At 43.3% G+C, this 57,671-nt stretch carries 48 protein-coding genes and 1 other RNA gene (1 of these 49 only partly in view); 34 read left to right on the forward strand and 15 right to left on the reverse strand.

The window, feature by feature from the left end; translation table 11 throughout:
* Positions 1-149 precede the first annotated feature (149 nt).
* The 5 genes from GC096_RS25090 to serS all read left to right on the forward strand — a co-directional run bounded on the left by GC096_RS25090 (position 150) and on the right by serS (position 4,784).
* Positions 150-464, forward strand: coding sequence for a hypothetical protein (locus GC096_RS25090; protein ID WP_056616352.1), 315 nt, complete (start codon positions 150-152; stop codon positions 462-464).
* A 28-nt stretch (positions 465-492) separates the two neighbouring features.
* The gene (locus tag GC096_RS25095; protein ID WP_171634016.1) at positions 493-1,125 is read left to right on the forward strand and encodes a hypothetical protein; all 633 of its coding nucleotides are present in this window, start codon (positions 493-495) and stop codon (positions 1,123-1,125) included.
* A gap of 43 nt (positions 1,126-1,168) precedes the next feature.
* Entirely contained in the window at positions 1,169-2,194 is a 1,026-nt protein-coding gene (locus GC096_RS25100) for a tetraprenyl-beta-curcumene synthase family protein (RefSeq protein WP_171634325.1), read from the forward strand.
* A gap of 37 nt (positions 2,195-2,231) precedes the next feature.
* Entirely contained in the window at positions 2,232-3,200 is a 969-nt protein-coding gene (gene pfkA / locus GC096_RS25105; RefSeq protein ID WP_171634017.1) for a 6-phosphofructokinase, read from the forward strand.
* A gap of 303 nt (positions 3,201-3,503) precedes the next feature.
* Entirely contained in the window at positions 3,504-4,784 is a 1,281-nt protein-coding gene (gene serS / locus GC096_RS25110; RefSeq protein WP_171634018.1) for a serine--tRNA ligase, read from the forward strand.
* A gap of 477 nt (positions 4,785-5,261) precedes the next feature.
* Here the strand turns inward: serS and GC096_RS25115 are convergent, their stop codons facing one another.
* From GC096_RS25115 to GC096_RS25145, 7 genes are all read right to left on the reverse strand, one after another.
* Positions 5,262-6,218 (reverse strand): D-2-hydroxyacid dehydrogenase, encoded by a 957-nt coding sequence (locus GC096_RS25115; RefSeq protein ID WP_171634019.1) that lies wholly within the window; start codon positions 6,216-6,218, stop codon positions 5,262-5,264.
* A 135-nt stretch (positions 6,219-6,353) separates the two neighbouring features.
* A complete protein-coding gene (locus GC096_RS25120; RefSeq protein WP_171634020.1) occupies positions 6,354-7,547 on the reverse strand; it encodes a putative glycoside hydrolase in 1,194 nt (397 codons plus the stop codon).
* Positions 7,548-7,733: 186 nt separating this feature from the next.
* Entirely contained in the window at positions 7,734-7,958 is a 225-nt protein-coding gene (locus GC096_RS25125; protein ID WP_171634021.1) for a Sec-independent protein translocase subunit TatA/TatB, read from the reverse strand.
* 124 nt (positions 7,959-8,082) lie between these two features.
* The gene (locus tag GC096_RS25130; protein ID WP_056616326.1) at positions 8,083-8,277 is read right to left on the reverse strand and encodes a hypothetical protein; all 195 of its coding nucleotides are present in this window, start codon (positions 8,275-8,277) and stop codon (positions 8,083-8,085) included.
* A 130-nt stretch (positions 8,278-8,407) separates the two neighbouring features.
* On the reverse strand, positions 8,408-9,229 hold the full coding sequence (locus GC096_RS25135) for a YitT family protein (RefSeq protein WP_171634022.1): 822 nt from the start codon (positions 9,227-9,229) through the stop codon (positions 8,408-8,410).
* Positions 9,230-9,377: 148 nt separating this feature from the next.
* Positions 9,378-10,070: a DUF4247 domain-containing protein gene (locus GC096_RS25140; RefSeq protein ID WP_171634023.1), complete on the reverse strand. Its 693-nt coding sequence runs from the start codon at positions 10,068-10,070 to the stop codon at positions 9,378-9,380.
* A 61-nt stretch (positions 10,071-10,131) separates the two neighbouring features.
* Positions 10,132-10,668, reverse strand: coding sequence for a DUF4178 domain-containing protein (locus tag GC096_RS25145; protein ID WP_171634024.1), 537 nt, complete (start codon positions 10,666-10,668; stop codon positions 10,132-10,134).
* Between the two features lie 286 nt (positions 10,669-10,954).
* Between GC096_RS25145 and cshA the strand changes: the two genes are divergently transcribed.
* The 3 genes from cshA (at position 10,955) to ssrS (ending at position 14,004) form a co-directional block, all read left to right on the forward strand.
* Positions 10,955-12,580 carry a degradosome RNA helicase CshA gene (gene cshA / locus GC096_RS25150; protein ID WP_171634025.1) on the forward strand — a complete coding sequence of 542 codons (1,626 nt, stop codon included), beginning with the start codon at positions 10,955-10,957 and terminating at the stop codon, positions 12,578-12,580.
* Between the two features lie 356 nt (positions 12,581-12,936).
* Complete coding sequence (locus GC096_RS25155) at positions 12,937-13,773, forward strand: YesL family protein (protein ID WP_171634026.1); 837 nt, start codon at positions 12,937-12,939, stop codon at positions 13,771-13,773.
* Positions 13,774-13,822: 49 nt separating this feature from the next.
* A non-coding RNA gene (gene ssrS, locus GC096_RS25160) (6S RNA) lies at positions 13,823-14,004 on the forward strand.
* Between the two features lie 67 nt (positions 14,005-14,071).
* Here the strand turns inward: ssrS and xylB are convergent.
* Positions 14,072-15,604, reverse strand: coding sequence for a xylulokinase (gene xylB / locus GC096_RS25165; protein ID WP_171634027.1), 1,533 nt, complete (start codon positions 15,602-15,604; stop codon positions 14,072-14,074).
* Positions 15,605-15,950: 346 nt separating this feature from the next.
* Here xylB and GC096_RS25170 point away from each other — a divergent pair, with 346 nt between their 5' ends.
* Both GC096_RS25170 and GC096_RS25175 read left to right on the forward strand, forming a co-directional pair.
* Positions 15,951-17,297 carry an Nramp family divalent metal transporter gene (locus GC096_RS25170; protein WP_171634028.1) on the forward strand — a complete coding sequence of 449 codons (1,347 nt, stop codon included), beginning with the start codon at positions 15,951-15,953 and terminating at the stop codon, positions 17,295-17,297.
* A gap of 147 nt (positions 17,298-17,444) precedes the next feature.
* Complete coding sequence (locus GC096_RS25175; RefSeq protein WP_056616306.1) at positions 17,445-17,834, forward strand: DUF1499 domain-containing protein; 390 nt, start codon at positions 17,445-17,447, stop codon at positions 17,832-17,834.
* Positions 17,835-17,902: 68 nt separating this feature from the next.
* Here the strand turns inward: GC096_RS25175 and tpx are convergent, their stop codons facing one another.
* Positions 17,903-18,421: a thiol peroxidase gene (gene tpx, locus GC096_RS25180; protein ID WP_171634029.1), complete on the reverse strand. Its 519-nt coding sequence runs from the start codon at positions 18,419-18,421 to the stop codon at positions 17,903-17,905.
* 158 nt (positions 18,422-18,579) lie between these two features.
* Here tpx and gltC point away from each other — a divergent pair, with 158 nt between their 5' ends.
* Positions 18,580-19,464 (forward strand): glutamate biosynthesis transcriptional regulator GltC, encoded by an 885-nt coding sequence (gene gltC, locus GC096_RS25185; protein ID WP_171634030.1) that lies wholly within the window; start codon positions 18,580-18,582, stop codon positions 19,462-19,464.
* A gap of 52 nt (positions 19,465-19,516) precedes the next feature.
* Here the strand turns inward: gltC and GC096_RS25190 are convergent, their stop codons facing one another.
* Both GC096_RS25190 and GC096_RS25195 read right to left on the reverse strand, forming a co-directional pair.
* Positions 19,517-20,206 carry a zinc metallopeptidase gene (locus GC096_RS25190; RefSeq protein WP_171634031.1) on the reverse strand — a complete coding sequence of 230 codons (690 nt, stop codon included), beginning with the start codon at positions 20,204-20,206 and terminating at the stop codon, positions 19,517-19,519.
* Between the two features lie 22 nt (positions 20,207-20,228).
* A complete protein-coding gene (locus GC096_RS25195; RefSeq protein WP_171634032.1) occupies positions 20,229-20,669 on the reverse strand; it encodes a MerR family transcriptional regulator in 441 nt (146 codons plus the stop codon).
* Between the two features lie 306 nt (positions 20,670-20,975).
* On the opposite strand from GC096_RS25195, the gene GC096_RS25200 reads away from it, so the two are divergent.
* From GC096_RS25200 to GC096_RS25210, 3 genes are read left to right on the forward strand one after another with little or no spacing between them, the layout of a single operon-like run.
* Positions 20,976-22,361: an ammonium transporter gene (locus tag GC096_RS25200; RefSeq protein WP_171634033.1), complete on the forward strand. Its 1,386-nt coding sequence runs from the start codon at positions 20,976-20,978 to the stop codon at positions 22,359-22,361.
* A 39-nt stretch (positions 22,362-22,400) separates the two neighbouring features.
* The gene (locus GC096_RS25205) at positions 22,401-23,483 is read left to right on the forward strand and encodes a DUF294 nucleotidyltransferase-like domain-containing protein (RefSeq protein ID WP_171634034.1); all 1,083 of its coding nucleotides are present in this window, start codon (positions 22,401-22,403) and stop codon (positions 23,481-23,483) included.
* A 51-nt stretch (positions 23,484-23,534) separates the two neighbouring features.
* Positions 23,535-24,269 carry an exonuclease domain-containing protein gene (locus GC096_RS25210; protein ID WP_171634035.1) on the forward strand — a complete coding sequence of 245 codons (735 nt, stop codon included), beginning with the start codon at positions 23,535-23,537 and terminating at the stop codon, positions 24,267-24,269.
* Here GC096_RS25210 and GC096_RS25215 read toward each other — a convergent pair.
* On the reverse strand, positions 24,263-24,691 hold the full coding sequence (locus GC096_RS25215) for a M67 family metallopeptidase (protein ID WP_171634036.1): 429 nt from the start codon (positions 24,689-24,691) through the stop codon (positions 24,263-24,265). The genes GC096_RS25210 and GC096_RS25215 overlap by 7 nt on opposite strands.
* 42 nt (positions 24,692-24,733) lie before the next feature.
* Positions 24,734-26,044, reverse strand: a complete 1,311-nt coding sequence (locus GC096_RS25220; protein WP_246302934.1) for an MFS transporter — start codon at positions 26,042-26,044, stop codon at positions 24,734-24,736.
* Between the two features lie 129 nt (positions 26,045-26,173).
* Here GC096_RS25220 and GC096_RS25225 point away from each other — a divergent pair, with 129 nt between their 5' ends.
* Positions 26,174-26,710 carry a TlpA family protein disulfide reductase gene (locus tag GC096_RS25225; RefSeq protein ID WP_312886338.1) on the forward strand — a complete coding sequence of 179 codons (537 nt, stop codon included), beginning with the start codon at positions 26,174-26,176 and terminating at the stop codon, positions 26,708-26,710.
* Between the two features lie 53 nt (positions 26,711-26,763).
* On the opposite strand, the gene cimA is transcribed toward GC096_RS25225, so the two are convergent.
* Positions 26,764-28,383: a citramalate synthase gene (gene cimA / locus GC096_RS25230; RefSeq protein ID WP_171634037.1), complete on the reverse strand. Its 1,620-nt coding sequence runs from the start codon at positions 28,381-28,383 to the stop codon at positions 26,764-26,766.
* Positions 28,384-28,618: 235 nt separating this feature from the next.
* Here cimA and GC096_RS25235 point away from each other — a divergent pair, with 235 nt between their 5' ends.
* The 15 genes from GC096_RS25235 to GC096_RS25305 all read left to right on the forward strand — a co-directional run bounded on the left by GC096_RS25235 (position 28,619) and on the right by GC096_RS25305 (position 46,876).
* A complete protein-coding gene (locus GC096_RS25235) occupies positions 28,619-29,920 on the forward strand; it encodes a DNA polymerase IV (protein ID WP_171634038.1) in 1,302 nt (433 codons plus the stop codon).
* A 5-nt stretch (positions 29,921-29,925) separates the two neighbouring features.
* The gene (mobB, locus tag GC096_RS25240) at positions 29,926-30,429 is read left to right on the forward strand and encodes a molybdopterin-guanine dinucleotide biosynthesis protein B (RefSeq protein ID WP_171634039.1); all 504 of its coding nucleotides are present in this window, start codon (positions 29,926-29,928) and stop codon (positions 30,427-30,429) included.
* Between the two features lie 67 nt (positions 30,430-30,496).
* A complete protein-coding gene (locus GC096_RS25245) occupies positions 30,497-30,730 on the forward strand; it encodes a ferredoxin (protein ID WP_068662116.1) in 234 nt (77 codons plus the stop codon).
* A gap of 170 nt (positions 30,731-30,900) precedes the next feature.
* Positions 30,901-32,751 carry an adenylate/guanylate cyclase domain-containing protein gene (locus tag GC096_RS25250; protein WP_171634040.1) on the forward strand — a complete coding sequence of 617 codons (1,851 nt, stop codon included), beginning with the start codon at positions 30,901-30,903 and terminating at the stop codon, positions 32,749-32,751.
* Positions 32,752-32,778: 27 nt separating this feature from the next.
* On the forward strand, positions 32,779-34,644 hold the full coding sequence (locus tag GC096_RS25255; protein WP_246302966.1) for a FecR family protein: 1,866 nt from the start codon (positions 32,779-32,781) through the stop codon (positions 34,642-34,644).
* 32 nt (positions 34,645-34,676) lie between these two features.
* Entirely contained in the window at positions 34,677-36,299 is a 1,623-nt protein-coding gene (locus GC096_RS25260) for an NHL domain-containing protein (RefSeq protein ID WP_171634042.1), read from the forward strand.
* A 130-nt stretch (positions 36,300-36,429) separates the two neighbouring features.
* Positions 36,430-37,971: a L,D-transpeptidase family protein gene (locus tag GC096_RS25265; protein ID WP_171634043.1), complete on the forward strand. Its 1,542-nt coding sequence runs from the start codon at positions 36,430-36,432 to the stop codon at positions 37,969-37,971.
* Between the two features lie 665 nt (positions 37,972-38,636).
* The gene (locus tag GC096_RS25270; protein ID WP_171634044.1) at positions 38,637-39,992 is read left to right on the forward strand and encodes an ABC transporter substrate-binding protein; all 1,356 of its coding nucleotides are present in this window, start codon (positions 38,637-38,639) and stop codon (positions 39,990-39,992) included.
* 88 nt (positions 39,993-40,080) lie between these two features.
* Positions 40,081-40,986, forward strand: coding sequence for a carbohydrate ABC transporter permease (locus tag GC096_RS25275; RefSeq protein ID WP_171634045.1), 906 nt, complete (start codon positions 40,081-40,083; stop codon positions 40,984-40,986).
* A gap of 41 nt (positions 40,987-41,027) precedes the next feature.
* On the forward strand, positions 41,028-41,867 hold the full coding sequence (locus tag GC096_RS25280; protein ID WP_057310672.1) for a carbohydrate ABC transporter permease: 840 nt from the start codon (positions 41,028-41,030) through the stop codon (positions 41,865-41,867).
* Between the two features lie 146 nt (positions 41,868-42,013).
* Positions 42,014-43,432 carry a PTS transporter subunit EIIC gene (locus GC096_RS25285; RefSeq protein ID WP_171634329.1) on the forward strand — a complete coding sequence of 473 codons (1,419 nt, stop codon included), beginning with the start codon at positions 42,014-42,016 and terminating at the stop codon, positions 43,430-43,432.
* Between the two features lie 108 nt (positions 43,433-43,540).
* Complete coding sequence (locus GC096_RS25290) at positions 43,541-44,374, forward strand: PRD domain-containing protein (protein ID WP_171634046.1); 834 nt, start codon at positions 43,541-43,543, stop codon at positions 44,372-44,374.
* Positions 44,375-44,531: 157 nt separating this feature from the next.
* Complete coding sequence (locus tag GC096_RS25295) at positions 44,532-45,629, forward strand: quinone-dependent dihydroorotate dehydrogenase (protein WP_171634047.1); 1,098 nt, start codon at positions 44,532-44,534, stop codon at positions 45,627-45,629.
* Positions 45,630-45,655: 26 nt separating this feature from the next.
* The gene (gene yjbM, locus GC096_RS25300) at positions 45,656-46,453 is read left to right on the forward strand and encodes a GTP diphosphokinase (RefSeq protein ID WP_171634048.1); all 798 of its coding nucleotides are present in this window, start codon (positions 45,656-45,658) and stop codon (positions 46,451-46,453) included.
* 3 nt (positions 46,454-46,456) lie between these two features.
* Entirely contained in the window at positions 46,457-46,876 is a 420-nt protein-coding gene (locus GC096_RS25305; RefSeq protein ID WP_171634049.1) for a DUF309 domain-containing protein, read from the forward strand.
* 65 nt (positions 46,877-46,941) lie between these two features.
* On the opposite strand, the gene GC096_RS25310 is transcribed toward GC096_RS25305, so the two are convergent.
* Positions 46,942-47,451 carry a thioredoxin family protein gene (locus GC096_RS25310; protein WP_171634050.1) on the reverse strand — a complete coding sequence of 170 codons (510 nt, stop codon included), beginning with the start codon at positions 47,449-47,451 and terminating at the stop codon, positions 46,942-46,944.
* 183 nt (positions 47,452-47,634) lie between these two features.
* Here GC096_RS25310 and GC096_RS25315 point away from each other — a divergent pair, with 183 nt between their 5' ends.
* The 4 genes from GC096_RS25315 to GC096_RS25330 form a co-directional block, all read left to right on the forward strand.
* A complete protein-coding gene (locus tag GC096_RS25315) occupies positions 47,635-49,290 on the forward strand; it encodes an RsmB/NOP family class I SAM-dependent RNA methyltransferase (RefSeq protein ID WP_171634051.1) in 1,656 nt (551 codons plus the stop codon).
* A 6-nt stretch (positions 49,291-49,296) separates the two neighbouring features.
* A complete protein-coding gene (locus GC096_RS25320) occupies positions 49,297-50,049 on the forward strand; it encodes a pseudouridine synthase (RefSeq protein WP_171634052.1) in 753 nt (250 codons plus the stop codon).
* A 203-nt stretch (positions 50,050-50,252) separates the two neighbouring features.
* On the forward strand, positions 50,253-51,479 hold the full coding sequence (locus GC096_RS25325; RefSeq protein WP_171634053.1) for an S-layer homology domain-containing protein: 1,227 nt from the start codon (positions 50,253-50,255) through the stop codon (positions 51,477-51,479).
* A gap of 150 nt (positions 51,480-51,629) precedes the next feature.
* On the forward strand, positions 51,630-57,671 hold the 5' portion of the coding sequence (locus GC096_RS25330) for a glycoside hydrolase family 78 protein (protein ID WP_171634054.1). 474 nt of this gene lie beyond the right edge of the window; 6,042 of the gene's 6,516 nt are visible here — the first part of the coding sequence; it begins with the start codon at positions 51,630-51,632; the stop codon falls past the right edge of the window.

Genomic DNA, 57,671 nt, shown 5'->3' on the forward strand with positions numbered 1-57,671 from the left:
TTTTGCAAACATTTCTTAAGTATATCAGAAAATGAAATCGGGATGACATACAATTTTAACTGGAAACCGAAGGTTTGAAGTGATACATTTAAAGGTAGAATGTTTCTTGAATAAGACAGACAGTTTTGCCTGCAAGGAGGTACACAGGAATGAACAGCTATTTTCAGTATGATGAGAGACTCGGCATTGAGATTCCTGTTTTGGAGTTGGAGTGGGAAATGTATGATGCTGCTGTTCGCATAAATCTGTTATTACAGTGGGAACAAATACGAGGCGTTATTCCAGATCGAATTATGAAATTGGAAGCACAAATTATTGAAAAGCAAAATAAACTCGATAAGGAAGACGATTTTGTAACCTCCTGCCGTTTGAATTCCGATATTGCTGACTTGGCTTCAATCATAAATGATCTTCATCTCTGGTTCAGGACTAATCAGGATTTGGAATCAAAAACCCACCATTAATGGTTGTCAATGAAGGGAGAATGACTGCATGCATAGCAATAAGGATGGGAATAACTGGTTAGGAACAATAGCGAAACCACTTCTGGAGCATCTCCCTGCGCTTTATCCAATTGAAGAGTGGGACGTCGCGATGGATGCACGGATTGAAGGACTTTCAACATCCTTGATTACGGAAGGAAGTCCTGAGCAACTCCCCTATGGATTAGCTATTAAAGCAGGCTTGTTTCTTCTAAATGAAAGTCTAGATAAATCTCACGATATATCGCAGGAAATTACCAATCCAACCGGAAGTTACTGGCATGCGCTAATGCATCGGATGGAAGGCGATTATAGTAATGCGAAATACTGGTTTAACGATGTTGGTCATCATCCTATTTATTCTAATCTAATCCAATTTGTAAGAGATAATCTATCGCTCAAAGACTTCATGGAATTGGACAATGAAGCACTTCGACATAAGCTTGAAGTACTTGTAACATCGCCAGTTTGGAATCCATACGTATTTATTGATGTGATTGAAATTCAGGTATCGCTTGTTCAGAATCCTACAGTTGATAGTTGGTTACGCCAAATACAGCGATCTGAAATGCAATTATTACTTCAATTCTGCTATGAACAAAGTTGTGGAGGAAGTTTACTTGAAGCAATTGGACAAAAGTAGAATAAGGAGCCATGCGAAGGTTCCGCAGGGGCCAATTCGATTAATGATTAGTGTGTATCGCTATATTTTACCCGGTGTCAATGAACAATTGAGCTTCTGGAAAAGTAGAGCGGCAAGTATTCCCGATGAAGAGCTTCGTACGCAAGCGCTAGCAAGCATTGCAACGAAGCAATTTCATTGTCAAGGAGGAGCTGTGTATGCAGCTGCTCATTTATCGATGCGCCATGTGCTTATTCCACTCATCGTCGCATTCCAGTCCATCAGTGACTACTTGGATAATTTATGTGATCGAAGCACGTCGCTGGATCCTAAGGATTTTCGACAATTGCATCAATCTATGCTAGATGCAGTTGATCCTGCGAAGCCTTTGCATGATTACTATGCGTTCAGAGATGAGAAAGAAGACGGCGGCTATTTAAAAGACCTTGTTCAGCAATGCCAAACTTCTATTAGCCAAATGCCATCGTATTTGAAAGTGGCAGACCAGGTCAAAGAGTTCGTAGGCTTATACTGTGATTTGCAGGTGTACAAGCATATTCGTAAGGATCTACGCGAGCCACAGCTGCATCAATGGTGGGATGATCATCACCATAAATATCGTCAGATTGATTGGAATGAGTTTGCAGCTGCAACGGGTTCAACCTTAGGCATGTTTATGTTATTTTTGGGTGCGTGTGATCCGAATCTGACGGACAAGCAAGTGGAATCCATCCGGGAAGCTTATTTTCCTTATGTGTGCGGACTTCATATTCTGCTTGATTATTTAATTGATCAGGAAGAAGATATTGTAGGTGGAGACTTGAATTTCTGTACCTACTACGATTCGTTAGATATAACCGTAGAGCGAATCGCTTTCATTGTTCAAGAGGCGAGAAGTAAAATTTTGTTCTTGGAACATCCGAGATTTCATCGTATGATTATCGAAGGTTTGCTTGCTCTCTATTTATCTGACCCTAAGGTCAACAGTCAACATCAAGTGAAGAAAATCTCAAAGCGTCTGATGAAAAACAGTCCTTTAACCAGGCTGTTTTTCTGGATAAATAGTATGTACATCCGTACGACATCATGAATGTCATTCACAAGAATTATGAAGGAGGAAATTTAATATGTCAGCAGTAAAATCAATTGCCGTTTTAACCAGTGGAGGAGATTCTCAAGGTATGAATGCAGCGGTTCGAGCGGTTGTTCGAAGTGCATTATACCATGGGCTCGAAGTGTATGCCGTTCAGCGCGGATATCAAGGTCTTATTAACGATGATATTCGTAAAATGGACTTGCGTAGCGTAGGTGACATTATTCAGCGTGGAGGAACGATTCTCCAAACAGCTCGTTGTAAAGAATTTATGACACCTGAAGGACAGCAAATGGGTGCAGACAACTTGCGTAGACGCGGGATTGACGGCCTAGTTGTTATTGGTGGAGATGGTTCCTATCAAGGAGCGAACAAGCTTAGCAAATTGGGTATCAAAACGATGGGCCTTCCGGGGACAATCGACAACGATATCCCATTCACTGATTTTACAATTGGGTTCGATACAGCTGTAAGTATCGTTGTGGATGCCATTAATAAGCTACGGGATACGATGACATCTCATGAACGTTCATCGGTTGTCGAAGTTATGGGACGTCATTGTGGTGAAATTGCCCTGTATGCGGGACTTGCCAGCGGTGCTGAAACCATTATTGTGCCAGAAGTGAATGTGAATGTTACCGAGGTTGCTAATCGGATGAAGGATAACTTCAACCATGGCAAACGTCACAGTATTATCCTTGTAGCTGAAGGTGCAGGAACTGGTGAAGGCATTGCGAAACAGATCACGGAAACGAACGGGATTGAACCTCGTGTGACCGTTCTAGGTCATATTCAACGTGGTGGTGCACCTACGCATAATGACCGTATCTTGGCAAGTCGTCTAGGTGATTTTGCTGTTCGCAAACTGATGGAGGGTGATTCTTCCAAAGCTTGCGGTATTATCAAAGGTGAGCTTGTGGCAACGGATATCGATCTTGTTGTGAACACGAAACGTACATTTAACATGGAGCTATATGAATTGGCTAGCCGTTTGTCTCAATAAGCCTAAATTTTATGAACAGGTGTTGATCTTCATTTGTATTTCGGCTATAATAGCGAACAACATATAAATCGACATCATGTCTATGAAGAGCTTCCAACTCGGAGACGTTCATGATCGGAAGGATGCTTCATAGCCTTCTCTAAATAAACCGGCACCGCCCGTTATCGCGGAACCAAGCGGATGATGACCATTCATGTCATCATCAAGTTGGGTGGCACCGCGAGCAGAACGCTCCTCGTCCCAATCGGACTGAGGGCGTTTTTTGTCTTTTTCACCTATAAGAAGAGGAAGCGGTGACGGAACATGCTGGAAATCAAATGGATTCGAAACAACCAAGATCAAGTGAAAGCAGCAGCGATTCGAAAAGGTGTAGAATGCCACGTTGAGGAACTGCTCGTAGTCGATGAGAAGAAAAGGGAATTGCTGGGCCAAGTCGATCTGCTGCGTGCAGATCGCAATCGTGCCTCAGAGCAAATTGCGTCGTTAATGATGCAGAGGAAAACCGCCGAAGCAGAAGGCTTGAAGGAGCAAGTCCGTGGCTGGAATCAGAGCTTAGTCCTACTTGAAGCGGAATTGAAGGAGTTTGAACTGAAGTTCAAGGAACTCATGCTGAAAATACCGAATCTAGCTTCGCCTGATACACCAATCGGTGGGAGCGATCAAGAGAATGTAGAGATTAAGGTCGTTGGAAATAAGCCGACTTTTAACTTCGAGATGAAAGATCACCTTCAGCTTGGTGAAGCGTTGAACATGATTGATGTTGCTCGGGGTGTCAAGATTGCAGGTAGCCGCAATTATTATCTCAAAGGGATGGGGCTTTATTTGCACAGAGCTGTTCAACAGCTAGCCATTGACTTGCTTACGGATCGTGGATTCACCGTCATGGATGTACCGCTTATGGTGCGGGAGGAAACACTGCTGAATGCCGCTTTCTTTCCAGCAGGTAAAGATCAAACGTATGAGCTTCCTGAGGACAACACATGGTTAGTCGGAACTTCGGAAGGTCCGTTGATTTCGTACTATGCGGGGGAGATCGTCGATCTATCGGAGGGGCCGATTCAGCTAGCTGCCGTATCGAACTGCTTCCGGAAAGAAGCGGGCTCAGCGGGAAGAGATGTACGAGGCTTATATCGAGTCCATCAATTCGCCAAAGTTGAGCAAGTGATCCTCTGCGAAAATAATGCAGATGAGGCAGATCGCATGCTGCAGTTGATTACACAAAATGCCGAGGATTTACTTGCTTGTCTAGAACTGCCATACCGCGTTGTAGCGGTGTGCTCGGGGGACATGGGGGCCAAAAACTACAAGCAATTCGATATTGAAACATGGATGCCTAGCCGAGGGGCATACGGTGAAACGCATTCGTCGTCGAGCCTGCTGGATTTCCAAGCTAGGCGCAGTAATTTGCGCTATCGGGATCCAGAAGGTGAGTTGCGTTATTGTTACACACTGAATAATACCGCCGTTGCATCGCCGCGGATCCTTATTCCATTGCTTGAAAATCACCAACAGGCAGATGGCTCGATTTATATCCCACCTGCGTTGCGACCGTATATGCGGGGACTGGAAGCCATTAGCGTTTAATCATAGAAAGCCCCTTATCCTAAGTGTTTCAGTAGGATAAGGGGCTTTTTGTTGAGAGTGGCGGATTTACTTTGGCTAAGGTGCTTGCTGGCTTACTGACTGCTGGGTTCCGAGCTTCTGAGCTCCCGAATCCCTGGACTCTCGAATCCTTGAACTCCCGAATCCCTGGACTCTCGAATCCTTGAACTCTCGAATCCCTGAGCTCCCGAATACCCGAACCCCGCCAACTCCCAAATTCTTCTGCTCCAGCGCACCAACTTATCCGCTAACGGACATAGAGGACGCTATTTGGCTTAAATATGAACCTTTAAAACTCTAACGGTCACAGTGGATGCTATTCAGCAGAATTAGCTCTTTATTCGAGTTGAAATGGCACAATAACGACAATCATGTCCGTTAGATGAACAAACATCCTTTTTGTGTAGAAATAACGATCATCATGTCCGTTAGAGTTTGCAGGCTGAGCCTGACACCAAATTAATAACCCTCCGCCAAGTCCACAACGTTGATCATCTCTCCGCCATCCAGCATCACGCGCAAATTGTGATAGAAAATGGCAGAAACGCGATCCGTATAATGTTCAGATGACCCAGCAATATGAGGGGTTAGGATGACATTCTTCATGCTCCACAGTGGGGAATCAGCAGGTAAAGGCTCTTGCTCAAAAACATCTAACGCTGCACCAGCAAGTTTGCCTTCCTGCAAGGCTTGAATCAAAGCACTTTCATCCAGCACATCACCGCGAGCTAAGTTAATGAAAAAGGCGCTCGGCTTCATAAGCGCTAGATGCTCTTTTTGCAAGAAGCCCCGCGTTTTCACTGTGCTTGGAAGTAGAACGACAATGAAATCGCTTTGGGATAGCAGCAACTGAAGACCCTCTTCACCGTGAACGGTTGTATCGCAGGCGGCTTGTGGTGTCCCCGAACGATTCAGGCCGATGACCGACATATCGAACCCTTTGGCTTTGCGAGCAACAGCCTCACCGATGGCACCAGCCCCGATAATCCCAATCGTTTTACCGTGCAATTCACCAAAGCGAACTTGATTGTCCCACACGTGCTGCTGCTGATTATCATGAAGTAAATTAGCTTTCCGAACCCATTGCAGCATGAGACTCAGTGCGAATTCACTCATTTGAATGGTGTGAACACCTCTAGCATTCGTGACAATCACTTGACGTTGATCTAGCTCCGCAAGAGGCAGTTTATCAACGCCTGCGGATAAGGTTTGCACCCACTTCAACTTCTGAGCTCGACTGACGATGTCAGGGTGTAATCGACCTGCCGAGATGATCACATCAGCATCAGGGAGCAGATCGCCAGCATCCTTGGAAGAGGAAAACCAATGAAACTGGATGCGCTCTTTCAAATCTTGAGGGATTTGCTCTTGCATTGAAGTTAGATTCATACCTGTTACAGCAACTATTTTCAGCATATCATCACATCCTTTTTGATTTTTGAAATGAATACTACCATGATAAATGAAATGGAAACCCAAAGTAAACTCGGACCGCATGCAGAAATACCCCGAGAGCCTACATAGCTCTCGGGGTATTGACATAGTTGGCTATTAATAATTTACGTTAGCCGTGTAATTATTGTTGGCATTCCATAATAAATACTCATTAACGCCGTTATCCTTCAATGCTCGAATCTGCTCATCTAATTCATGCTTGCCGTATTTAATATAGCCTGGCACCCAGGAAGCAGTGAAATCTTGTATCCAAGGGCGGATAACCGGCTTCCAGCCTTTCTTATCAATGGCTTCCAGCTTCTTATTGGTATCCTTGGAAGCACCATTGATTGTGGCGTAAGGTGCAGCATCAGGTACTTTGGAGCCGAACCAACCCGTACTGTAATGGCTTGGATAAATCATTGGAGCAATGACATCGACATTCTGTGAGATTTTCTCGAAATCTTGACCGATACCTTCTGCTGCCGGAACAGACGCTGCATATCCGAAAATGTCGACAGAGACGCGAACACCCAGTGGAGATAATTGCTCTCTCGCATATTTCACGAAAGAAGAGACCGCATCAATCCGTGAACGCTCATCTTTGGTATATTTGAGAATGTCTGATCGTTTCTCGAAGCCTTCTGGGAAGCGAACGTAATCAAACTGAATTTCTTTGAATCCTGCTTTGACAGCTTCTTTGGCAACGGCGATATTGTAGTCCCATACCTCTTTGCTGTATGGATTGACAAAGCTGTCAGCCGGTTTTTTCCCGTTATCCCACAGTGTACCGTCTGGATTAACGAAAGACAATTCCGGTTTTTTCTTAGCAAGGATGGTGTCTTTGAAAACGACAATACGTGCAATTGGATAAATGCTATGTTCTTGTAGTGTAGTCATCAGGCCTGGCATATTACCAATGATTTTCTGGGTTGTTCCCATGGCATCAAGCTCGGCATTCCCGGTCTCCCAAGTAATGTATCCCCAGTCATCTTTCACGTCGATAACCATCGCATTCAAATCGGTATCATCAAGTAGTTTTACAAGCGTATTGAGTCGTGAACCGCCAGCACTATGTGCAGTGGAGTAGATCCCTTTAACAACAGGAGCATCTTTCTGTGGATCTACCTTGTTAACAGGTGCGAGTGGATCCGTTGCGTCCGTAGGTGTCGCAGGCGTGACGGGTTGAACGATAGCAACAGCGTTCTTCGCATCTAGCGAAGCTTGCACAAGCTGTTCAAAGCTTGCATCGGGGTTTGCGGCCGTAACATTACCCCAGATAAGGGCAAGTGAGGCGAGTAATATTTCCATGATGTATAAGTCCACTCCAATCCTTGTTTCTAGCTTTCATTATAAGCTAAGCGGGAAACTACGCACAGAGGAAATTTGTAGGCTTTTGTAGAAGCTTGTATGAGTCGTTTGGCACATGAGGTACAGTCTTGAGTAGGATGGATGTAAACAAAAACACCTAGAAGCTTGGCCTCCAGGTGCTTGGACTTACTTATTCGATTCGCTGTTCGATACTTCAGGGTTAATTTCTTTCCGTGTAGTCGTAGGTTGATCATCCGCGGATGAGTTGCTGCCGTTTCCATTTGTTGCATCTTTGAACTCGCGGAACATTTTGCCAAAACCTCGACCAAGCTCAGGCAGTTTATTAGGCCCAAATAAAAGCAGGGCAACAATCGCAATTAGAATGATGTGCCAAGGAGATAAAGCTCCCATTCCAGACACCTCCAGTAAAATTTATCTTAGCTATATTATATCATGGTCTTATCATAACCCATATAGCCTATTTATTACAATTTTAATAACAGCATGGGCAAAAGGCATGCAAAAAAAGACACCCTCAATGGTACAGGGTGTCCTTATGATGTTCCGAAATGCTAAATTGAATAATTTCCATGACATCTTCCGCTGCGAGTGCCTCTATACCGAACCGTAGCACGATCTCGGATTCCAACTCATTGCTGGTTAAAGAGGGATACAACTCGGGCGTTAATTTCATTACAATCCTGGATAATTTGACTGTCTCCACAAGCATCACCCTTCCAATCAGAAGATTAGAATAAGAACTACGCCTGAACCTACCATCGATGAAAACCAGAACTATATGAAATTATATTCATTATAACACAATTCAAAATGGAATAAAGGGGCAGTTGGCTTATTTATCACTTGGGCTTTCGGAATTCCCCTACAACACCGACCGTTTCCACAATATTCACGAACGCTTTCGGGTCTATCTCTTTAATAATTCGCTTTAATTCTACGAGTTCATATCGCGTCGTAACCGTCATCAACATATCATGCTGCTGCTTCGTATAGGCGCCTTCCGTTTTAATAAGTGTTACCCCTCTCGGGATCATGAGCAGCTTATTAATAATGGCATCCTTATGCTTCGTTACAATGAACGCGGTTACTTTGATGTGGCGGATATGTATCATATCTACAGTTTTTCCGCTAATGAATATTGCTAACATTGAAAATAATGCAAGATCCCAATTATCTTTGAAATAGCCGAGAGCGACGATAACAATACCGTTCATTGAGGATAAGAAGGTGCCAAGAGGGAAGTCGTATTTACGAGTTAAAATTAGTCCGACAATGTCAAACCCGCCGCTGGATCCCCCGATACGGAGCGTGATTCCGCTGCCAATACCAATAAGAACACCACCAAAAACAGCTCCTAACATGGAATCTTTAGCTACGAAGTTCATAGGAATAATTTGCATCATCCATGTGGTTAAGACGACAGAGGCAACGCTGATCATGATGAAACGTTTACCAATGGAGACAAGTCCCCAAATCATGAGTGGCATGTTAAACAATAAGTAAAGAAATCCGATATTATAATCTGTAAAATAACCAATAATCATGGCAATACCTGAAACGCCACCGCTAAGCAGCTGATGGGGAATGAGAAACATATTGAAGCCGACCGCGACAAGCAGTGCGCCAACTAGAATGATAAAAACATCTAGCGCCTTTTTCAAAACAAATCACCTCTAAAATAGTATGCAGCATATTGCAAGTATAATTCATTCTTATAAAACTGCAATCATTATTTAGGCAATGGTCAATTAATTTGAATTACATAAAAAAAGCTGTGTCCATAGATGGACAGCAGCTTGTGAGTGAAATTTATCGGCGCTTGAAGGAGCCGGTTTTCTTGGTGGTACTTGGCTTACTTGTACTCGGTTTACTTGTTGATGGTTTCGTTACTTTATTAGCAGTTGAACCATCATTCTTACGCGCTGTTGAGGAGCTTCCAGAGCTTGGATTTGCTGCACCGCTCGTGAATCCGCCCTTTCGATCGGACGTAGTCGGCTTGGTTTCCTTGGTGGAACCCGTAGTCGGTGTTGTTGCTTTGTAAGTCGGCGTCTTCGTGTAGCCGCGGTAGTCATAAGAAGATCCTCTATTGTTATTCCAGCCGCCACCGAATATAGATTGAAGCAGTGAGGCGGTTAAATAGCCTTGTAAGAAGGAGGAGTCATAATGGCTCTTGGCATATTCAATGCTATCGAGTTGAACTAATGTATTTTTGCTATCACTGGGATCTTTCTGGATATTGATAACCTTGTCCTTATAGACAAGGAACATCTGATCCTCAGATTCCTTACTCTTCTCTTTGGGTGTTTCTTTGGCAGCCAGTTCATTCGCGACTGCGGGTACATTCTTGCCTTCAACCGAGTAAACCTTAGACATCGTGGTTCCCTTGCCATCAACGCTTACTAACGGATATTCATCCTTAATATAACGTCCGGCATCTGCGCCGCATGCGGTAAGAAGAGCGATAATAAGTATGAAGGAAAGCCATGAAGTCCATCTCTTCATTATCTGGTAGTCCTCCTTTCAGGTGTTTCCGAAACATGCTTCCATGATAACATAGCTTTATCTAAGGAGTCGATTTCAAAAATTTAATTTGATTGCCAGGTGTGCGTTCGCCTTCAAGAGCAACGAACTTGCCATCCTGCCATTGAAGGAAGAAGAAGCGCTGATCCGGTCCGAAATATCGCCAGAAGATGATATCATCGCCGCTGCGAAAATCGGTGTTGCCTTCTGTTCTTGAGACGTCGTTGCGATGAAATTCTAGATCGAAAGTGACATCACCGTCTAACTCTAACCGGGTAGGCACATCATTGGGATCATCTAAAGCTCCTTCGATAAAACTACATAAGAAGCAATCATAGGTTCTGCCTTTTTCCACAATCAAGCACTGAATATTTTTACCGCTTTGTAGATAATAAGCATAGCGATGTGGAGCAAATCCGCGGTCAAAATAAACGACTTTACCGGAGATGACATATTCCTCTAAGTCTACATTTACAATATCGCCAACACGTGAATCTTCAAGTGGATTGCCGACGGCTGCTGTTGTAGGTGGTTGCTTCTGACTGCGAAGAATGCTGCTAACACGTTTGAATATGGACATAAGAAACTCTCCTCTGTACGATTCCGTTTTATTGTTCTCCCCTTTAATACGAGTTGCTTATTCATTCGGTTTCGTTCGAATCGTTAAAAGTAGCCACTGGCAATGTGTGTATCACCTGTGCTATAATATTTTAGATGTTCTTAAGGGCGGCCAGTTGGATCATGGAAGATGACGAATCGAAAGTGTAATCCACCAAGAAACTATAGAGACGGATAGGAAGTCGTACTTAAGGGTAAAAAAGATACAAGGCATTAGCCTGCCCTGTACAAAAGGAGATTGAATTTATTTGAAAACATTTCAAGAGTTTGGTTTAGACGCATCGGTACTACGTGCGATTACGGAAATGGGCTTTGAAGAGTCCACACCAATTCAAGAGAAAACAATACCATTGGCCATGGAAGGCCGTGATTTGATCGGGCAAGCACAAACAGGAACTGGGAAAACGGCAGCGTTCGGGATTCCATTAGTTAACAAAATTAATGTAAAAGAAGAGCGTATTTCGGCTTTAATCATGTGTCCAACACGGGAACTTGCCATTCAGGTTGCGGAAGAGGTTGAAAAACTCGGTCGTTTCAAAGGCATTCGTTCTTTGCCAATTTACGGTGGACAGGATATCGTGAAACAAATTCGCGCTTTGAAAAAGAAACCGCAAATCATTATCGGAACACCTGGACGTCTTCTTGACCATATTAACCGTAAAACAATTAAGCTTGATGATGTTCAAACGGTCATTTTGGATGAAGCGGATGAAATGCTAGACATGGGCTTTATGGATGATATCCAATCGATTCTAAAGCTTGTACCAACAGAGCGTCACACAATGTTGTTCTCTGCAACTATGCCTACGAACATTCAAAAATTGGCTCAACAATTCTTAACGAATCCAGAGCACGTTTCTGTAATTCCTAAACATGTAAGTGCGCCTCTAATCGAGCAAGCTTACATCGAATTGCATGAGAAACAAAAATTCGAAGCATTAAGCCGTTTGATCGACATGGAAGCACCAGATTTGGCTATTATCTTCGGACGTACAAAGCGTCGGGTAGATGAGTTGGCAGAAGCTCTTCAAAAAAGAGGCTATGCGGCTGAAGGTCTTCATGGTGACTTGTCCCAGAATCAACGTGATAATGTAATGAGAAAATTCCGTGATGGCAGTATTGATGTTCTAGTTGCAACTGACGTTGCTGCTCGTGGTCTGGACGTATCCGGCGTTACTCACGTAATTAACTTTGACCTTCCGCAAGATCCAGAAAGCTACGTTCACCGTATCGGCCGTACTGGTCGTGCTGGTAAAGAAGGTACTGCTTGGACTTTCGTAACGCCAAGAGAGATGGACCACTTGCACTTCATCGAGAAGGTTACTCGTCATAAAATCAACAAAAAACCTTTGCCAAGCATTGCAGAAGCTGTTGAAGGTAAACAAAAAATGACAGCTGAGCGTATCTTGGATATGCTTCAAAAAGAAGAACATCAAGAATTTAAAGGCCTAGCTATTCAATTGCTTGAGCAATACGATTCCGTTAACTTGCTTGCAGCAGCGATGAAGCTTCTTACAGGTGACAAGAAAGATCTGAATATCGAATTGACACCAGAAGATCCGATTCGTGCAAGAAAGAAAAAATTCGATGTTCGCAGCTCAGGTAGACGTGTTGGCGGTGGATACGGTTCAGGATCAGGTTCAAGCGATCGTCGTCAAGGTGGCGGCGGTTACGGTGGATCAGGTTCAGGATCAGGCAACTCCTCAAGCGGTGGTTCACGTTACCCGCGTAAGGATAGCAGAGATTACGGTTCAAACAGAGAAGGCGGAAGCAGTTCAACTTCGAGAAACCGCGAATACGGAAGCAACAACTCCGGAAATCGTGATCGTTCCAGAGCGCCGCGCAAAAGTGAAGATACACTTGTAAACAAATAAGATATAGCACTTAAAAGGCGGAGATCCTTAGGATCTCCGCCTTTTTTTACCATGTATATGGATTAAAGTACAAATGAGCTAGTGATGATAACTAACAAGATGAAAAGCACCAAAATAGCACCTGCGGATGTTCCAACTGGATGAGACATAATATCAACCTCCTGAAGAATGATTTAGGGGTGATGCGTCTAGACAATACTATATTATGTAAAAGTACCTATAACGACTAGACGGCTACCTATATGATGAAAAATAGGCTATAATTAAGTACATATACAAATAAGACATGCTATCGTCATGTCAGCAGTTAACAACGTAGAAAGTTTCCTGAAGGAAACGCTAAGGAGGAAGCAGTTTTGGAGTTTAAGGGAGTTATGGGAGGACTGTACAGAATATCGGAGTGGATTATGCGGTTATCCGTTATTAATTTACTTTGGATGCTTTGCTCGATTCCGGTATTCTTTTTCCTCTTTATGGGGTTAGTGAGTCAAACGCCGGACGCTTTGAAAGCTACGCTGCCGATTCTTGCAGTTTTGGCACCGTTTACTTTATTTCCTGCGACAACAGCTATGTTTGCAGTAGCTAGGAAATGGGTGACCGGAGAAGAAGATGTTCCTTTGTTAAAAACATTTTTCCGTGGATACAAAGAAAACTATTTGCAAAGTATGCTTGGCGGTATTTTCTTCGTACTCATCTTCGTAATTATTGCTGTGAACTATTTCTTCTACTTGAAACAGGGCAGCTCATTGAGGGTACTAGCCGTTCTCTTTATTGCTTTCACCGTAATCATGATTATTGCTTTGTTTAATTTCTTCTCTATTATCGTTCATTTGCACATGAAGATTTTTCAAATTGTCAAAAATTCGATTTTAATTACAATTGGTAACCCGATCAATTCGATTGTTTTGCTCATTTGTAATGGTGTTATTGTTTATATTTGCTTAACGAAGTTCAATTTCTTCTTAGTCGTATTCTTTATGGGTGCGATTGTTGCAACATTCTCCTTCTGGCAGTTTAACCGAAGCTTTACGAAACTTCAGACGAAACAACAGGAACTGGAAGAGAAGGAACAGCAACGACTCGCAGAAGCCGAAGCGGCAGAAGAAGGTAATGATGAAGCGAGTGAGAGCGCAGTTAATGAATCTCCAATTAGCTTGCATAAAAAAGTTGAGAATGACAAGACTAAAGATTAATCCTTCCAGTTGATTATCAGCGAGGTAGGATCTATAATAAGAACACAGAAGAAATCTGCGATGCTCGTAACGGTTTTAAGTTGTTTTAAACCAATGACTGTTTCTAGGGAGACCTATATTGAAGTGTGGCTGACATGCCCTCGAAAGGGGACCTCAAATACACGTCTGCGGACACCCACCTGCGAGAGCGGGTTTGAAGCACCGAAACCGGACGGCATAGGCGGGTTTCTTCGAACAAAAAAGAGGTTGAACAGGCATCATGCCTGCTCAACCTCTTTTTTTGCGTTCTTACCGGTTCTCATTGCTGCTCGGCAAGATCCGTTAACTGATGGAACGTGCTTTGAAGTGTCGGATATAAACTGCGGTAGATTTTATAATAAGCTTCATATTGAAGTTGGTTAGCCGCATTCGGTTCTACGCGATCTGTGACTTCAATCCAATCTTCGCATAATTTCGTAATATCGACTTTGAGAACGCCGGATGCAGCCATGATCGCTGCGCCATAGGCAGGACCATCCGTTGAATTGACCGTCACGACTGGAATTCCAAAGATGTCAGCGATCATTTGACGCCAGAAAGGACTTCTAGCTCCGCCTCCGTTAACACGAAGCTCCGTAACTTCGATTCCGGATTCTCGAATCAATTCCATAGAATCGCGAAGCCCGAAGGTGATACCTTCAAGTACAGCGCGGGTCAAATGGGCCTTCTCGTGTCTTAGGTTTAGCCCGATGAAGGCACCGCGTGCTTTCGGATCAGGATGCGGTGTACGCTCCCCAGATAAATAAGGAAGGAACAATAAACCTTCACTCCCAAGTGGTGCTGTAGCCGCTTCTGCTGTTAGAATTTCGTATACATCTTTGCCTTCTTGCTCAGCGCGTGCAAGCTCTTCGCTGGCAAAGTGATTGCGCCACCACTGGAATGAGCCGCCAGCCGCGAGCATAACGCCCATGCGGTGCCATTTGCCTGGCACACCGTGACAGAAGGAATGAAGCCGGTAGGCTTCATCCACTTGGTAGGTGTCGTCGTGGACGAAGACGACGCCGGAAGTGCCGAGCGCCACCGAGGCGATGCCTTGGCGGACGACGCCAACACCAACGGCGCCGCAGGCTTGGTCGCCGCCGCCGACAACGATCGGCGTGCCTGGGGCTAAGCCGGTCAGCACTGCTGCCTCCGGCAGCAGGTGCCCGGCAATGTCGCCGGACTCATAGAGCGGCGGCAGCCACTCGAGCGGGATCTCTAACCGCTCAGCGACGGTTTGCGACCAGCTGCGATGGGCTACATCGAGCAGCAGCGTGCCGCTGGCGTCGGCCATGTCCATGCCGAACGCACCCGTCAGGCGCAGCCTGACGTAGTCCTTCGGCAGCAGCAGATGCCGAACGCGGGCGTAGTGCTCCGGCTCATGCTGCCGGAGCCATAGGAGCTTGGGCGCGGTGAAGCCGGTCAGCGCCCGATTGCCTGTGAGGCGACCGAGCTCGGCTTCGCCGACGGTCGCTTCGATGTAGGCGCACTGTTCCGCGGTGCGCTGATCGCACCAGAGCAGCGCAGGCCGGATGACCTGCTGCGCCTCGTCGAGGAAGACCGACCCGTGCATCTGGCCGGAGAAGCCAATACCAGCTACAGCGTCGCCCGATACGCCAGTGTTAGCTAGGAGTCCTTGTATGCCTGCAATCGTGGCATTCCACCAATCTTCAGGATGCTGCTCAGCCCAACCTGGGTGCGGTTGTTGCAGCGGATATGGAGCAGAATGGGAGCCGATAACCGTACCGGCTTCATCCACTAGAATGCATTTAATGGCAGAAGTACCTAAATCTAAACCCATAAAATAAGCCATGAGATCACCCTTTTATAATGAATTATGGTCATTGCTTCGATATTCTTTGTTTGTTTATTGAATATACAAAGATATCTTATTCAATAGTATTCGCCCACGCTTACAAATATCCTTCTTTTTCAGTCGATTATTCCTATGAATTTTTGCGTAGAAGGGCATCCTTGAAAGAATAGATCATCCTTAATTATAAAAGTGGTAAAACTTGTCTCAAAACTTTCCTCAGGGAAAAACAATTTCATTGGAACATAAATGTTTACCTGTAGCATAAGATGAGGTTATGTAGTATACTACATATAAATGTTTCCCTAGAACAACATTATTGGTCTTGTGAAAGAAGGGTTAAGCTATGGATATTGCGAAAAAAGAACCAGTTCAGGATCCGATCGGATGGCGTAAGGATTCTTCAATGCCGAGTCTACCTGAAGTTCATCATAGTATGAAAGTGCCTAAAAAAGCTGGCTTTTTCAGAAAGCTGTTAGCTTTTGTGGGACCTGGCTATCTGGTAGCTGTCGGTTATATGGATCCAGGTAACTGGGCGACAGATTTGGCCGGTGGTTCCCAATTTGGATATACACTACTTTCAGTCATTTTAATTTCTAATCTAATGGCCATACTTTTGCAAGCTTTGTCTGGTCGATTAGGTATTGTAACAGGTCGAGATTTGGCGCAAGCGTGCCGTGATCATTATAGTAAGCCCGTTTCTTATGTGCTTTGGTTTCTATGTGAGCTTGCGATTGCTGCTTGTGATCTAGCTGAAGTCATCGGTGCCGCGATTGCTTTGCAGTTATTGTTCGGGTTGCCGCTCATCTATGGGGTGATTCTAACGGCCTTAGATGTCATCCTGGTGCTTATGCTGCAGAAGAAAGGCTTTCGCTATATTGAAGCGATGGTTATTAGCTTAATTGCCCTCATTATGGTTTGTTTTATTATGGAGCTTATTTTCTCCCGACCTGAATTTGCAGCTGTAGCTGCAGGTTTCATTCCAACAACAGAAATTGTAACGAATCCAGCCATGTTGTATATTGCCCTAGGTATTCTAGGTGCGACTGTCATGCCGCATAATTTATACTTGCACTCCTCCATCGTTCAGACGCGTAAAATTGAACCTACAATTGAAGCAAAGCGCGAAGCGATCAAATTCTCAACCATTGATACAACAGTTGCCCTAATGCTAGCATTATTCGTAAACGCGGCAATTCTCATTCTTTCGGCGGCAGCTTTTCATTCGGCTGGGAAAGAAGTAGCGGAAATTCAAGATGCCTATCATCTCCTTGGACCTATGTTGGGTACAGGGGCAGCAAGCATACTGTTCGCTGTAGCACTACTTGCATCAGGTCAGAATTCAACGCTTACCGGAACGCTGGCCGGCCAGATCGTCATGGAAGGATTTCTGAACATTCGTCTAACTCCTTGGCTGCGCCGGTTGATCACTCGGTTAATTGCCATCATACCTGCGGTCATCGTGATTGGAATCTACGGAGAGAGCGGAGCGACGGATCTACTCATTCTCAGTCAGGTTATTTTGTCCTTGCAATTATCTTTTGCTGTGATCCCGCTAGTTACTTTTACTTCAGATCGTAAAAAAATGGGTGTGCTCGTGATCCCGAAATGGATGGCGGTATTGAGTTGGTTTGTTGCCATTTTAATCGCGGCATTAAACGCATATTTGCTATATTCGACATTTTTTGGATAATGGCATATATGCTTAACTAAAATCGGGGGAGAAATCCCTCGATTTTTCATTTACCTCTTTTTCTAAAGCCTAATCAATGGTATTATAGAGAATAGTGTTGAAATGGCAAGTGGTCTACATGCACTTCATTGAAGGGGGAAAGGGCTTTTGCTAAAGAGAACTTTAATCGGATTAGTACGTAGTCATGAAACGACAGGGGAAAAAGCTAGAGATCCTTTACTTAAAACTAGATATTTTAAGCTGCCGAAGGAGCAAGTTTGGGAAGAGGTAACGGCTGTATTAAAGAAAACACCAGGGTACAAGCTATTACATGAGGTCCCGAACGTAGGAGAAATCCTTGCCGAGCGCAAAACGGTTACTGGAAGAACCCAAGACGTAACATTGACCTTATTTGCCATTAATCCTGTGAAAACAGCTGTTGATATTTATTCGGCTTCACGCGGTTCGATGGGGGATCTTGGATCCAATTATCGTACGATATTAGATATTTATAAACAATTAGATCGTAAGCTTGCTTCATATAAAATTGATGGATAACAAAAACAGCAGGGAAGCTTGGCCTCCTTGCTGTTTTATTTTACATATAGCCGTTTAGTTAATGTGGATTAAACTAATTTTTTAACAGCTTCTACAGCTGCTTCATAGTTCGGGTGAGATGTCATTTCGCCAAGGTACTCAACGTATTGAACAGTGTCATTAGCGTCGATTACGAAAATAGCGCGCATATCTAATTGAATTTCTTTGATCAATACGCCGTAAGCTTCGCCAAAGGATTTTGTTTTGTAATCGGATAATGTGATTACTTTGTCGATGCCTGCAGCGCCACACCAGCGAGCTTGTGCGAAAGGAAGATCAACGCTGATTGTAAGAACAGCAACATTGTCGCCTAGGCCAGCTGCTTCTTCATTGAAACGACGTGTTTGTGCATCACAAACGCCTGTATCTAAGGAAGGAACTACGGAGATCAATTTCACTTTACCTGAGTAATCAGCAAGTGATACTTGCGTCATCAAATCTTTGTTAACTTTGAAATCAGGTGCTTTGTCACCTACTTTAATTTCGGGTCCTACCAAAGTGATAGGATTGCTTTTCAGGGTAGCTACACCAGTACGTTCTTGTGCCATTGAATGATTTCCTCCTTTATTATCCATGCTAAATAACAACTCACTTATTATAAGCTTTTTACAGATAAGTTGTCCAATCGTTGCTATCAAGCTATAATCGGAGTCAAAGAAGGAGTTTTGTTTCTTCATCATGTAATCAAGTCGGGGGATTTACTCAAGTGGAATTAAGACAATTGCAATATTTCGTGAAGGTTGCTAGGAAGCAGCACGTGACACAGGCGGCGGAAGAGCTGCATGTCGCACAGTCTGCGGTTAGCCGACAAATTCATATGCTGGAAGAGGAACTAGGCGTTGATTTATTTGTTCAAAAGGGGCGCAATTTACATTTAACCTCGGTGGGGCATTTATTTTTAAGTCGAGTAGAAGGTATTCTTACGGATTTAGAACGTGCGGTGGGTGAAATACATGAGTTTCTTGATCCAGAGGCTGGCGAGATTCGTATTGGGTTTCCGCATAGTTTGGTTATCAATTTACTACCTGCTGTTGTCGCGGCATTTAAAAAAAATCATCCGAATGTGAAGTTTAGACTGCGTCAAGGTACATACACATCATTAATTCGTGATGTTTCGAGAGGTGAGATTGATCTCGCTTTTATTTCACCCTTTCCGAAATCCCACGAGCATGTGACAGGTGAAATTTTATTGACAGAAGAGCTATATGCAATCATTCCTGCCAATCATATTCTGGCGGACTATACGTCAATTCGTCTTGAGCAGTTGAAGAATGAACCTTTCGTTATGTTTAGTGAAGAGTATACGCTTCGAACGATCGTGATGGATGCGTGCCAGAAGGCGGGATTTGTACCTAAGATTGAGTTTGAAGGTGAGGAGACGGATACGATTCGTGGGCTTGTTGCCGCGGGTATGGGTGTCAGCTTACTTCCTGCGATGGCTTTATTGGAAAGTGGGCAAACACAGCCGGTCAAAATAAGAGTAACAGATCCTCAAGTTACAAGGACGGTCGGTTTGATTTGTCGTAAGGATGTAAAGCTGCCTCTGGTGGCTGAAGTGTTTCGACGTTTCTTATATGATTATTTTAAATGAGAAAAGCTCACCCTTACAGGTCATGAACTTGTAAGGGTGAGCTTTTGTTTTATTAATCATCGTTATTGCGACCATTGAAAATCATCAGGTACTTGAGAAGCTCAAGTACGGAGATCAAAGCAGCAGCTACATAAGTGAGTGCGGCAGCATTCAAAACCTTAGCCACTCCGCGTTCTTCTTCATTAGAGATGAACCCTTGAGCTACCATTTGATCGCGTGCTCTTGAGCTGGCGTTAAATTCAACAGGTAGCGTTACTAATTGGAAAGCTACGGCTGCTGCGAAGAAGATGATACCGACACCCAAGAGCCAGGGGATCTGCTGGAAGAAGAAACCCGCTAGGATCAGAATGGGAGCCACACCGGAAGCGAAGTTAACGACAGGGAACATCTTGTGTCTTGCGACGAGCATAGGGTAATGGACTTGGTGCTGAATAGCGTGACCTACTTCGTGACAGGCAACAGATACGGCTGAGATGGAACTCTGGAAGTAAACAGGCTCTGACAGACGTACGGTTCGAGCCATTGGATCGTAGTGGTCTGTTAATGTCCCAGGTACAGCTTCAACGGGTACATCGTAAAGTCCATTAGCATCTAACATTCGTCTTGCGGCTTCGGCGCCAGTCATGCGTGAGTAGACAGGTGCGCTCGACCATTTGTTAAAAGTTCCTCGCACTCGGAATGAAGCCCACATGGAAAGGCCGAATGCAATGATAATTAGGAAATCCATCGGGTGAAAAAACATAGGGCATTCCTCCGTATTTCAATTATGAGAACGGATTTTTACCTAAAAGGACAATAAGTGCTTCGATACACGCTGCGGTCGGTTGTGTCAGAATATGATACAGCTTTTTTAACTGCTTAGGCTTCAATTGCTGAACAAGTGGGCTGAGTTCTTTGGCTTCCTTCATTAATTGTTCGAGATGCAATTGAAGAGATGTGAGCTTATCTGTCACAGTATCATCGGAGGTCACTTTACTCCATTGCTGTAAGTTTACTTTGATTTCCTCTAAGGTATATTTCTCGTTCTTCATTGTTTCAATACGCCTCAGTCGGTGCAAAGTTTCATCACTGTACAGACGATAGTTCGTATCGGATCTTCTTTCGGGTTCGATTAAGCTCAGCTTGGTGTAGTAATCAATGGTTCGAGGGCTGACATCAGCAAGCTTGGCGAGCTCTCCGATTTTATAAAGCTTCTCATTCCCCATGCTAAATTCACCTCTACTCCAATGGTTTGAATTTCTTTCTTCTATATATAAACATGATACCTGATATTAAACCGTACAGTCAAACGTGATGCTTCGAAAAGCTGACATTGGATAATGGTGTAAAAAAGGTGTTTTTAGAACGCCTATGAGCCGAAACACGAATTATGCCTGTTTCATGTCAGGTTATTTTTCGCTTTTTTCAATATTTTAACGAAAATCCTATTGTCAAACCCAAATATCCTGTATATAATGACATTAAGAGTTTCATTACATGTTACTTAATCTAACATTAAAGGAAGTGGTCGTATGGTTAAGAAATTGTTGTTAGCTTTCGGCGTTATGTCATTACTGTTCCCTACACTCGCATTTGCAGCGGATGAGGCGACAGCACCACAACTACAGAGTGCAATTGATGCAGTATGGGTAATGTTAGCAGCAATCTTAGTCATCTTCATGCAAGCTGGTTTTGCACTTTTAGAAGCGGGGTCAACTAGAATGAAAAATGCCGGTCACGTAGCCGGTAAAACGATTTTAACTTTCGGATTATGTGCCATTGCATTCTGGGCAGTAGGATTTGGTTTCGCCTTCGGTGATGGTAATGCATTCTTCGGAACGACAGGTTTCTTCGTAACAGGCTTAGAAGATCAAGCGACTGCAGCATTTGGATCACTTTCTGCCTCCGATGTTCCAATCGGTATTAAGTTCTTATTCCAACTTGCTTTCGCAGGTGTATCCTTGGCTATCGCTTGGGGCGGATTTGCAGAGAGAGCGAAGTTGCCGGTGTACTTCATCTTCGGAATTTTGTTCACAGTTGTTATTTATCCAATCGTTGCACACTGGGTATGGGGCGGCGGATGGTTGGCTAAATTGGGCATGCAAGATTTCGCGGGTTCAACCGTAGTTCACTTACAAGGTGCGACAGCGGCATTAGTAGCAACCATCTTGCTTAAACCGCGTATTGGCAAATATAATAAAGATAAAACGCCAAATTTGATTCCAGGTCACAACCAAGTATTGTCTGTACTCGGTGTAATCATTCTTTGGATCGGTTGGTTTGGTTTCAATCCAGGTAGTACACTTAGTGCAATGAATGATGGATTCTTCGGTTATATCGCATTGACAACGAATATGGCTGCTGCGGCAGGAGCTGTAGCTGCATTAATTATCTCATGGATGTACTTCGGTAAAGCGGATATTCCTAGTATGTTGAATGGTGTTCTGGCTGCACTTGTTGCCATCACTGCGGCATGTGCGTTCGTAGACGCTTGGGCGGCGATTGTTATCGGTGCTGTTGCTGGTATCGTGACATTCTTCACAGCACAATGGTTTGAAAGAGCTGGAATCGACGATCCAATCTATGCATTCTCTGTACACGGTATCGCTGGTATCTGGGGTACACTTTCCACTGGCTTGTTCGCAACGCCTGAGCTTTCCGCGAAAGTTGGTGTTGGTGGTGCAGGTTTATTCTACGGCGGTGGCTTCCACCAATTAGGTATTCAAGCGCTAGGTCTTGCTGGAGCTTTGGCATTCGTACTTGTTCTTTCCTTCATTATTCTAGGTATTCTTAAAGCTACAATTGGCCTTCGTGTTACGGAAGAAGAAGAAATCATTGGTCTGGATCTATCTGAGCATGGTTCATATGGATACCCAGAACAAATGAAAAAAGCAGCTCAAAACGGCATGTCCGTTTAACAACATATATTATTTCTACTAGAGCAAAGGGGATGCAACATGAATCATCTCTCAATGGAACGGATCTTGGAACGCATTGAACAATCGGAGCAATTCGATGAGATGCGAATCACCAGAGATCAGGTGCATGAGATGTTTCGGGAGCATCTCCTTTTTCCCTATACATCTGAATTGGGGCAGCGAATCAATCAAGTGCATGATGCGTTGATTCAAAGAACGACTCAGATTGCTGAACATTTGCTTGAGGATGAAGGATACGGTAAGCCGCCTGTTGCGTATGCTTTTATCTTATTGGGCAGTGGTGGCAGGAGAGAACAGACGCTGTGGAGTGATCAGGACAACGGACTCATTTATAGTGATAGTGAAACGCATACGAAAGATGAATTAGATCTTTATTTCGATAAACTTGCCTCGTATATCATTCGTGGTTTGGATGTGTTGGGGTATCCTCCTTGTGAAGGGGATGTCATATCCAGTAATCCGCAATGGCGTAAGTCGCTGCAAGGATTTACGGAGATGATGATCAGCTGGTTCGTGGAACCGGATTGGGAAAATGTACGCTACCTGCTCATTATGGCAGATATGCGTTGTATTTATGGTTCAGAGCTACTAGTGACGAAGTTGAAACGATCGTTTCTTGACTATGTTCAGGAACATCCGGAACTCTTGAAATATTTGTTATCGAACACTTTGCATCACAAAATTTCGTTAGGTATATTTAGTCATTTAATTACAGAGCGTTACGGTGAAGATGCAGGTGGTTTTGATATCAAATATGGTGCTTATATTCCGATTGTAAATGGGATTCGGCTGCTTGCTATTCAAGCAGGAATTTTGGTCACTTCTACCATTGAACGAATTAAGCAGTTAAAGGTGAAGGGGGTTGTATCCGAGCAACTAGCCAATGATTGGGAAATGGCTTTTTCGATTGCTTTAAAGCTAAGAGATAGCACACCTTTTCAATTAGATGAAGAGAAATATACAACAAGAGGTAAACTTACGGCAGATCAACTTAACAAAGAGATTCGCCTGCAATTAAAGCAATGTCTACGAACAGGAATTCAGTTGCAGAAGTATGTCGGTAAGTCCATAGATTCACACATAGAGAGAGAAAAAGGTTAGAGCGATCGGATTCGGAAATTACGTTTCATTGAGTAGGGAGAGGTGACTCGCGTGAAAGATATGCGTCCAGCAGGTCGTATGTGGCATTTATATAAGATGGGTGGTCTAACGCCAGCGTTAACCTCGATGTTTGATGCGCAAAGTGCGCAACAAATGGCCTTTATTCGATCGATGCTGAAAGAGCAACGAAAAGATTCTTTGTTTGAAATTCCTCTGCACGCGATGGAGATCGTGGTGTTTGATCTTGAAACGACGGGCTTCTCTCCATATAATGGTGACGAAATTATCTCGTTCGGCGCTGTTTCTGTTATTGGTGGTGAAGTGCAGACGCAAGATACCTTCTATAAAATGGTGAACCCCAAACGTAAAATTCCAGATGAAATCGTTAAGTTAACGGGTATTACGAACGAAATGGCTGGCGATGCACCTGATTTAATCGGTGTTTTAAGTGATTTTTTAGAATTTGTTCAGCAGAAAATTTTAGTGGCTCATGCAATAGGACATGATAAAAGTTTTTTGAACTCGGCCTTGTGGCGTACGTCCAAAGTTAGCTTATCCCATCGGGTTTTAGATATTATGATGATTGCGAAATGGCTCATGCCCAAACGAAAAAATCTGGGTTTAGATTCACTTCTGCATGCTTATGACATCCCGGTTACCGTGAGACATCATGCTCTGGAAGATGCACTTATGACAGCGCAATTATGGTCCAGATTTATGGAAGAAATAAGAGCTAGAAATGTAGACACATTAGGTGATTTATATGCGTTATTAAGCCATCATTGACCGATGACAAACGAAAGTTTGTGATATGCGGTAGTGGTGGTTTTTTTTAGGGAATAGACTTGGAGGTCAGGTTTATCTTCATGTTGCAGGGAAAGGATCCAATGGGTTGGAATGGTGTGCCAGAGCGTTGCTAGGTCCTCGGCAGAAGGGGTTGATACGGCAGTGGGGTGGGAATGAAAAATCCCGACGATCGTACGACGTTGATCCGTTAGGTAAGGAATCATGTCGATGGGATGGATGACGAATTGCTGTGTTGGATGCGCCGCGTGATTAGGAAGAGGGATAAATGTGTGGATATGTAACTCATGTGTCGATGAGAAAGAAGCTTCCTGTATAAGGATGCCACATGCTTCGTTGGGAAGCGAGTGCCTACTGTGTGAGATCATTTCGTCATATAATTTTCTAGATAAATGTATGCTCACTCGCACTCGCTCCTCACATGGCATGGACATGAGGTTAGTATATCATGTTTGTTTTTGCAATTCTGCTTTGGGTTTGATGAAGAAGAATACCAAAGCTAACATGATAACAGATAATGAAGCGACCGTGATAAAGAGTGTCTTATGTGAGATGCTCATGAGCCAACCGAACAACGGAGGGCCGAAGGCGACACCAATAAAACGTAAGCTATTATAGAGGGAAGTAATCATACCGCGTTGCTCTCGTTCTACCGATCCGGTAATGAGCGTGTTTAGGCATGGAAGCAGAAGTCCTGTCCCTATCCCACTGAGCGACAATAAGCCGATGAAGATATACAGGTTCCCGTTTAGGAATGTTGCCAAGGCAAGGGATACAACCATGGTTACAAGTCCGATATTCATGAGCCATCGCATGAGTTTGCCATTTTGTTTGATTTTCGCCCCTGTGGAATAAGAGGTAATGACGAGACAGAGCAAAGGGATTGCTAGGATAAGACCTTTGCGTACGCCTTCGATGTTGTAGGGCTTCTCTTCCAGAATCTGTGAGAGGTAGAATAGCACGCCGAATAGTATAAATAAGGTGATTGAACCAGCTATGAAGGCGGGAATTAGCCAGTGACCTTTGCTTTTCAGGATGGTTTTGATTTGCTTCAAATAGAGCTTAAGGGGTTCAGCTTCTTTCTCTTTAGCAGGTTCTTTGATCATGAATATAACAGCGAGTAGAGCGAGTAAACAAAAAAGTGGAAAAGCAAAAAAGGGCGCAAACCAAATGATTAGCGCTAGAAGAGAACCAAGAATGGGACTCACAACTTTGCCTATTCCGTTGGAGGCTTCGATGAGTCCGAGGGCTTTGCTGGCCTTGGGTCCCTTATAAATATCGCCAACAAGTGCCATGGCAATAGGGGCTGTACCTGCGGCTCCAAGGCCTTGTATGGCTCTGGAAGCTATAAGTATAGGATAGGAATTCCAAACGGCGCCAAGCCCTGCTAGGATCCCTGCAGCACCGTACACGATAAGCGAGGGAATGATAACCGCCTTCCGTGTGAAACGATCAGATAGATAACCGGATATCGGAATGATGAGGCCAGCTGTCAGTGAAAATAAAGTGATGATGAGTGAACTTTGGAAGCGTGAGATGTTCATTTTCTCTTGCAAATCTGGCAGTATCGGGACAAGCATGGAATTGCCAAGGACAAGCACCAAAGGGATGGAGGCAAGTGCGAGGTACTGCCAAACGCTTCCTTTCTCGTTTGTGTTTGTCTTCTTACTATTGGATGCGCCATCTTTTTCATGCTCATAAATTCTCATTTTATCGAGCGGATTCTTACCTCTTGTTTTCATGGCAGCTTGTTTCATTTCACCGGTTCCTTTCATCGCAAAGAGTAGCTTTACTTTTCCCTAATGGGGTGAAAGCATACTTCAGGATTGTGATGTTGGAATTTTCGGTAATTTGGAGATAATATAGAGGGAGTGGAGGTTGATACTGTGAAGAAGAATCTCATCGTGATCGCTTTCGTCGTTCTATTGGCGGGCTTTGCGATTTATCAAAATGTACGGAATGAAGATAAACAAACCCTGATGCCAAGTGAGCAAGCGGCAAAAGTGAATTTCTTAGCGCCTTCATTTACCTTACAAGGGTTGGATGGGAAGGACTATTCCGTAGGCGGACCTCGTGAAAAGCCGATGTTCGTGAATTTCTGGGCATCCTGGTGTGGTCCTTGTGAGGAAGAAGCGCCTGATCTGGTGAATTTGTATAAGAAATATGAGGGGAAATTTGATCTCTATGCGGTGAATGTGACGCCTGGGGATAAGATGGACAATATCAAAAAATTCGTGGATACCTATCAGTACCCGTTCCCTGTGCTGCTCGATAAACAAGGGGCGAATGCCGATACCTATAACGTTATCGCTATTCCTACAAGTTTTCTTATTGATAAAAATGGCGTAATCAGGGAAATTGTTCATGTTCTTTCCCCGAAAGAACTCGACAAGAAGATGGCAAGTCTTCTGAAGGAAGAATGACAAAAAAGCTGCAAGAGAGCGATTTGCGCTCTTGCAGCTTTTTCGTATAAAGATCAATGGTTCACTAGACCTAATCGTTCTTGTTGCTCTTTGTTTGCTGGCTCTACGCGTTTTCTGCTGATGAGGGCATAACGTAAGCTGTCAACAAGTGCATACCAACTAGCTTCTATAATGTTGCTAGAAACACCGAGTGTGTTCCATGTTGTGTTAAAATCGGTGGATTCCATAAGCACACGAACCTTGCCGGCTGTTGCATCTTTCTCGTCCAATACACGTACCTTATAATCCGAAAGGTGAACATTCTTAATGTCCGGATAGTATTGAATAAGTGCTTTCCGTAAGGCGTTATCAAGTGCATTGACAGGACCATTGCCTTCCGCCGCGGTATAGATCGTTTCGCCATGTACTTTCACCTTAACGATAGCTTCTGAAACAACAGAATGATTGGCTGTTTTCTCAACGAGCATTTTAAAAGATTCTAAGGTGAAAATTTCTTCGAGACCCTCAAAGGCTTCACGCAACAAGAGTTCGAGCGTAGCATCAGCGCCTTCGAATTGATAGCCTTGGTGTTCCATATCTTTGATTTTCTCGATGATCTCTTTGGTCTTCTGGTGTTCTTTGTTGAAATCCAAGTTAAGCTCCTGAGCCTTGACTAATACGTTGCTTTGGCCAGCAAGCTCGGAAACGAGCACACGTTGTTTGTTTCCAACATACTCAGGTTTCGTATGCTCATACGTACTTGCATCCTTGAGAATCGCAGAGACGTGGATACCGCCTTTGTGTGCGAAAGCCGCGTTGCCAACATAGGGCTGGTTAACAGGCATATGCATATTGGCGATTTCACTGATATATCTCGAAACGGATGTAAGTGACTTCAATTGATCCGTAGAGATGACATCATAACCTAGTTTCAATTGTAAGTTAGGAATAATTGAGCTTAGGTTAGCATTTCCGCAACGCTCTCCGTAGCCATTGATAGTTCCTTGTACTTGTCTAGCACCAGCTTGTACGGCAGCTAAGGAGTTCGCAACGCCTAATTCGCAATCATTATGAGCGTGTATGCCTACTGGTGTGGAGACATGTTGCGTAACTGTCGTCACGATAGCCGTAATTTCGTTAGGTAAGGATCCGCCATTCGTGTCACAAAGCGTAATCCAATCTGCGCCAGCATCTTGTGCCTTCTTAATTGTTTGCAGCGCATATTCTGGATTATTCTTGTAACCATCGAAGAAATGCTCGGCATCATAAATAACTTCCAACCCACTACTTTTCAAAAAGAGAACGGAGTCATAAATCATGTTCAAATTCTCTTCAAGCGTTGTTTGAATAGCTGTCGTTACATGAAAGTCCCATGACTTGCCGAAAATTGTGGCGACTTGCGCGCCGGATTCCACGAGTCTATTCAAGTTAATGTCATCCGAAGCAAGAGAATCTTTCCGTCTTGTGCTTCCAAAAGCAGTAATTTTGGCATTCGTAAAAGTCATCGTACGTGCCCGCTCAAAGAATTCAATATCTTTGCTATTGCTGCCCGGCCATCCGCCTTCAATATAATGAACCCCGAGCTCATCGAGCTTACGGGCAATTTTGATTTTATCCTCAACGGATAGGGAGATACCTTCTCCTTGGGTTCCGTCTCGTAGGGTAGTGTCGAAGATTTTGACTGATGTTGGCATGGGTTCCTCCTTCAAAAGCTAGCAAAGTGACTTCGGTGCATGGAATTGTGAGTTTCGCTTGCTTTAAAGCGCTAATGTATAATTTACGATTATAACATAAATGTTCAGGTAAAGACATCATAACGTAAATTTGCGTTATCTTGAATGATTATTTTTTTGACATCTCAGGATGGTTGTGTTTCACTCGAGTAGACGGCTCTGAAATCTGATTCAATCCTACTAGGAGGTAATGAATATGGTGTCCGTAGAGCATCATTATCCCAAGCAAGGCAGAGTCATTTTACATATTGATATGAATGCATTCTACTGTTCTGTTCATGAAGCCGTAGAGCCTGACTTATATAAAGGAAAGCCGCTTGCTGTTGCTGGCAGTGTGGAACTGCGTAAGGGGATTGTCGTTACTTCATCATATGCAGCGCGCAAGCTAGGGATCAAGACGGGCATGCAAGTTAGGCAGGCGTTGAAAATATGTCCAGATCTCGTTCTAATCAAACCTGACTTTGATCTCTATCGGAATTTCTCGAGGCGGTTTATGCAGATAGTCTATGGATATTCACCGATGGTAGAATCTATGTCTATTGATGAATGCTTTGTAGATATCACAGGTTCCAAACAGTTCGGCACGCCACTAGACATCGCAAATAGTATTCAAAAAAGAATTCTGCAAGAGTTGAAATTACCATGTTCCATTGGTGTCGCGCCGAATAAGCTGCTAGCCAAGATGGGATCTGATATGAAGAAACCTAATGGGATTACGGTATTGCGGCTTCGTGATGTGCCGGCCGTTTTCTGGGATAAGCCGTGTCAGTATTTATATGGAATTGGGAAAAAAACAGCGGAAAAGCTTACGAGGCTTGGTATCCTAACGTTAGGGCAATTGGCGATTGCGGATGACGCACTGTTAAGCAAGCACTTCGGAGTCATGGGTGCGCACTTAAAGCGCTCAGCCAACGGCATTGATCCTTCGGTTGTGAATCCGGAACAAGAGCAGAGCAAGTCGATTGGACATACGACGACTTTGCCGCGTGATTATACGGATCGTATCGAAATTCATCGTGTCCTGCTTAATTTAGCCGATCAAGTAGCGAGAAGGCTTCGTAAGCAGGAGCTCATGACTTCGACAATTCAGATTACGATCCGGGATCCTGAAATGAGGACGATTACTAGATCACTTACTTTGCAAACTCCGACTGAGCATATGGATGATATTTATCGAACTTCCTGTCAATTGTATGATCATCAATGGGAAGATGGCAATCCGGTTCGGCTCCTGGGAATCACGTTGCAGAATCTGATTGCGAAGGAGGAATCCTACGTACAACTTGATTTATTCGATTACGAGAAACAACCCCGCAGGGAGAGTCTGAACCGCGTGATGGATGGTCTGCGTGATAAGTTTGGAGAAGGTGTGATTCTTACAGCAGGGATGATGAGTGATGATCCATCTGCCTTAATTCGAAATCACAAAGTAAGAGGGACGTCCTTGCAAATGGATCATTTGCGAAATAATCCTCTTCATAAAGACGGAGGAGAGTGAGGAGCATGGCTCATTGTTTGGGTTTCGCGGGATTTTCCAATAGCGGGAAAACGACGTTGATAGCTAAGCTTGTCGTTGAAATGAAACATCGTGGCTATCGGATTGCAGTAATGAAACATGATGCTCATGGACATTATAAGGAAGCGCAAGGTGCGGACTCCACCGTATTTGTTGAAACAGGTGCCGATGTTGTGGTTACACTTTCTCCAAATGGGGTACACATTTATGAGAAGAAGGAAACGCCGAGTTTGGAAGAGCAGTTAGCAGCCTATGCCCATCTTGATTATATTTTTGTTGAAGGGTTCAAGAGGGAAAAGCATCCAAAGATTGGAGTATACCGTACTATAGAACAAAGAGAGTTACTAAAAGGAGTGGCGGCAAGCCTGCTTGCAGTTGCGACAGATCTAAGTATTCTCGGGGATGATTTCGCACTTCCGCAGTTCAATTTGGATGATATCCGTGGAATTGCAGACTTTATTGAGCAGTATTTCATGAATTGTCAATTTTAAGGTTTGAACTTTGTCCGTATTTATATTATATTTTACAATGAGGATAATTAGAGGAGGAGTAGAAAACATGGCTAAGTATACATTTGTTGATAAAGATACGTGCATCGCTTGCGGCGCTTGCGGAGCTACAGCTCCAGATATCTATGATTATGATGATGAAGGTTTGGCAGAAGTGATTTTTGAAGGTGATGGAAACAAAGGGGTTACTGAAATTCCTGATGATCTATTTGATGACCTACAAGATGCTCAAGATGGCTGCCCAACTGACTCCATTAAAGTTGCGGATTCACCTTTTAGCTAATCATAATTACAAAATCATTTTGTGGAGATTCCGCGGAATGTCGAAAGAGCTCGTTTCCTAAGAGGGAACGAGCTCTTTTTTTTGTTGGATAAATGTGAAATTTGTAACAATTTATTGCCAATTCACAGCTAGCATCTTACAATGAAACTAGTAAACTCGGGGAGGATTATATGGGTAAGAAGAAATGGCTTAAGACTTTAGTAGTAGGACTCTTGTTAATGGTGTTTTCGACATATTTCTACACAGTGAACTCAAGTGGTTTATTTTATTTTGTCGAGGGTCCTCTCCAAGATATTTTGCGTGGCGCAAAGTCGGTGGATGAGCGTCAACCGGATGATCGGATTAAGATTGTTAAAATTGATGAAAAATCCCTTTCTGCCATCGGGAAGTTTCCGTGGGATCGAAGTACATATGCCCAAGTCATAGAGAAGTTAGAACAATCAGGTGCAGCTGCGATTGGGATCGACGTTGTGCTTGCTGAGCCATCGAAGAATCCCGCAGACGATAAAGCTTTAGCTGACGTGCTAGCGAAGTATTCCAATATTATTTTGCCCGTACAAATTAACTATCCCTCTAAACAACAGTCAGCAGGCGAACTAGTTCCTGAGCGAATTGATTATCCCTCCTCAACCCTAACGACCAAAAGAGAACAAATGGCCCATATCAATGTATTTGTTGATAAGGATGGCAAAGCTCGTAAACTTCCCGTCGGTTTGCCTGATGAGAAAGGTGCTTACATACCCGCATTCAGTGTGGCTCTTGCAAATTTAGTTTTGGATGAAAATGAAAAGGTAAAGCGCGATTCAGCTACTGGAGAGTGGAAACGCGGAAATGAAGTCGTACCAACGAACGAAAGAAATCAAGTAACAACAGAGTTCTTCACACAGCCGAGACAAAAGGTTGATGCGACGACAGGCTATGAATTGCTGTCTTTTGTAGATGTAATGAATAGTACAAAAGCACTGCCGTTGAAGGGCAGCATTGTGCTTGTGGGTCCATTTGTTACGGCCATGCAGGATGAATACCCAACACCGATCTCCTCGGTCAAGATGTTTGGGATTGAAATTCATGCCAATATGATTCAAACCCTATTAGAAAGTACTTTCTTCAAAGATGCTTCGAAATCAGCTGGTATTGCGATTATTCTACTTATTTCATTGTTGGCTATATTTCTATTTGAAAAGTTCAACGGGAAGACCGCACTGTTTATTTTCCTAGGCATCTTCGTGGTTTATGGTCTTGTATGGTTAGGATTCTATAGTATTGGTTCTATGTTCTTACCGTTGGTGTATCCACAATTTGCACTTGTAACGATCTATGTTTGGTCATTGGTTAGCCATTATTTAGAAGAACGAAAAGAACGGAATCGGGTTACTGGTATTTTCGGTCGATTCGTTTCCAAAACAGTTGTGGACGAACTATTACAGTCAGGTGAAGATGTGAAGCTTGGCGGAAGCCGTAAGGATATTTCATTGATATTTGTGGATATTCGCGGATTTACACCGATGTCGGAACGACTAGAGCCTGAGCAGGTTATTCAAGTATTAAATGAATATCTAGATGTCTGTACGAAAGCGATCTTTAAGTTCAATGGTACGTTAGATAAATTCATTGGTGATGGCGTTATGGCGATGTTTGGTGCACCGATTGAATATGAGAATCATCCTGAAATGGCCGTGCGTGCTGCGATTGAGATGAAGTCTCAATCGGATATTCTTGAGCAGAAATTGATTAAGAATTATGGTATCGGTGTGAAATTCGGATTAGGTATTAATAGTGGTCCAGCGGTCGTTGGTAACATCGGTTCTGAAGATCTAAGGTTGGATTATACAGCCATTGGAGACACAGTTAACTTATCAGCACGACTAGAATCTAATGCTAAGCCAGGGCAGATTTTGATTAGTGAACAGACGTATGAACGTGTCAAAGGTCTATTTGAGATCGAATCCATTGGTGAAATGAAAGTAAAAGGGAAAGAAAAACCCGTTGCTGTTTATGAAGTTATGGGGCATTTGAAATAGAATTGCTGGGAGGCGTGCGGAGTGGGAATGACAAAGAAATCATTTATATCAGTGTTATTGAGTTTGAGCTTAGTGTTTAGTTTAGTTTCTGTGCTGTTGGTGAACCCCGTGGATGCGAAAACGGTCCGGGTTGCCATTATTTCAGCATTGTCTGGAGACGTCACGATTAAAAAAGGCGGCGGCTCCAAAACGTATGATGCGTATGAGAGCATGAGCTTAAACCAAGGTGATACCGTTTATACAGGAGATAGCTCCTCGGTAACACTTAACTTAGCAAGTGGAGACGCTGATGTTACATTAGGTGACAATGCGGAACTCAACGTATCAGACCTCAACTCTGCGAATGGAAATAAGAAGTCCAAGCTGAAAGTTTGGGCAGGTTCGATGTGGGTCAAAGTTAAATCATTGGCTGGCGCAGATGATGAATTTGAAGTTGAAACACCAACGGCGGTAATGGGGGTACGCGGAACGCAATTCTATGTTTCCGTTGATCCTGTTTCTGGAAAAACCAAAATGGCTGTAGGTTCAGGAAGAGTATCCGCTTCGACAGTAACGTCCAATTCGGATGAGACGCAAACCACAACAATTACATACGTGAACCCAACACAAGAAATTTCCTTGGATTCAAGAGATGAAACCAATGATCTGGATTTGAAAGTGGAATTTTTCGATTTAGAGGATTTTATCAAAAATGCTTCGCCAGAAATTATTGCAGAGTTAATCCGCAACAAAGCAGAAATAGATAAAGAAAACGATGAGTTTATTGCGAAAAAGCAAAAGGAAATTGCAGATGGAACCTTTACGGGTGATAAAACTTCTTTGAGTATTAAAAACCAGTCTGACCTCGATAAAGTGAAACAAAACTTAGAAAATCTAATCGGGAACGTAGCTAAACAAGCTATTGCAGACAAGAAGTTAGATCAAAAAACGGTAGACGCGATTATTGCTGAGGTCAATAAAAAAATCGATTCAACAGATAAGAAGTTGGATTTATCTAAAGTTAAGCCGCTGGATAAAACGGCAGGTGTGGATCCTGAATTAGAGAAGAAGAAGCAAGAAGAGCTTAAGAAGCTTGAAGAAGCAAAGTTGAAAGCGAAGTTGGAAAGCGATAAAAAAGCTGAAGAAGCTAAGCAAAAGCTTGCTGCTGCATTGAAAAAACTAGAAGAAGAAAAGAAAAAAATTGCAGAAGAAAAGTTAGCTGCGGAAGCGAAGGCGAAAGCTGAAGCGGAAGCGAAGTTAAAGGCTACTTTATCAGAGCAAGAGAAGAAGGCGTTCGAAACAGCAAAAGAGGAAGCGAATAAAGGTACTAGTACGACCCCGCCTGCTTCAACTAACTCAGGATCAGGGTCATCGGAACCATCAGGGCCATCAGATCCTGACCCGCAGCCAACTCCAGCAGCAATTACCTTGAGTACGGTGGCCTTTAATCCTGAAGGACTACCCGGTACGGAAGGGCCGAATGTAGGTGCAGCTTCGGTTCCATCGAATTTTTATTATTTAAACATCGACTTTACTGGATTTAAAGATATTTATGCTGTTGAGGTTCATTTGCTTTACGGTACACAAACTTTAAATCTTCCAGGTATGCTAATGAATAAAGATATCTTCTTTAAAACAAATGATACGACGAGTGCGGATTATATTAGACAATATAGTTCGGAATCAGGGAAAGAACTGGTATATGCTGTAACCAAATTCGGGAACGGTCCTAGTGTTTCTGCAACACAGAAAACAACGCTTGTAAGTATTCCGATGACTAGCCTTTTTGCGGATCAAATCCGTGTTGGCAAAATAGTGATCGTTAAGAAAAATGGTTCAACAATTGAAAAGTTAAATCTAGATAACCTGACGATTGCGCCTGTGAGCATCGAAGGACCTATCAATCCGCAATAGTAAAGTTCGCTAGATAAAAAAAGGAGATCCTCATGAAACCATTACAACAGATATTTGTTTCAAGTATAATCGTTGCTACTTTGCTTGGCGGCTCATCGGCTTGGGCAGCTGGTTTAAGTGCTGATGCGTTGAAATCTAGCAATGGTCAGATTCTATCGGATATATCAACCCTTGCAGGTATCGGAGATTTTGAAGATCGTGATGGGGATGCGCTGCAAGCGGCATTTCGTGCCCCTAGCAGCGTGCTGCAACTTCCAGATGGCAGCTTCCTCATTGCGGATACACGCAACCATGTGATTCGTAAAGTGAAGGATGGCCAAGTCTCCACTTTTGCTGGTCCTGCTCTTGCTGTTACAAAAAATGCACAAGGCTTCCCAACTGGAGGTCTTCTTGACGGGAAAGCTTCGGAAGCTTTCTTTAATGAGCCGACAGGACTAGCGCTTGATGCTAAAGGCAATGTTTATGTGGCAGATGCCGGCAATCATGCCATTCGTAAAATAGACGTTAATGGGATTGTCTCCACAGTTGCGGGGAATGGCGTGCCAGGAAATAAAGACGGTAAGGGTTCGGAAGCTACTTTCAATCACCCGAGTGATATTGCTATCAGTGCTGACGGTACCGTTTATGTGGCTGACTCACTTAATCATGCTATTCGTAAAATAGCGGCAGATGGTCGCGTTTCAACGCTCTCAGCGCCTGTTACACGTGTTATTCAGGTTCGTCCAGGCGAAGCTTCCTTCGCTGGCGAATATCATGACGGTAGCCTTTCTACGGCGACATTTAATGAGCCTTCTGGACTTGCATTGGATAGCAAAGGGAATCTTTACGTTAGTGATACAGGGAACCAACGTATCCGTTATATTGATTTTGCATCAGGAAGTGTATCGACAATAGCTGGGTTTACGCCAACTGTTGGTGGTTCGGCGATCTATGGGAAGAATGAGTTATATGCAGTAGGTGATTATGCAGATGGAGAAGCTTTGAAAGCGAAGTTTGACTTCCCGAAGGGTCTAACTGTGACCTCTGAGGGTGGGCTTCTCATCGCAGATAGCTTGAATCATTCAGTTCGATATTTGTTGAATGGCCAAGTTACTACGGTAACAGGTACGCCACAAACGGGAGAAGCGGATGGCGTTGAGCAATCTGCAGCGTTCTATAATCCTTCCGATGTACTTGCAACAACACAAGGTAATGTGATTGTAGCGGATGCATCAAATAACAAAATTCGTAAAATTACACCTTATCAATTGCCAGAAGCTGTTTCGAATGATGGACATGTAAAGGTAGTTAGCGGTAACAAACTCATTTCCTTTGATGCGCAACCTGAAATTCAAGATGGGCGCACCATGGTGCCAGTTCGTGCGATTAGTGAAACGTTTGGGTATAAGGTGACTTATGCTGAACGGGCTGGAAAATCAATTGTACAGCTCTCCAAAGGAGATTTGACCGTAGAGTTAACCATTGGTGAAACGGGGATTACTCGTAAGCAAACAGGTTTGCCAGATTTGAAGGTAGATACAGATGTTGCGCCTTATGTGAAGCAAGATCGTACGTATGTGCCAATTCGCTTCTTCGCTGAACAGATTGGATTGGACGTGCAGTGGCAAGCGGCGGTACAAACAGCCATTTTACGTGTGAAAACATTTGTGAAATAGATTTGTAGTTTGAAAAGGTTTGGAATGGGAGATCCCCTGACCAAGCCTTTTTCTTTTTGGACTTCAGCTTTGTGCCTCGATTGCCGATAAAAACGGAGAATAGTGGAAAGTGGACTGGAGGCATGAACGCTTGAAGCCGAATAATCGAAACGATCAATTGACGAAATTCTTCCAACATAATCCGATCGAGGATCCTCAGTATCTCAAGAAATATGTCAAAGAGCATCCGGACCATAAAATGGCGTGGTATTTACTAGGCAGAGAGTATACGGCTCAGGGGAAAGCAGGTAAAGCAGCGTACTGTTTTGCACAGGCAGGAGAAATATATGAAGCTTTTGAGCAACAAAAGATCGTGTTGGACGAGCCATTGCCTCCCAACTTGACGGTTCCGCGGCAAATCAAAGAAGGAGTTGCAGCTGGAGATCGTCAAGCCCGATCACGCGGTAAACGGAAATGGTTGCCCTATCTTGTGATGTTAATTTTACTAGCGCTACCTGCAGGGATGGATCTAGCTCAATCGGATGGGTTGGAGAGTATAGTTGATGCAACAGAGCAGTCTGAGGTGTTGGGCGCGGTTGCAGCGCAAACTGACATTCAGGTGGATAATCCCAGATTAAAGCTGTATTTCTCTGATGGGGATTGGGGCAAGAAGCTGCAACAAATCTTACAACCACCAGTCAGAGGGACGGGAGAATCTGTCATCATGGATGCGCCTCCAAGTCAAGATGGCAAATGGAAAGAATGGCATCGATCGGTTAGTCCCTTGCTTAGCGTTGAACATGCGGGGACGAGTGGAAATCAAGCGGTGTTAAAGTATTATCAGGCACAAATTTGCTCTTGTCAGGTGGTAGACAGCTCGAAGTTAGTGCCCGTCATTCAAGCTTGGATGCATGATCGTGAAGAAGCGATTATTTTGCAAAGTGCAATTCAGGCCTATCAAAAAAAGACAGGTGTTTTACCGGATAAGCCACAACAGTTAACGAAGCCGTATCCAGATAATCTATTGCCAGGACTTACACCGCAAATGAAGGAGTCTTTTCCTATTGCCCTACAGAAGGTCGCTGAACTTACGAGTGGGAAAGCAGCTCAGGCGCCTAATCTAACAGCGGGGACTGCTACTGGAGGGCAATCTCCGCAATCGAATGAAGAGAAGGCATTGGCGGCGAGTAGTTCACAGCCTGTGGCCTCGCCAGAACCGTTTACAGAGCCTCTTAGGATTATCATTGATACCGAACAGCATCAACTGGCAGTTGTGAGTGGAGATTTCATCCTGAGGCGTTATCCTGTAGGTCTTGGTGGAGATAAGACGCCGCAAGGTGAGTTTATGATCAGTGAAAAAGTACGTAACCCGAATGGCAGATCGAATGGTGAGTTCGGTAGCCGGGGCATGACGTTGTCTAATACGCTTTATGCGATTCATGGGACGAATAAACCAGCGAGTATAGGCAAGGATGAGTCTCATGGTTGTATTCGAATGCTGCAGCAGGATGTGGAAGAATTATATAACATGGTTCCAGGGCAAACGAAAGTGACGATTGGGAAGGGCGTGTTACCTATTTCTGAAGCGGGTGAAGGAATAGGCGCAGGTGGAGGAATACCTCAGCAAGCGATTAGTTTACCATTGGAGACGAAAGATAATAATCCAAATAAGGTCTATAAATGGCTGGATTGAAAAAAAGGAGGTGCAAGTTTTTGAAACTTGCACCTCCTTTTTCGGGTTAACACGCAATAAATTTTTAGTATGTAATTGCTGCAAGTTTCTTCTTGACAATCATTCGGAAAGCGATTACAATTCAAATTGTGAAGTTTTCAATCACTTTAACGAATTCATTTGTTCAAAATGAGCAGTAAAGTCATTAGTACTATGACAACTAAGAAAATCGATCCTGTCCAGTAAATCGCTTTCATATTAACTTCGTTTTTCTGTCTCCGCGAAGCGGTTACTGGTTTGCGTTTGGCCATAAGAATCACCTTTTCCATTAGGATTAAACGAGATGATTCTATCATATCATAAGTAAGCGCATTCAACGAATAAGAAAAAATGAGCAATTTTATAAAAAAAGAGTATTGACGTTCATGTCATTATATTGTAAGATTTAATCACACGGAACACCTAAAACAATTGAATATGTCAGTTTTAATAACATGTTACCGCAAGGGCATTAGTTATTAGAAGAAATGCAAGTCTTCTTCTATAACTATGCCCTTTTTATTTTGCCAATTTTGAATCATGAAAGGGGTTGATCGTGCAAACTAAGACGAAGTTTAACTATCGGGTACACGCTTCACTTCACCAATAAATTATTAGATGAATTAAAAAAGGGAGAAGATGATCACATGAATATGAAAAAATGGTCAACAATTGGTTTGGCAACGTCAATGGCACTCGTAGCTGCAGGTTGCGGTAAATCCACACCGGTAGAAACAACAAAACCAGCAGCATCTGTAGCTCCAACAGCGGCAGCATCCGCAGCTCCTACTGCAGCAGCTTCAACTAAACTTACTGGTGATTTTGAAATCCAATACTTTGTTGGCGGATACGGCGACAAATGGTGGAAAAAAGTTATCGCTGATTTCCAAGCGAAAAACCCTGATTTGAAAATTAAAGAAAGTGCGGGACCAAAAATCAACGAGCAAATGAAACCCCGTTGGATCGCTGGTAACCCACCTGATTTCGTATACATCGATGGACCTGAGTTGTTCGACCGCCAAATGGTTACAGACGGACAACTGGAAGATTTGACGGACTGGATCAAAGACGCTAAAAACGTGGATGGCGAGAAAATCATTGATTTGCTTGCACAAAAGCCACAACAATTTGACGGTAAAACGTACAACATTCCTTTCGTAATGAGCTCATGGGGTATTTTCTATGATAAAGCTCTTTTTAAAGACAAAGGTTGGGCTGAGCCAAAAGATTTCGAAGAGTTCTTGGCTGTAAGTGAGAAAATTAAAGGTGCTGGCATTAATCCATTCATCCACACTGGTAAATATCCGTACTACATCAACGGTGGCGTATTGCTTCCAGCGATCGTATCTGCGAACAACAATGACTACAAATTGCTGCAAGATATGTCCACAAACAATCTTGAGGCTTGGAAAAACCCTGCAATCATCAAAGGTCTAAACAAAATCGTTCAAATGCGTGATAAAGGCTACATCGACAAAGCATCCGTACAAATCAACCACACGGATTCCCAATCCTTGTTCCTACAACATAAAGACGCATTCATCCCGAACGGTCTATGGTTACCAAACGAAATGGCGAAAGACGTTCCAGGCGGCTTTGACTTCGGATTCATTCCATCCATTACCCAAGATAAAGGTGGAAAAGTTGTAGCTAACACGTCCACAGCTACTTTCGGTATCGCGAAAAAAGCGAAAAACAAAGATGCTGCAAAAGCATTTATGCAATTCGTATTCTCCAAAACACAAGCTTCCCAATGGGCTGAGCTAAGTGGTGCTCCTTCCAACGTTAAAGGTGACATTTCTTCTTCCAAAGCGCCTAACTTCGTTAAGGATGCTGCGAAATTCTTGTCATCCCCTGATACTGTAGTTGTACCTACCGTTTCCTTTGCTGCTGACGTTGACAAAGCTATGCAAGATGCAACAGTTGCTTTGACAATCGGAACAATTACACCTGAACAATGGGTAACTCGTGTATCTGATGTTGTTGCAAAACAAAAGAAATAGGAACTGAATGAAGCAGTGCGGGGAACAACAAAGGCATACCTGCCTAAGGCGTTCTCCGCCATTTTAATGATAGGACGGTGACGATAGAATGAAGACCAACGCGAAAAAGCTGAAACGGAATTTATTCATCGCTTCATTCATCATTCCGACTTTTCTATTCTTCTGCGTATTTACGATATATCCCGTTATACAGGCGTTACAGAAGTCTTTCTATGATTGGTCAGGAATGTCAGAAAATAGCGAGTTTATTGGTTTTGATAACTTCGTTGAGCTTTTCAAAGATCCGATTGTACTTAGAGCCATTGGAAATGACTATTTCCTAGTTGTGGGTAAAGTAATTGGAATTATGATTCTGGCGACTTTCTTCGCCGTAGCGTTAACAAGATTTAACTTGAAGGGTTCTGGTTTCTTCCGAGCCATCTTCTTTATCCCGAATGTTATTTCAGTCGTTGTTATCGGCGTACTTTGGAATTTCATTTACAATCCGCAAATCGGTTTCTTGAATGCTTTCTTATCTCTCTTCACCGAGAAAAAAGTTGATATTACTTGGCTAGGATTTCCTCAGCACACGATCTGGATGCTCTTACCGCCTACAATTTGGGCTGGTATCGGTTTCTACATGATCCTGATGATTGCTGCAATCGTGAATATTCCTGCTTCCTATTATGAGGCAGCTAATATAGACGGAGCTGGTCAAGGGGCGCAATTCCGCCATATCACCATGCCGCTCATCTGGGAGCAGATTAAGGTTTCCATCGTTAACATCGTTATTACTACACTCAACGGCTCCTTCGTAATTGTTCAGCTAATGACCAATGGCGGACAGCCCGATAATACGACGCAAGTTATGGGTTCTTATCTGTATCGGATGGCTTTTCAACAGTATCATTTCGGTTATGGAGCAGCCATTGGTGTCTTGATTCTGATCGTGTCACTTATCACAACACTGATCTTGCAACGTATCATGCGCCAAGAAACGATCGAAATGCACTAAAGTCATCATAGACAAAGATACTGAGGGAGGGAAACCATCGTATGGCTATCAAAAATCCATTAGCGAAAATGTTAGTCTGGATCATTCTGATCATATGGAGTGTAGCCGTGCTCTATCCACTTGTGTGGACATTGCTCGATGCGCTCAAAAATAATGAACAATTTTTCTTAAATGCACCATGGGCATTGCCTAAATTCCCATTACTCTGGTCCAACTTCTCGTATGTATGGAGTAAATACAATTTCAGTACATACTTCCTGAACTCCATTGTGGTGACGGTAGGAAGTACGCTACTGGGGATGATCCTTGCAGCGATGACGGCTTATATTTTGGCGAGATACGATTTTAAAGGGAACAAATTTCTTCTTACGATCTATATCTCTTCCATGATGATTCCGTTCGCACTTGCTTTGATCCCCTTGTTCTTCTTGTTGAATGATTTGCACCTTATTAATACGTGGCTGGGGCTAATCCTCGTCTACGCGGCACTGAACTTGCCTTTCGGGATCTTCTTGCTTGTTGGGTTCTACAAATCGCTGCCCAAAGAAATTGAAGAAGCAGCGATTATTGATGGAACATCACACTATGGCACGTTCTTCCGGGTTATGTTACCATTGTCACAGCCAGGTCTGATTACGGTGATGATTACGAACATGTTGAATAACTGGAATGAATACTTCCTAGGGGTTGTTCTTACGAACGAGCCTACGAAGTACACGCTTCCAATTGGTTTGGCTGTTATGCAAGCTGAGATGCAATATCGTGTAGAATGGGGTCCATTATTCGCCGGATTGCTGATCACAACATTACCGACTTTGATCGTATATATGATATATCAACGCCAGATTGCAAGTGGGATTACGGCAGGAGCTGTGAAATAACTGTATATGGCAATGCATAGAAAAAACACCTTAACCTAGAGGAATTTATCCTTTCAGGGGGGTGTTCTTTCTACTATAATGGGGATAGGTAAAAGCAAACAAGAAACGGCCAAACTTGTGGGCTATAGGTGAATCTGATGAGTGTAATGTATGCATTTCAGAAGATGGGGAGATCGTTGATGATCCCTATTGCGGTGCTGCCGGCAGCATCCATTCTTCTTCGAATTGGTAAAATGTCTTTTAATGATCCATTCCTTGTTCATGTGGCTCAAATTTTCGAGCTAGGTGGAAGCGCAATTTTTGATAATTTGCCACTCATTTTCGCAATAGGAATTGCGATAGGCTTAACGTCTGGAGAAGGCATTGCTGCTTTAGCAGCTGCGGTTGGATATTTGGTCTTTGATAACGTCCTTAAACATTTTCAAATGGTTTCAGGCAGCTCAGAGCCATTGGACACTGGCGTGCTCGGTGGGATGATGGTGGGGATGCTTTCTGCTACATTCTTCAATCGATTTAGTCATATTCAATTACCTAAGTCGCTTGGATTCTTCGGCGGAAAACGGTTTGTTCCAATCGTGACATCCCTAGTTATGGTTTTTCTTGGTGTAGTCGTTGGGCTTATCTGGCCACCCGTACAGCGAGGAATAAGTGAAGTTGGATTATGGATTGTAGATAACGGAAACATTGGGGTTTTCATTTACGGTATCATGAATCGTTTGCTCATTCCAACTGGTCTTCATCATGTCATTAATAATATCGCTTGGTTTCAAATAGGGGATTTCGTTACCCCAGCAGGCAAAATGGTACATGGGGATATTTCACGCTTTTTTGCAGGGGATCCTACAGCCGGCATGTTTATGACAGGTTTTTATCCCGTTATTATGTTTGGATTACCAGCAGCCGCGCTTGCTGTCGTTAGAAGTACATCTTCTTCTACAAGGAAATTTGTAGCTCCAGTCATGTTAACTGCAGCACTGACGAGTTTTCTAACAGGCATTACAGAGCCAATCGAATTTGCGTTTATGTTCGTAGCCCCTGGTCTTTATGTGATTCATGCCGTTCTTACAGGCTTCTCCATGCTCATTATGAATATCCTTCAAGTGAAAATGGGGTTTGGTTTCTCTGCAGGCTTTATTGATTTCGTGTTGAACTGGCACTTGGCGACGAATCCCTATTGGATTTTACTCATTGGAGCCGTTTACTTCATTTTATATTTTATTACCTTTCGAGCTTATCTACACTTCTTTCCGATGAAAGTAACAAGTAAGGATGACCTTGAGCAATATGTTGAGGTAGAAGCCGCTGAAGAGAAACCTTCTCTGGTAGATCGCCCAACACGTATTCTAAATCATATTGGCGGTGCTTCTAATATTATCTCCATTGATGCTTGCATTACACGGCTGCGCCTTCTGGTTAAAGAAGAGGTACTCGTGCAAGATAACGAGCTCAAGGAATTAGGTGCCATCGGTGTCATCCGGTTAGGAAAAGGCAACGTTCACGTTGTTTTTGGGACAGAATCAGAACAAATTCGTGAAAGCATTAAACCTTTGCTAGGTACAAAATGAGAAATAATCAGGACAAGCCTAAATATACCCCACAAAGTGACGTATGCCTTCGAAGTCTATTCCGATTACTTTGCGGGGACCCCGAAACTATAAATTGGGAGGTGTCTTATGATTGAACGGACGATCATACATGTGCTATCCCATAACGTGGTGATGGCACATTTAAGCTCAGGGAAAAATTCCATTGCATTTGGTAAGGGGATCGGATTCAAGAAAACACCTGGTATGCTAATTGGTGAAGGTGAAATTACACAAGAGTTCCTTTTACATACATCGGAAGTACTGAAAAACTATGAACAAATCCTAAATGCCGTCGATGTGAAAATCATCGGGATCACCGAAGAGGTGATTGCCTACGCACAAAGCATGCTGGAAGGCGATTTCTCCGAAACGATCCATGCATCGCTCGTAGATCATATTAACTTTGCAGTTGAGCGGCAGAAACGCGGAATCTTCATTACGAATCCATTTGCGTATGAAATTGGATACATGTACCCGGAGGAATATAAAGTTGCTAAGAAAGCTGTTGAATTCCTGAATGAACATCTAGATGTGAAATTGCCTGAGGATGAGGTTGCTTTCTTGACGATGCATTTCAACAGTGCGCGTAAGAAAGAGCAAGCATCCGATTCTCTAGCTGTTGTCAGAGTGGTTTCTCAAACGATCGAATCTGCGAAGGAACTTGGCTTTAATTTCGATGATTCGTTCTCAACACTTCGCTTTATCTCCCATTTAAAAGGTGTCATTGAACGGGTTAAGTCAAAGAAAACGCTTCAAAACTCACTCCTTTCCAAAATTAAAGAAGAATACGGCGACACCTACGTGAAGGCCAAGGTTCTATCGTTAATGTTAAGTGATTCCTTGCAATTAGAAGTACCTGATGATGAGACGGGATACTTAACGATGCATTTGGAGCGATTGCTGCAACGCACAGAAGTATAGGTGGAAATAAATAAGCTGGAGCATTCCCTTGCAACCTTTGTGGAGCAGGGATTTTTTGTGTGAATACAAGGTTTAAGGTCTTAAGTGGATTGCATATTTCTACATTGTCAGCTAAACTGACTGTTAGAGTACTTAGAGAGAACGGAGTGCATAGGACATGCTGTATAAGAAATTAGCCAAGCCTTTTTTGTTCCGAATGGATCCGGAAAAAGCGCATCATTTAACGATTGACGGTCTGAGTGTTGTTGGGAATTTACCAGGAGGCAAGCAGTTGCTTAAATCCATGTATGGGGTACCAGAATCACCTCAACTAACTCAGGACCTATGGGGATTACACTTCGGTAATCCAGTCGGCCTTGCTGCAGGGCTTGATAAAAACGCAAAAGCGGTCAAAGGATTTTCACAATTGGGTTTTGGATTTATGGAAGTTGGTACGATTACACCTAAACCACAACCTGGTAATGAGCTGCCTCGTTTGTTCCGTCTTCCAGAAGACAGAGCACTGATTAACCGGATGGGTTTTAACAATGTAGGTACAGCTGAGATGGCACAGAACCTAGAGAAAACAGGGAAACGTGTGATTCCAGTTGCCGTAAACATAGGGAAAAATAAATCAACGCCTAACGAGCAGGCTGAAGAAGATTATCGAGCTTGTATTATAGCGTTATATACATATGGAGATTTCTTTGTTGTTAACATAAGCTCACCAAATACACCTGATTTGCGTAATTTACAACATGGCGATGATTTGAAACGCTTGTTGTCTACGGTGCGGGATGAAATGCAAGTGCAACATAAGAAGCATGGTGGCGCGGCGAAACCAGTACTTGTCAAAATAGCGCCTGATCTAACGGATGATGAGCTTGATCTCACTGTACAGATCATTAAGGAAAGCGGAATATCTGGGATCATTGCAACGAATACCACGCTAAGTAGAGATGGCTTACGTCATGCTAATCGCGAGCAAGCGGGCGGGTTGAGTGGATTGCCATTAACAAAGCGCTCAACAGATGTTATTCGACGCGTGTATCAATTAACAGATGGCAAGCTGCCGATTATTGGGGCTGGCGGGATTTTCACTGCGCAAGATGCGTATGACAAAATTCGGGCTGGAGCAAGTCTTATTGAAGTATATACGGCTTTAATTTATGAGGGACCAGGTCTGCTTGGGCGTATAAATAAAGGGCTTCAAGAGCTGTTAAAGAAAGATGGTTTCACACATATTTCCCAGGCAATAGGCGTAGATTCGCACTAACTTCATTCAGAATGGAGGATACATGGATGGATGGACGAGACTGGAAGAAATTTCTACTGCCTTATGAACAAGCGGTAGAGGAATTGAAAGTAAAGTTCAAAACATTACGTGGCGAACTTAAAAGTCGTGAAGAGTACGCACCTATCGAATTTGTAACAGGACGTGTCAAAAAAATATCAAGCGTGTTAGAGAAAGCGAAGCGTTTGAGCGTACCAATGGATCAATTAGAATCAGGCATAGAAGATATCGCTGGCATTCGCATCATGTGCCAATTCGTAGAAGATACCGAAGTGCTTGCTGAACTTATCCGCAGCAGACAAGATATGAGTGTTGTGTATGAGAAGGATTATATTACGAATAAAAAGCCGAGCGGGTACCGAAGTTTTCATATTATTATTGAATATCCCGTTCAAACAGCTCTCGGTATGAAGAAAATATTAGCAGAAGTGCAAATTCGGACCCTGGCAATGAACTTCTGGGCGACGATTGAGCATTCCTTGAATTATAAATATAAAGAGCAGTTACCTGATGTGGTTCGGGCGCGATTGAGTAAAGCGGCGGAAGCGGCTTATCTACTGGATCAGGAAATGTCGAGTATTCGAGGCGAGATTATGGCCTCCCAACGGATGTTTGAAGATAACTCTAATTTAATTAATCGTGTGTTGAATAATATTCAAGAGTTGTATTTCTATCATCGCGTACGAGAAGCTGCTCAGTTCCAATTGCGGTTCAATGAGATTTGGGAAACAGAAGAAGGACTTAGTGATTTATCTGCTGATATCGAGGCTGCCATCTCGCGAGCCAAAAAAGGAGATAATAGCTAACCCATGAGCGAATATGACCGATTGTATGTCGCTTTTCTGTACTATTTTAACGATCAGCGGGATTATTTCGAATGTCATGAAGTGATGGAGGAGCTTTGGCTGGAAGAAGGCCGAAATCCGCTATATCAAGGTCTGCTGCAAATTGCAGTAGGCCTTTATCATCATTTGAATGGCAATCCGAGCGGTTCTATTAAATTGTTTCGTGCGGGGTTAGACAAGCTGGCACCTTATCCTGTACATACGCTAGGGATTGATCTAGGTTTATTAGTGAAGGATAGTGAGGTTTATCTGGGGAAGCTGTTGCGATTGAAAGAGGAGCCGTTTCTTCCTTATGATTTGGATATTAGGATTCTAGATGAAGAGCTAGAGGATCTCTTGGAAGATTTGAGGTTGGATCCACCAGCAGGCAGTGATCATGATTGAAATTAGAAAGGACTTCTCACCAATGGGTGAAGAAGTCCTTTTGTAGGTTTAGATATTTAATGGCATTAACCTTTATACTTTTGGAAGAAGGATTTGAATACTTCTGGCGTATTGCCGACTGTAGATCCAGCCTCAGGAACCCCGCCAACAATGCGATCTACTTCTACCCCATTTTTGTAATATACTAAGGTAGGTGTGGATTCAATCTTGTACTTGTTCCAGCCATCTTTGAACTCTTCCAAATTGAATTGCTTCACGTCTAGACCTAATTGTTGCTGTAGAGGAACTAGTACAGGTGTCGTCACTTTGCAATGAGGACAAGTTGACGCATAATAGTACTGGAAGAATGTCTCTTTGTTCTTCAATCTGGCATCTAAATCTGCAGGCAAAATCAAGTTCTGGTAGTTCGGATCGTTTAACTGTTTCACAGTCTCTGGATTGAGCTTGGATGCAGCAACTCCGTAAGGATTACCAGCATTCGCTTTATCCGAAGATTTGGTAGATTGCTGATTAACAAAGTATAGACCACCGAATAAAATAACAACTATGCCTAAATAAATAAGCAACTTCTTCATGTATGCACCTCTTTAAAATGTTTACTTTCTACTATCTTCTATAAAAAGTATAGCATATCCTGTAGGATTTCGTAAAAATATTGGCTGTTTCGTGACAACTCAGCTATAATACCGTTACACTGTACCATGGAAACACAAATTGTCGGATCAAATGGGATTTTATATAGAAAGCGAAGATGACGAATGGCGAAGCAGCTACCACCCCTTTTTAGGGAGAAAATGATTGATTTATTGGGTAAAGAGGAGTTTGAGCAGTTTCTTGCTTCCTATGATGAACCACGCGTTTATGGATTACGGGTAAATACGGGGAAGGTGGAGCGTGCTGAGTTTTTGGAGAAGAGTCCATTTCATTTGACGACTATACCTTGGGTTTCGGATGGTTTTTATTATCAAGAAGGGGAACGCCCAGGTAAGCATCCGTATTACCATGCTGGACTTTACTATATCCAAGAGCCGAGTGCGATGGCACCTGTGGAGCTGCTAGAGATAAAACCAGGGGAGCGGGTTCTGGATTTGTGCGCAGCCCCAGGTGGGAAATCGACGCAAATCGCCGCGAAGTTGCAAGGTGAAGGCGTCCTAGTTGTGAACGATATCCATTCAGATCGGGTCAAAGCTTTGGTTAAAAATTTAGAGCTGCTCGGCGTGCGAAATGCCGTAGTTTTGAATGAGAAACCGGAGCGGATGTTGACTGCATTTCAGGGGTATTTTGATAAAATTTTGATTGATGCGCCTTGTTCAGGTGAAGGAATGTTCCGCAAGGAAGAAGAAATGATGGGGCAATGGGAGCGCCACTCTGTTCAGGAATTTGCTGCAATGCAGAGGGAACTGTTGGCGCAAGCTGCGGTGATGTTGGCACCTGGAGGCAGGATCGTGTATTCGACCTGTACGTTCTCACCGGAGGAGAATGAGGCTCAGATTGCAGAGTTTCTGGACAAGCATCCTGCTTTTGATGTCGTTCCTATTGATGGATTCAGTCCTGGGCGGCCGGATTGGTTGAGGGAACCGTGGTGTGAGGCAGATGCTTACAGTTCAAAGGCAAGGGATGCTGTGGCAGGGACGGCGAGGTTGTGGCCGCATAAGTTGCGGGGTGAGGGGCATTTTTTGGCGGTTTTGGGGTTGGGTGTTGGGGATGGAAGTAAAGGGGAAAGAGTGAGTGCGGGAGCTGGTGCGGGTGCGGGAGCGAGTGCAAGTGTAGGTGCGGGAGCTGGTGCGAGTGCAAGTGCGGGTGCGGGTGCGAGTGTAGGTGCGGGAGCTGGTGCGAGTGCAGGTGCAAGTGCAAGTGCAGATAAAAGTGCGGGGGATGCCGGCTTTGTGGCGGCAGCGGGGAAGCGAAGCGGCCGTCCCGCGCTACGCGGGAAGGGCCGTGCTGAGGCACCGCCTAGCACGGGGGTGAGCTTGGAGCCGCTGGAGGCGTTCTCCGGTGAGCTGCTGCGCAGCGAGCCTTTCGCCCTGAGGCGGCTGGTCTGTTACGGCGAGCACGCGTATGCGTCGCCGGCGGGCTTGCCTGAGCTGCACGGACTGAAAGTCGTGCGGCCGGGCTGGTACATCGGCGCGCTGCACCGCGGCCGATTTGAACCGTCCCATGCGCTAGCCATGGGACTGCGTTTGCGCGAGGCCAAGCGAGCGCTGAGCTTGGCTTCGAGCGACGAGCGAGCCCTTCGGTACCTGAAGGGCGAGACGCTCGAAGTCGCGGAGAGCGAGATACTCCGCGATCCGGAAGAGACCAAGGCAGCCAAAGGCTACTGCCTGGTCTGCATTGACGACCATCCTGTCGGCTGGGGTAAATGGCTCGACGGGATGCTGAAGAACGAATATCCGCCCGGCTGGAGGTGGACCTAAACGGTCATGAAACAAACACAACGACTCGATAAAATACTCGCCCATGTGGGCGTTGGTACCCGTTCTGAACTTAAGCGCCTCGCCAAAGAAGGTGCTATTTACGTCAACGGTGTGAAGGTCAAAGACAGTGGTATGCAAGTAAATCCTGATAAGGACACCATTACCGTGAATGGAGAGGTCGTCACTTACCGAGAGTTTGTTTATCTAATGATGAACAAACCGCAAGGGGTGGTCTCGGCAACCGAAGATAATCGGGATCGCACGGTCGTGGATCTTTTGGACGAAGAATACGCACCGTTCGAAGTGTTTCCTGTAGGCAGATTGGACAAGGATACAGAGGGCTTCCTTTTGCTCACAAACGATGGCAAACTGGCTCATAACCTGCTCTCACCTCGCAAACACGTTCCGAAAACTTACTACGCCAAAGTTGAGTGGGAGGTTAACGAAGCGGATCAGGAAGCTTTTAGCCATGGAGTAACTTTAGATGATGGTTATGAGACGTTGCCTGGTGATTTGAAGATTTTACAGACCGGAAATGAAGCTGCTGAAATCCCTTCTGAAATCGAGCTTACGATCATGGAAGGTAAGTTCCATCAGGTGAAACGTATGTTCCAAGCTGTTGGCAAACAAGTCGTTTTTCTGAAAAGAATGTCCATGGGCCCGCTGGCACTTGATCCCGAGTTGGCCTTGGGTCAGGTCAGAGAATTAAGTGTGGAAGAGCTCTCGGCTCTACGAAATGCCAACGAGAATCAAAATTAACTATACAAAAATACTAGAATATGGTATTTTCTTGGTAGTGAAATTTATTTGTGCGGAAGAACCGCCTAGTTATTGCTGATTTTTAGCAATACTAGGCGGTTTTGCTGTTTTTAGTGGAAATATGTCGAAAATAGGTAGACATTTACAATTATGAAATGAGATACTACCAATAATTGGGTATATACAAACAGGGGGAGATCAATTTGAAAAAATCTTTTATTCTACTTTCAACTGTATTTTTATTCACGGCTTGTCAATCCTCGACCTCAGCCGCTGATTCACCATTTCCAACTCCAAGTGCGGTCACTGCGATAAAACTCAAGGACGTTTCTGACCACTGGGCGATGTCTGCCATAGAAGGTGCTGTGAAAAAAGGGTATGTCGACGGATATGAAGACTCCACATTTAAGCCGGAAAATAATGTTTCTCGTGCTGAGTTTGTGAAAATGGTCATAACAGCGATAAAGGAGCCTGTGAAGAGCGTTTCATCAGGGGCGGATTGGTCTTCTCCCTACATTGCTGCCGCTATAAACAAAGGTATTCTGAGAGAATCGGATTTCTTGATAGATAACGTCAATGATCCGATTTCTCGCTTAGAGATGTCTCGTATTTCATTACGTGCAACGGACGTGACGTTACAGAACAAAGCAATTCAAATAGATAATGATTCAGTCATGTATAACGCAGCCAAAATGGGACTTATTCAAGGCATGGCAAAAGGGGCATTAGAGCCAAAGAGCTCGACTACACGAGCTCAATCAGTAACAATAATTGAGCGTATTCTCAAAGTGAACCAAGGCGGAACGTTAGAAATTGATAATTATGCTGTTGGGAATGCTGAACTGGAATTGAAACACACTAATATATTTACGGTTATGCCACATATTTTTGGAGGGGAACAGATAGAAAAATGGAATCCGGAAAATCTTACTCTTGAAACCGGTGATGGACTTTACAAAGGAACGATGGATCAAATTGTTGCTATAGATCTGGAAGATCCTAATGATCCAAATCTAGCACTTCTAGGAGATATTAGTAAATTGAAATGGTTTAATGGTAGATCCTTTGAAAACAGCCCTTATGTTGAAAGTCGATATATGAATAGTTACGTAATTTATTTCAAAGGACATGTTGATTTCAATAATGATACTAACATATATAAAAGCAGTTCTACACTACCCATATTTAGTCTAGATGGTTTCAAAAATGGCGCACCAACTGACTCTATTAATGGAATTTTGAGTTCTCCAAGACCTCTGTTCTTTAAAACATCAACTGATGTACCAGCTCTTATTATTCCGAAAGATTCGATTACCGATAGTTACGCAGGATTTTCTATTAGTGCCCCTGCAATACCGCCAGCTCAAAACTACAACAAAAAGATTTTTTACAGTTTAATTCCAGAAAAAATAATAAAACAACACTACTAGGAATGGAGGCGATCTCATCTGCCGCTTAAAATACAGCAAATTAGTATTTGCCTATTAATAATAATTGCATTTCAACATATACCACTTGATTATCTGAAATTCAATTTGCCATTCGCAAAAGCTGCTGATGATAATGATGAAACTAGAATCATGACTTACGCTACAAACTCGCAAGCTGGATACCAAGCTGTATTTAGCGATTCTAACACTGCAAATACAAACCCGTTTACAGTGACAGCACCAACTGGAAAAGTTATTAAAGAAATTGGATTTTATATGGATGGGGAAACCCAACCAGTTAAAAAAAATGATTCTGCAAAAGGTTTATCCACTTGGAGTACAACAGGTATAAATTTTTCTGGAGTGCCTGTTCTTGTTGAATCAAACAACAATGATTCTGCTAAAGGATATTTTGCTTGGTATCGCTATGCTCCTGGTAGTCCTGGTAAAGAACTTGACTGGTATCAGGACGGAGCACTAGGCTGTTCTGCTTACTCAGGGCGAGACTACTCTGAGAATGTCAATGGAACTATGATGCCTTCAAGTCCAAATTGCGAAGGAGCAGTTTTGTCCTTAACTGCAAATAGGCAAATAGGATACACAATAGTTGATAATGGCACCCCAATACCTTCCTCAGCGGTTAGCGCTTCAGATGTGACAGCGACAGCACAAATTAATGCAAGCGTAACCGTTTCCGGACCAGCAGGCGTTGAAGATGGATACACAGATACTGCTTCAACCCACTACGTTGAAACAAATGGTGGAAGTACATCTAGTGAATACATTGTTAAGTATACACAAGATTTAAATTATAGCAGCCCCTATTTCAAACAGCTCGGACTTCCAGGTGCAAAGGTAATGGTTTACTACGCCGCTTTCAAGGTTAATCTCAAATCCAAAACATACAAATACCCAGACCACATTAAAATTACTTATGAAACTGCAACAGGCCCACCTAACTTGGGCAATATTGTTTTAGATGAAGATGGGCAATGTATTGAGGCAAACAAATCAACAAACTTCCATTTCTCCTTTACAAATACAGGTGGAACCGATGTTACAACTTCCTTCAACGTAAAAGTCTTAATAGACGGCATAGTACTCAACACCTTTAACTACACAGGTACCAACGCAGGCGAGAAAAAGACTGGTACCTTCACCAAATCCTTCTCAGGAACTTCCCCCTATGGAATCGCTATTCTCATTGACCCTATCACAGGTGAATCGAACACCTCCGACAACACCAAATCCATTACCATCACTCCCCAATCTACCTGCTCCATATCCCCTTCTAAAGAAGAAATTACAGCCAATTTTAAAATCGAAAAACCCTCAATTGAGTTCGGGAGTTACAACGGTGTTATAGCCGATGGCATTTCCGTTACAGGTGGCAATGGTTGTGGAATTCAACAGGTTGCCTATACGGTGTCACAAAATGGAAACTCAAAGGTCTATTCAAATACTGGCGCTTTTTCATTCAATGTTGGTGGTTTACCACCAGATCCTGGTTGGATGACAATCGGAACTGTCAGTGTCTCACTTAAAGTCACGTCCACGTGTGGTGGGGAAGCGAATGCAGTCCCAAAAACATTCCAAGTCGTTTCACCAGCATCTTGCGTAGGCTCTAATAACCCACCAGTCGTACGTGTTGGTTGGTTCCATGCTTATGACGGTGGAAGCATTACACCCGAAAATATGTTTGCTGTAGATGAACGTGTTTGGCTGCGAGTCATTCAAAAACCAGCTATGCTTCCGGGAGATCACGATGAGCCTTATGACCCTGACGGAGATCCATACTTTTTATCTTGGGATTTCGATGGTAGCTCTAGTGCATGGGTAAAACAGCTTAAAGCCGATTATGGTTTATGGGATCACGAGCCTAATGGATGGACGTACAATTTCAATGCAAATGTTCTTGGTCCACATAGTATCAAAGTAACAGCAACGGATAAATGTGGTAATCAGTCACAAACTTCGGCAACCATGAGTGTTGTGCCTCCGAACCCAGTCCCTATGATAACATTACCGCCAAAGGTAGTAGAGGGCAGATCGTATACACCAGATATTAGCTGTGCAAATAGTTACAGTCCGTATAAATCTAGGACAATATCAAACTGTGACTGGCACGGAACTAGGCTGCCATTATATTCAGCTTTCGGTGATTACGACATTCAACTGGATGTCACAGATAGCGCAGGATTGCGATCTCTTAATACAACGCATTCTACTTTGAACGTCTTAGAAGACTTACCACCTGTGGCACGACTAGATTACAATGATATCGGGGTACGAAATGTTTCCATGTCTTTCCAAGACAAGTCCTTTAGCCCAGACAGTGACCCAATATCGGAGCACACGGTTTCTTTAGCATGCGACAACAATAATAATGGATCTTTGGCAGATGATATAGTCTCTACTATTACTCCTGATGCAAATGGAAACTTTACCTATACACCTACTCAAGTAGCGAAGAAATGTAATGTTCACATTCACCTAAAAGAAGGTCTAGGTCTGAAGAAATCAACAGATAAAGATTTTTCATTCGAAGTGGTCAACCAAATGCCCGAAGTTGATTTCTCAGCTTTTGGTGTTCAACCTGAACCCGCCAACATAACGACTGTTACACCAACGGCCAATACAATCGTTAATTCGGCATCTTGGACTGCCTCTTCTTCAACAAGCGTTTCAGCACCAAAACTGTATAATTATAATTCTAGTGACAACTCAATTAGCACGAGAAACGTAACTAATTATGCCCCATACAAATCAATTACCAATTCAAATGTGGTGCAAAAGTGGTTTTACACAGATAAAGGTTATTGTGGTGATTGTGGTAACACAGGTAATTTAAATGGTTATTATGCTACTTTCGTAAAAGAGAACAGACTCGCTAAGCATCTTTGGAAGTCCGCCCAGAACAATGAGGGTATTGTTATGTATAACGAGGATAATCCTGCAATTGTTTATGGAGCAACCCATGCCAGTGCACCACAATTTACCAATAATGGTGGTTGGGGTGAGGAAGTAATGCCTAAGCTGCAGTATTCCCCTGCTAACATGACAGAAAATAATTCTGATATGATATTGCAAAGACAGGGGCCCAGCTATTACTCTCCGTGTTGTCAGTATGGATACTACAACGAGATCGTAACCAGAATTAGTGATATTTTAAATTTCACAAAGAATTGGCAGAACCAAATGGTAACTCCAGCTTACAATGCTACAAAACAAGCAACATGTGGATTTGCTGGATCTGATTCTCCTGGTAAGTGTCCACCTCCGGTGCCTACTACGTACCCAGCAATGTATACGGGTTCTAATCCCACGGTCACAGAGGGGGTAATCATGGACTCGATTGATTATAACCATGATTATGAGGATGGTCATCTTGTCCTACGCGGAACCTCTCAGTTTAGTTCTGTTTTCAATAAGGACTCGAGCGGAAACATCTACAAAAATAGCTGTGATTATGGATATTATGACCCGTATCAACACTTATGCAGTCTAGTAAAGTACAACAACGGTGGTGTAGCGCTTTGGCAGTACACGCCTAGCCCAGCTTCTTTCGGAATGAATCGAACTAATATTAGTGTAGAGTACATTTCCGATAATGAGTCTAAGATTCTCATTAAATATGGTTCCGTAAGACATGTTTTAAATGCAAATACGGGTGCTGTTTTGGTAGATCTAGTAGGTGGTGGGAATCCCTCCGATCCCCATAATAATTTAATTTACTACTTAGGTGTTTTTAATAATCGGGTTGCTTATATCAAACAGACGGTAGAGAGCGGTTATTACACCACTGTCGGTAAGAATGGCTTTTGGGATTTGATGTACTACGACCTAGGAACGGGCCAAACTACGACGATAGATCGAGTGAAAACATATGGATATTTAATTCAATATTGGCCAGATGATGGCGACATCCAATATAGAAGTCCTACTCCAAAAGCTACAATATCCTCAGACGGAAAATTGATTATTGGTAACGGCGAAACGAACATATTAGCCTACGATATGACTACAGGTGTCAAAGAAGTGGATATACCAACAGGATTGGCTTTTTCGAATTTCTCCGATTCAGGAAATGGAAGTAACACATATGGTATAAAAAGCATTAACTTGACAGAGGATGGCACAATTAAAGTTGTGTATCAAGGAAATTCAGATTATGGTAGTAGTCAGGGTAGGTATGAATGGATATTATCTGTGAAAACAGATGTAAACAACACAACTGGAAATGCCAGTTACGGTTTTCTATCTAACAATGATGCTAGCTTATATAATGGCGATATCGGCGTCAAAACCAAATTTAATCTGAATACATATAGTGATAGCGTCACAGCTGGTTTCGGATTTAGAGTGCAAAATAACAAAAATATGTATCGGGTTGAGTCTACGCCGAATCTCATCAAGTTGACCAAAATTGTTAATGGTATTTCATCTACGATTATGAGCAAAAATTATAATTCGAAGATCTCTGTGTACACAGAGATCAAAGCCAAGGTAAGAGCTAATCACATTATTGTCTACGCAGCTGGAATTCCAATCATTGATGCTTATGATAATACATTTGTGTCTGCTGGATCTTATGGCCTTTACTCAGAGTCCCCGTATGTAGAGCTTAAAGATTTCAATGCTATGATTTACGAGAGTAGTGATACGGCAGTTGCCAATCAAGCGATTGTAAATATGCCAATTACCTATAGCACTAGTTATCTTGATCCAGAGAACGATCCTGCTATTCCTAATCTAGCCCAATGGAAATTTACGAATATGGAACCTTACAAATTCCTAAATGCAGGGGATGGCGCTTCTGATCCTATAGGAACTAATAGCTATAACGGCGTCGTAATCCAAACGCCAAGTCCTAGTATTTCTAAGGTAGGCGTATTCAAGGTTGAATTCCAAGAACCCGACGACCCTGCACCAGCTGGATTCAAATATCCATCGCCTGTCTTTGCTATGTTTCAGAAAATGTCGGACCCTGCGACTCATTCAATCCTGGTTCATAGAAGGCCTATAGCACAATTCACCATTGCTGAGAATCCAGATCATACAATTCAATGGACGGAAACAGGCTACGACCCGGATCGATGGCTAAGCGCGGCAAACTATTCAACTGAAGCGACGGAGAAAAATTATCAGAGCACGAGAGGTATTTTTAACAACAGATACAGCTATACAACGCCAAGTGGTGTAACTCAGTTCGGAAAGCTCACACGGCCTAATGAAACTGGTACGTATACCGTTAGAGCAGCGGTCGCTGACGAATATGGTGCATGGTCCGATTGGGTAGAACAAACAATTCAAATTACGATTCCGCTGCCAAATCAACCACCAATCGCCGTACTTACATTTCCGATTGGAACGCAAGCAAGTCCTAGTTATGTGAATACACGTCAACCTACAATCAATTGGAATCAAGCTGATCCGGATGCAGGAACAACCTTTGCGGCTTTCCAAGTTGTGCTAAAAGATGAGTTTGGAAATGTCGCTGTTGACAGTGGTATCAAACCACAAGGAACATCTGCAACTACACAAGAATGGATAACAACACTTGCACTAACACAAGGTCAAAAGTACCAAGTTCAAGTAAGGGTTTTTGATGGAATTGTTTGGTCAGTATGGTCAAACATAGGGTGGCTAATTACTAACCGTCAACCAACAGCAACAATGATAGAACCGGGTGGTACACAAACTTCACCAACACGATTTAGTACCTTGCGGCCAACGCTAAAATGGAATCAAGCAGACCCTGATCCAGGTACAATATTTACGTATTTTCAAATTCAAATCACTAATGAAGCAAACGATACAATGATTGTGGATTCAGGTCAGTATTATCAAGGCTCCTCTTCATTAATCGGCAGTTGGTCAGTAAATACCGATCTACCGGCTGGTCAAAAATTAAGAGTTCGCGTTAGGGTGTTCGATGGCGTTATCTGGTCAGATTACTCACCACAAACTTGGTTATATATCAATCGACCTCCTATTGCCGATTTCGACTGGACTCCTAAGCCAGTTTGGGAGGGAGATGAGGTACGGAGCACCAATACTTCGACTGATCCTGATGGCGATGTGCTTTCATACTTATGGACCATTCAGGGACCAGATGGGGTTACTACGTCTTTTACATCTACAAATTTCACGCAAAAGTTCACTGAACCCGGTAATTACTTAGTTACACTA

The sequence above is a fragment of the Paenibacillus plantarum genome (genome assembly GCF_013141695.1).
Lineage (GTDB): Bacteria > Bacillota > Bacilli > Paenibacillales > NBRC-103111 > Paenibacillus_E > Paenibacillus_E plantarum.

Bases quoted from the DNA above. Each gene is read 5' to 3' on its own strand.
- GC096_RS25090 (WP_056616352.1), top strand. From the start codon at position 150: ATGAACAGCTATTTTCAGTATGATGAGAGACTCGGCATTGAGATTCCT.
- GC096_RS25095 (WP_171634016.1), top strand. From the start codon at position 493: ATGCATAGCAATAAGGATGGGAATAACTGGTTAGGAACAATAGCGAAA.
- GC096_RS25100 (WP_171634325.1), top strand. From the start codon at position 1,169: ATGATTAGTGTGTATCGCTATATTTTACCCGGTGTCAATGAACAATTG.
- pfkA (WP_171634017.1), top strand. From the start codon at position 2,232: ATGTCAGCAGTAAAATCAATTGCCGTTTTAACCAGTGGAGGAGATTCT.
- serS (WP_171634018.1), top strand. From the start codon at position 3,504: ATGCTGGAAATCAAATGGATTCGAAACAACCAAGATCAAGTGAAAGCA.
- GC096_RS25115 (WP_171634019.1), bottom strand. From the start codon at position 6,218: ATGCTGAAAATAGTTGCTGTAACAGGTATGAATCTAACTTCAATGCAA.
- GC096_RS25120 (WP_171634020.1), bottom strand. From the start codon at position 7,547: ATGGAAATATTACTCGCCTCACTTGCCCTTATCTGGGGTAATGTTACG.
- GC096_RS25125 (WP_171634021.1), bottom strand. From the start codon at position 7,958: ATGGGAGCTTTATCTCCTTGGCACATCATTCTAATTGCGATTGTTGCC.
- GC096_RS25130 (WP_056616326.1), bottom strand. From the start codon at position 8,277: ATGCTTGTGGAGACAGTCAAATTATCCAGGATTGTAATGAAATTAACG.
- GC096_RS25140 (WP_171634023.1), bottom strand. From the start codon at position 10,070: ATGAAGAGATGGACTTCATGGCTTTCCTTCATACTTATTATCGCTCTT.
- GC096_RS25145 (WP_171634024.1), bottom strand. From the start codon at position 10,668: ATGTCCATATTCAAACGTGTTAGCAGCATTCTTCGCAGTCAGAAGCAA.
- xylB (WP_171634027.1), bottom strand. From the start codon at position 15,604: ATGGCTTATTTTATGGGTTTAGATTTAGGTACTTCTGCCATTAAATGC.
- GC096_RS25170 (WP_171634028.1), top strand. From the start codon at position 15,951: ATGGATATTGCGAAAAAAGAACCAGTTCAGGATCCGATCGGATGGCGT.
- tpx (WP_171634029.1), bottom strand. From the start codon at position 18,421: ATGGCACAAGAACGTACTGGTGTAGCTACCCTGAAAAGCAATCCTATC.
- GC096_RS25190 (WP_171634031.1), bottom strand. From the start codon at position 20,206: ATGTTTTTTCACCCGATGGATTTCCTAATTATCATTGCATTCGGCCTT.
- GC096_RS25195 (WP_171634032.1), bottom strand. From the start codon at position 20,669: ATGGGGAATGAGAAGCTTTATAAAATCGGAGAGCTCGCCAAGCTTGCT.
- GC096_RS25200 (WP_171634033.1), top strand. From the start codon at position 20,976: ATGGTTAAGAAATTGTTGTTAGCTTTCGGCGTTATGTCATTACTGTTC.
- GC096_RS25205 (WP_171634034.1), top strand. From the start codon at position 22,401: ATGAATCATCTCTCAATGGAACGGATCTTGGAACGCATTGAACAATCG.
- GC096_RS25220 (WP_246302934.1), bottom strand. From the start codon at position 26,044: ATGAAACAAGCTGCCATGAAAACAAGAGGTAAGAATCCGCTCGATAAA.
- cimA (WP_171634037.1), bottom strand. From the start codon at position 28,383: ATGCCAACATCAGTCAAAATCTTCGACACTACCCTACGAGACGGAACC.
- GC096_RS25235 (WP_171634038.1), top strand. From the start codon at position 28,619: ATGGTGTCCGTAGAGCATCATTATCCCAAGCAAGGCAGAGTCATTTTA.
- mobB (WP_171634039.1), top strand. From the start codon at position 29,926: ATGGCTCATTGTTTGGGTTTCGCGGGATTTTCCAATAGCGGGAAAACG.
- GC096_RS25245 (WP_068662116.1), top strand. From the start codon at position 30,497: ATGGCTAAGTATACATTTGTTGATAAAGATACGTGCATCGCTTGCGGC.
- GC096_RS25250 (WP_171634040.1), top strand. From the start codon at position 30,901: ATGGGTAAGAAGAAATGGCTTAAGACTTTAGTAGTAGGACTCTTGTTA.
- GC096_RS25255 (WP_246302966.1), top strand. From the start codon at position 32,779: ATGACAAAGAAATCATTTATATCAGTGTTATTGAGTTTGAGCTTAGTG.
- GC096_RS25260 (WP_171634042.1), top strand. From the start codon at position 34,677: ATGAAACCATTACAACAGATATTTGTTTCAAGTATAATCGTTGCTACT.
- GC096_RS25270 (WP_171634044.1), top strand. From the start codon at position 38,637: ATGAATATGAAAAAATGGTCAACAATTGGTTTGGCAACGTCAATGGCA.
- GC096_RS25275 (WP_171634045.1), top strand. From the start codon at position 40,081: ATGAAGACCAACGCGAAAAAGCTGAAACGGAATTTATTCATCGCTTCA.
- GC096_RS25280 (WP_057310672.1), top strand. From the start codon at position 41,028: ATGGCTATCAAAAATCCATTAGCGAAAATGTTAGTCTGGATCATTCTG.
- GC096_RS25285 (WP_171634329.1), top strand. From the start codon at position 42,014: ATGTATGCATTTCAGAAGATGGGGAGATCGTTGATGATCCCTATTGCG.
- GC096_RS25290 (WP_171634046.1), top strand. From the start codon at position 43,541: ATGATTGAACGGACGATCATACATGTGCTATCCCATAACGTGGTGATG.
- GC096_RS25295 (WP_171634047.1), top strand. From the start codon at position 44,532: ATGCTGTATAAGAAATTAGCCAAGCCTTTTTTGTTCCGAATGGATCCG.
- yjbM (WP_171634048.1), top strand. From the start codon at position 45,656: ATGGATGGACGAGACTGGAAGAAATTTCTACTGCCTTATGAACAAGCG.
- GC096_RS25305 (WP_171634049.1), top strand. From the start codon at position 46,457: ATGAGCGAATATGACCGATTGTATGTCGCTTTTCTGTACTATTTTAAC.
- GC096_RS25310 (WP_171634050.1), bottom strand. From the start codon at position 47,451: ATGAAGAAGTTGCTTATTTATTTAGGCATAGTTGTTATTTTATTCGGT.
- GC096_RS25315 (WP_171634051.1), top strand. From the start codon at position 47,635: ATGGCGAAGCAGCTACCACCCCTTTTTAGGGAGAAAATGATTGATTTA.
- GC096_RS25320 (WP_171634052.1), top strand. From the start codon at position 49,297: ATGAAACAAACACAACGACTCGATAAAATACTCGCCCATGTGGGCGTT.